61 protein-coding genes, 5 tRNA genes, 2 pseudogenes and 1 riboswitch (2 of these 69 running past the window's edge) are annotated in these 57,671 nt (G+C 38.4%); of the genes and pseudogenes, 12 read left to right on the top strand and 56 right to left on the bottom strand.

The features are described from left to right. The 3 genes and pseudogenes from LIS78_RS22700 to LIS78_RS22710 all read right to left on the bottom strand — a co-directional run. Positions 1-239: pseudogene (locus tag LIS78_RS22700) on the bottom strand (vitamin B12-dependent ribonucleotide reductase) (its annotated part extends 1,540 nt beyond the left edge of the window); the annotation flags it as partial. Between the two features lie 372 nt (positions 240-611). Next, positions 612-1,400, bottom strand: a pseudogene (locus LIS78_RS22705) (ribonucleotide reductase N-terminal alpha domain-containing protein); the annotation flags it as partial. Between the two features lie 311 nt (positions 1,401-1,711). Then, positions 1,712-2,545 carry a lipoate--protein ligase family protein gene (locus tag LIS78_RS22710; RefSeq protein ID WP_013085005.1) on the bottom strand — a complete coding sequence of 278 codons (834 nt, stop codon included), beginning with the start codon at positions 2,543-2,545 and terminating at the stop codon, positions 1,712-1,714. Between the two features lie 230 nt (positions 2,546-2,775). On the opposite strand from LIS78_RS22710, the gene LIS78_RS22715 reads away from it, so the two are divergent. Beyond that, positions 2,776-3,159: a rhodanese-like domain-containing protein gene (locus tag LIS78_RS22715; protein ID WP_013059164.1), complete on the top strand. Its 384-nt coding sequence runs from the start codon at positions 2,776-2,778 to the stop codon at positions 3,157-3,159. 44 nt (positions 3,160-3,203) lie between these two features. On the opposite strand, the gene gcvPB is transcribed toward LIS78_RS22715, so the two are convergent. The 3 genes from gcvPB to gcvT are packed head-to-tail and all read right to left on the bottom strand — an operon-like array spanning position 3,204 to position 7,142. Then, entirely contained in the window at positions 3,204-4,682 is a 1,479-nt protein-coding gene (gene gcvPB / locus LIS78_RS22720) for an aminomethyl-transferring glycine dehydrogenase subunit GcvPB (RefSeq protein ID WP_074677477.1), read from the bottom strand. Next, a complete protein-coding gene (gcvPA, locus tag LIS78_RS22725; RefSeq protein ID WP_252284388.1) occupies positions 4,675-6,021 on the bottom strand; it encodes an aminomethyl-transferring glycine dehydrogenase subunit GcvPA in 1,347 nt (448 codons plus the stop codon). Before gcvPA ends, gcvPB begins: the two co-directional genes overlap by 8 nt. Before the next feature lie 20 nt (positions 6,022-6,041). After that, entirely contained in the window at positions 6,042-7,142 is a 1,101-nt protein-coding gene (gene gcvT, locus LIS78_RS22730; protein ID WP_195781865.1) for a glycine cleavage system aminomethyltransferase GcvT, read from the bottom strand. Between the two features lie 209 nt (positions 7,143-7,351). Then, positions 7,352-7,444: riboswitch (glycine riboswitch) on the bottom strand. A gap of 180 nt (positions 7,445-7,624) precedes the next feature. Here gcvT and LIS78_RS22735 point away from each other — a divergent pair. Together LIS78_RS22735 and LIS78_RS22740 are read left to right on the top strand one after the other, a co-directional pair. Next, positions 7,625-9,298 (top strand): DEAD/DEAH box helicase, encoded by a 1,674-nt coding sequence (locus LIS78_RS22735; protein WP_252284389.1) that lies wholly within the window; start codon positions 7,625-7,627, stop codon positions 9,296-9,298. Continuing rightward, positions 9,285-10,109: a YqhG family protein gene (locus tag LIS78_RS22740; protein ID WP_195781864.1), complete on the top strand. Its 825-nt coding sequence runs from the start codon at positions 9,285-9,287 to the stop codon at positions 10,107-10,109. Before LIS78_RS22735 ends, LIS78_RS22740 begins: the two co-directional genes overlap by 14 nt. Before the next feature lie 24 nt (positions 10,110-10,133). On the opposite strand, the gene LIS78_RS22745 is transcribed toward LIS78_RS22740, so the two are convergent. The 9 genes from LIS78_RS22745 to LIS78_RS22785 form a co-directional block, all read right to left on the bottom strand. Then, positions 10,134-10,319, bottom strand: coding sequence for a YqzE family protein (locus LIS78_RS22745; RefSeq protein ID WP_013059170.1), 186 nt, complete (start codon positions 10,317-10,319; stop codon positions 10,134-10,136). A gap of 43 nt (positions 10,320-10,362) precedes the next feature. Further along, positions 10,363-10,737: a competence type IV pilus minor pilin ComGG gene (gene comGG, locus LIS78_RS22750; RefSeq protein WP_195781863.1), complete on the bottom strand. Its 375-nt coding sequence runs from the start codon at positions 10,735-10,737 to the stop codon at positions 10,363-10,365. Continuing rightward, positions 10,727-11,164: a competence type IV pilus minor pilin ComGF gene (gene comGF / locus LIS78_RS22755; RefSeq protein WP_195781862.1), complete on the bottom strand. Its 438-nt coding sequence runs from the start codon at positions 11,162-11,164 to the stop codon at positions 10,727-10,729. The genes comGG and comGF overlap by 11 nt, the downstream gene beginning before the upstream one ends. Next, on the bottom strand, positions 11,161-11,499 hold the full coding sequence (locus LIS78_RS22760; protein WP_195781861.1) for a type II secretion system protein: 339 nt from the start codon (positions 11,497-11,499) through the stop codon (positions 11,161-11,163). The genes comGF and LIS78_RS22760 overlap by 4 nt, the downstream gene beginning before the upstream one ends. Then, complete coding sequence (gene comGD, locus LIS78_RS22765) at positions 11,483-11,965, bottom strand: competence type IV pilus minor pilin ComGD (protein ID WP_252284390.1); 483 nt, start codon at positions 11,963-11,965, stop codon at positions 11,483-11,485. Before comGD ends, LIS78_RS22760 begins: the two co-directional genes overlap by 17 nt. Then, positions 11,907-12,218 carry a competence type IV pilus major pilin ComGC gene (gene comGC / locus LIS78_RS22770; RefSeq protein WP_252284391.1) on the bottom strand — a complete coding sequence of 104 codons (312 nt, stop codon included), beginning with the start codon at positions 12,216-12,218 and terminating at the stop codon, positions 11,907-11,909. The genes comGD and comGC overlap by 59 nt, the downstream gene beginning before the upstream one ends. Positions 12,219-12,232: 14 nt before the next feature. Further along, positions 12,233-13,279 carry a competence type IV pilus assembly protein ComGB gene (gene comGB, locus LIS78_RS22775; RefSeq protein WP_209150663.1) on the bottom strand — a complete coding sequence of 349 codons (1,047 nt, stop codon included), beginning with the start codon at positions 13,277-13,279 and terminating at the stop codon, positions 12,233-12,235. Continuing rightward, entirely contained in the window at positions 13,270-14,322 is a 1,053-nt protein-coding gene (gene comGA / locus LIS78_RS22780) for a competence type IV pilus ATPase ComGA (RefSeq protein ID WP_116073650.1), read from the bottom strand. The genes comGB and comGA overlap by 10 nt, the downstream gene beginning before the upstream one ends. A gap of 270 nt (positions 14,323-14,592) precedes the next feature. Further along, positions 14,593-14,976, bottom strand: coding sequence for a Spx/MgsR family RNA polymerase-binding regulatory protein (locus tag LIS78_RS22785; RefSeq protein ID WP_013059178.1), 384 nt, complete (start codon positions 14,974-14,976; stop codon positions 14,593-14,595). A gap of 261 nt (positions 14,977-15,237) precedes the next feature. Between LIS78_RS22785 and LIS78_RS22790 the strand changes: the two genes are divergently transcribed. Continuing rightward, positions 15,238-15,474: a DUF2626 domain-containing protein gene (locus tag LIS78_RS22790; protein ID WP_013059179.1), complete on the top strand. Its 237-nt coding sequence runs from the start codon at positions 15,238-15,240 to the stop codon at positions 15,472-15,474. 37 nt (positions 15,475-15,511) lie between these two features. On the opposite strand, the gene LIS78_RS22795 is transcribed toward LIS78_RS22790, so the two are convergent. Continuing rightward, positions 15,512-16,144: an MBL fold metallo-hydrolase gene (locus tag LIS78_RS22795; protein WP_116073652.1), complete on the bottom strand. Its 633-nt coding sequence runs from the start codon at positions 16,142-16,144 to the stop codon at positions 15,512-15,514. A 208-nt stretch (positions 16,145-16,352) separates the two neighbouring features. Between LIS78_RS22795 and LIS78_RS22800 the strand changes: the two genes are divergently transcribed. Then, positions 16,353-16,529 carry a DUF2759 domain-containing protein gene (locus LIS78_RS22800; protein ID WP_013059181.1) on the top strand — a complete coding sequence of 59 codons (177 nt, stop codon included), beginning with the start codon at positions 16,353-16,355 and terminating at the stop codon, positions 16,527-16,529. Positions 16,530-16,564: 35 nt separating this feature from the next. Here LIS78_RS22800 and LIS78_RS22805 read toward each other — a convergent pair whose 3' ends face one another. From LIS78_RS22805 to LIS78_RS22915, 23 genes are all read right to left on the bottom strand, one after another. Next, positions 16,565-17,467 (bottom strand): M14 family metallopeptidase, encoded by a 903-nt coding sequence (locus LIS78_RS22805; protein WP_195781859.1) that lies wholly within the window; start codon positions 17,465-17,467, stop codon positions 16,565-16,567. A 111-nt stretch (positions 17,468-17,578) separates the two neighbouring features. Beyond that, positions 17,579-18,547, bottom strand: coding sequence for an ROK family glucokinase (locus LIS78_RS22810; protein ID WP_252284392.1), 969 nt, complete (start codon positions 18,545-18,547; stop codon positions 17,579-17,581). A 2-nt stretch (positions 18,548-18,549) separates the two neighbouring features. After that, complete coding sequence (locus LIS78_RS22815) at positions 18,550-18,756, bottom strand: YqgQ family protein (protein ID WP_013059184.1); 207 nt, start codon at positions 18,754-18,756, stop codon at positions 18,550-18,552. Between the two features lie 181 nt (positions 18,757-18,937). Then, the gene (locus LIS78_RS22820) at positions 18,938-20,458 is read right to left on the bottom strand and encodes a rhomboid family protein (protein WP_195781857.1); all 1,521 of its coding nucleotides are present in this window, start codon (positions 20,456-20,458) and stop codon (positions 18,938-18,940) included. Between the two features lie 134 nt (positions 20,459-20,592). Continuing rightward, positions 20,593-20,769 (bottom strand): protein YqgO, encoded by a 177-nt coding sequence (gene yqgO / locus LIS78_RS22825; RefSeq protein WP_013059186.1) that lies wholly within the window; start codon positions 20,767-20,769, stop codon positions 20,593-20,595. A 51-nt stretch (positions 20,770-20,820) separates the two neighbouring features. Continuing rightward, positions 20,821-21,618, bottom strand: a complete 798-nt coding sequence (locus tag LIS78_RS22830; protein WP_164796498.1) for a DUF92 domain-containing protein — start codon at positions 21,616-21,618, stop codon at positions 20,821-20,823. Then, the gene (locus tag LIS78_RS22835) at positions 21,605-22,171 is read right to left on the bottom strand and encodes a 5-formyltetrahydrofolate cyclo-ligase (RefSeq protein ID WP_195781855.1); all 567 of its coding nucleotides are present in this window, start codon (positions 22,169-22,171) and stop codon (positions 21,605-21,607) included. The genes LIS78_RS22830 and LIS78_RS22835 overlap by 14 nt, the downstream gene beginning before the upstream one ends. Before the next feature lie 46 nt (positions 22,172-22,217). Continuing rightward, positions 22,218-22,367 (bottom strand): 50S ribosomal protein L33, encoded by a 150-nt coding sequence (gene rpmG / locus LIS78_RS22840; protein ID WP_013059189.1) that lies wholly within the window; start codon positions 22,365-22,367, stop codon positions 22,218-22,220. 241 nt (positions 22,368-22,608) lie between these two features. After that, complete coding sequence (locus LIS78_RS22845; protein ID WP_252284393.1) at positions 22,609-24,888, bottom strand: sugar phosphate nucleotidyltransferase; 2,280 nt, start codon at positions 24,886-24,888, stop codon at positions 22,609-22,611. After that, a complete protein-coding gene (locus LIS78_RS22850; RefSeq protein ID WP_209150666.1) occupies positions 24,885-27,203 on the bottom strand; it encodes a glycosyltransferase in 2,319 nt (772 codons plus the stop codon). Before LIS78_RS22850 ends, LIS78_RS22845 begins: the two co-directional genes overlap by 4 nt. Then, positions 27,196-27,690, bottom strand: a complete 495-nt coding sequence (locus LIS78_RS22855; protein WP_195781852.1) for a DUF4912 domain-containing protein — start codon at positions 27,688-27,690, stop codon at positions 27,196-27,198. The genes LIS78_RS22850 and LIS78_RS22855 overlap by 8 nt, the downstream gene beginning before the upstream one ends. Positions 27,691-27,814: 124 nt before the next feature. After that, the gene (locus LIS78_RS22860) at positions 27,815-28,024 is read right to left on the bottom strand and encodes a hypothetical protein (RefSeq protein WP_252284394.1); all 210 of its coding nucleotides are present in this window, start codon (positions 28,022-28,024) and stop codon (positions 27,815-27,817) included. 116 nt (positions 28,025-28,140) lie between these two features. Then, positions 28,141-28,800: a phosphate signaling complex protein PhoU gene (phoU, locus tag LIS78_RS22865; RefSeq protein WP_045292064.1), complete on the bottom strand. Its 660-nt coding sequence runs from the start codon at positions 28,798-28,800 to the stop codon at positions 28,141-28,143. Between the two features lie 22 nt (positions 28,801-28,822). Further along, the gene (pstB, locus tag LIS78_RS22870; protein ID WP_434092367.1) at positions 28,823-29,620 is read right to left on the bottom strand and encodes a phosphate ABC transporter ATP-binding protein PstB; all 798 of its coding nucleotides are present in this window, start codon (positions 29,618-29,620) and stop codon (positions 28,823-28,825) included. A gap of 648 nt (positions 29,621-30,268) precedes the next feature. After that, complete coding sequence (locus tag LIS78_RS22875; RefSeq protein ID WP_209150668.1) at positions 30,269-32,446, bottom strand: peptidoglycan D,D-transpeptidase FtsI family protein; 2,178 nt, start codon at positions 32,444-32,446, stop codon at positions 30,269-30,271. Between the two features lie 161 nt (positions 32,447-32,607). Beyond that, the gene (locus LIS78_RS22880) at positions 32,608-33,885 is read right to left on the bottom strand and encodes an MFS transporter (RefSeq protein WP_013059197.1); all 1,278 of its coding nucleotides are present in this window, start codon (positions 33,883-33,885) and stop codon (positions 32,608-32,610) included. Between the two features lie 129 nt (positions 33,886-34,014). After that, positions 34,015-34,623, bottom strand: a complete 609-nt coding sequence (sodA, locus tag LIS78_RS22885) for a superoxide dismutase SodA (protein ID WP_013059198.1) — start codon at positions 34,621-34,623, stop codon at positions 34,015-34,017. 197 nt (positions 34,624-34,820) lie between these two features. Continuing rightward, a tRNA-Ser gene (locus LIS78_RS22890) sits at positions 34,821-34,913 on the bottom strand. 11 nt (positions 34,914-34,924) lie between these two features. Next, positions 34,925-35,001: transfer RNA gene (locus tag LIS78_RS22895), tRNA-Ile, on the bottom strand. A gap of 3 nt (positions 35,002-35,004) precedes the next feature. Then, positions 35,005-35,079, bottom strand: a tRNA-Asn gene (locus LIS78_RS22900). 40 nt (positions 35,080-35,119) lie between these two features. Then, positions 35,120-35,193 (bottom strand) — tRNA-Met (locus LIS78_RS22905). Between the two features lies 1 nt (position 35,194). Next, positions 35,195-35,269: transfer RNA gene (locus LIS78_RS22910), tRNA-Asn, on the bottom strand. Between the two features lie 62 nt (positions 35,270-35,331). Next, positions 35,332-35,817 carry a DUF456 domain-containing protein gene (locus LIS78_RS22915; RefSeq protein ID WP_013059199.1) on the bottom strand — a complete coding sequence of 162 codons (486 nt, stop codon included), beginning with the start codon at positions 35,815-35,817 and terminating at the stop codon, positions 35,332-35,334. 357 nt (positions 35,818-36,174) lie between these two features. On the opposite strand from LIS78_RS22915, the gene LIS78_RS22920 reads away from it, so the two are divergent. After that, positions 36,175-36,957: a DUF1189 domain-containing protein gene (locus LIS78_RS22920; protein WP_195781848.1), complete on the top strand. Its 783-nt coding sequence runs from the start codon at positions 36,175-36,177 to the stop codon at positions 36,955-36,957. A gap of 13 nt (positions 36,958-36,970) precedes the next feature. On the opposite strand, the gene LIS78_RS22925 is transcribed toward LIS78_RS22920, so the two are convergent. Continuing rightward, the gene (locus LIS78_RS22925; RefSeq protein ID WP_195781847.1) at positions 36,971-38,182 is read right to left on the bottom strand and encodes an MFS transporter; all 1,212 of its coding nucleotides are present in this window, start codon (positions 38,180-38,182) and stop codon (positions 36,971-36,973) included. A 76-nt stretch (positions 38,183-38,258) separates the two neighbouring features. Between LIS78_RS22925 and LIS78_RS22930 the strand changes: the two genes are divergently transcribed. Continuing rightward, positions 38,259-38,591, top strand: a complete 333-nt coding sequence (locus LIS78_RS22930; RefSeq protein WP_195781846.1) for a hypothetical protein — start codon at positions 38,259-38,261, stop codon at positions 38,589-38,591. A 151-nt stretch (positions 38,592-38,742) separates the two neighbouring features. Beyond that, positions 38,743-39,846 (top strand): flavodoxin-dependent (E)-4-hydroxy-3-methylbut-2-enyl-diphosphate synthase, encoded by a 1,104-nt coding sequence (ispG, locus tag LIS78_RS22935; RefSeq protein ID WP_201763664.1) that lies wholly within the window; start codon positions 38,743-38,745, stop codon positions 39,844-39,846. 36 nt (positions 39,847-39,882) lie between these two features. Here the strand turns inward: ispG and LIS78_RS22940 are convergent, their stop codons facing one another. After that, the gene (locus LIS78_RS22940; RefSeq protein WP_013059205.1) at positions 39,883-40,248 is read right to left on the bottom strand and encodes a G protein-coupled receptor family protein; all 366 of its coding nucleotides are present in this window, start codon (positions 40,246-40,248) and stop codon (positions 39,883-39,885) included. 259 nt (positions 40,249-40,507) lie between these two features. Between LIS78_RS22940 and LIS78_RS22945 the strand changes: the two genes are divergently transcribed. Continuing rightward, complete coding sequence (locus LIS78_RS22945) at positions 40,508-41,083, top strand: 5' nucleotidase, NT5C type (RefSeq protein ID WP_013085038.1); 576 nt, start codon at positions 40,508-40,510, stop codon at positions 41,081-41,083. Positions 41,084-41,113: 30 nt separating this feature from the next. Here LIS78_RS22945 and LIS78_RS22950 read toward each other — a convergent pair whose 3' ends face one another. Genes LIS78_RS22950 through LIS78_RS22960 form a run of 3 tightly spaced genes read right to left on the bottom strand, consistent with a single transcriptional unit; the run spans position 41,114 to position 43,142 of the window. After that, entirely contained in the window at positions 41,114-41,527 is a 414-nt protein-coding gene (locus LIS78_RS22950; RefSeq protein ID WP_013059207.1) for a Fur family transcriptional regulator, read from the bottom strand. Continuing rightward, complete coding sequence (locus LIS78_RS22955; RefSeq protein ID WP_028411633.1) at positions 41,524-42,366, bottom strand: metal ABC transporter permease; 843 nt, start codon at positions 42,364-42,366, stop codon at positions 41,524-41,526. The genes LIS78_RS22950 and LIS78_RS22955 overlap by 4 nt, the downstream gene beginning before the upstream one ends. Next, positions 42,363-43,142 (bottom strand): metal ABC transporter ATP-binding protein, encoded by a 780-nt coding sequence (locus LIS78_RS22960; RefSeq protein WP_013059209.1) that lies wholly within the window; start codon positions 43,140-43,142, stop codon positions 42,363-42,365. The genes LIS78_RS22955 and LIS78_RS22960 overlap by 4 nt, the downstream gene beginning before the upstream one ends. A gap of 273 nt (positions 43,143-43,415) precedes the next feature. On the opposite strand from LIS78_RS22960, the gene LIS78_RS22965 reads away from it, so the two are divergent. Then, positions 43,416-43,667: a DUF2624 domain-containing protein gene (locus tag LIS78_RS22965; protein ID WP_013059210.1), complete on the top strand. Its 252-nt coding sequence runs from the start codon at positions 43,416-43,418 to the stop codon at positions 43,665-43,667. Between the two features lie 49 nt (positions 43,668-43,716). Here LIS78_RS22965 and LIS78_RS22970 read toward each other — a convergent pair whose 3' ends face one another. After that, the gene (locus LIS78_RS22970) at positions 43,717-44,604 is read right to left on the bottom strand and encodes a deoxyribonuclease IV (RefSeq protein ID WP_116073683.1); all 888 of its coding nucleotides are present in this window, start codon (positions 44,602-44,604) and stop codon (positions 43,717-43,719) included. A gap of 28 nt (positions 44,605-44,632) precedes the next feature. Then, positions 44,633-45,952 (bottom strand): DEAD/DEAH box helicase, encoded by a 1,320-nt coding sequence (locus LIS78_RS22975; protein ID WP_195781845.1) that lies wholly within the window; start codon positions 45,950-45,952, stop codon positions 44,633-44,635. A gap of 176 nt (positions 45,953-46,128) precedes the next feature. Between LIS78_RS22975 and LIS78_RS22980 the strand changes: the two genes are divergently transcribed. Together LIS78_RS22980 and LIS78_RS22985 are read left to right on the top strand one after the other, a co-directional pair. Next, positions 46,129-46,839 (top strand): YqfQ family protein, encoded by a 711-nt coding sequence (locus LIS78_RS22980; RefSeq protein ID WP_252284396.1) that lies wholly within the window; start codon positions 46,129-46,131, stop codon positions 46,837-46,839. Between the two features lie 128 nt (positions 46,840-46,967). After that, complete coding sequence (locus LIS78_RS22985) at positions 46,968-47,918, top strand: 4-hydroxy-3-methylbut-2-enyl diphosphate reductase (protein ID WP_195781843.1); 951 nt, start codon at positions 46,968-46,970, stop codon at positions 47,916-47,918. Between the two features lie 39 nt (positions 47,919-47,957). Here the strand turns inward: LIS78_RS22985 and LIS78_RS22990 are convergent, their stop codons facing one another. The 10 genes from LIS78_RS22990 to recO form a co-directional block, all read right to left on the bottom strand. Then, positions 47,958-49,079, bottom strand: coding sequence for a Nif3-like dinuclear metal center hexameric protein (locus LIS78_RS22990; protein ID WP_252284397.1), 1,122 nt, complete (start codon positions 49,077-49,079; stop codon positions 47,958-47,960). Beyond that, positions 49,076-49,780: a tRNA (adenine(22)-N(1))-methyltransferase gene (locus LIS78_RS22995; RefSeq protein ID WP_195781841.1), complete on the bottom strand. Its 705-nt coding sequence runs from the start codon at positions 49,778-49,780 to the stop codon at positions 49,076-49,078. Before LIS78_RS22995 ends, LIS78_RS22990 begins: the two co-directional genes overlap by 4 nt. A 169-nt stretch (positions 49,781-49,949) precedes the next feature. Beyond that, entirely contained in the window at positions 49,950-50,309 is a 360-nt protein-coding gene (cccA, locus tag LIS78_RS23000; RefSeq protein ID WP_013085044.1) for a cytochrome c550, read from the bottom strand. 131 nt (positions 50,310-50,440) lie between these two features. Continuing rightward, entirely contained in the window at positions 50,441-51,580 is a 1,140-nt protein-coding gene (locus LIS78_RS23005) for an acyl-CoA dehydrogenase family protein (RefSeq protein WP_209150671.1), read from the bottom strand. A gap of 382 nt (positions 51,581-51,962) precedes the next feature. After that, positions 51,963-53,096, bottom strand: coding sequence for an RNA polymerase sigma factor RpoD (rpoD, locus tag LIS78_RS23010; protein WP_013059219.1), 1,134 nt, complete (start codon positions 53,094-53,096; stop codon positions 51,963-51,965). A 65-nt stretch (positions 53,097-53,161) separates the two neighbouring features. Beyond that, positions 53,162-54,970 carry a DNA primase gene (gene dnaG, locus LIS78_RS23015; RefSeq protein ID WP_252284398.1) on the bottom strand — a complete coding sequence of 603 codons (1,809 nt, stop codon included), beginning with the start codon at positions 54,968-54,970 and terminating at the stop codon, positions 53,162-53,164. 41 nt (positions 54,971-55,011) lie between these two features. Beyond that, a complete protein-coding gene (locus tag LIS78_RS23020; protein ID WP_080564741.1) occupies positions 55,012-55,482 on the bottom strand; it encodes a YaiI/YqxD family protein in 471 nt (156 codons plus the stop codon). Between the two features lie 311 nt (positions 55,483-55,793). Then, positions 55,794-56,597 (bottom strand): pyruvate, water dikinase regulatory protein, encoded by an 804-nt coding sequence (locus LIS78_RS23025; RefSeq protein WP_013059222.1) that lies wholly within the window; start codon positions 56,595-56,597, stop codon positions 55,794-55,796. A 33-nt stretch (positions 56,598-56,630) separates the two neighbouring features. Then, complete coding sequence (gene ccpN / locus LIS78_RS23030) at positions 56,631-57,269, bottom strand: transcriptional regulator CcpN (RefSeq protein WP_025750542.1); 639 nt, start codon at positions 57,267-57,269, stop codon at positions 56,631-56,633. A 258-nt stretch (positions 57,270-57,527) separates the two neighbouring features. Next, positions 57,528-57,671: the final stretch of a DNA repair protein RecO gene (gene recO / locus LIS78_RS23035; protein WP_252284399.1), read on the bottom strand. It continues 621 nt past the right edge of the window; the window shows 144 of its 765 coding nt (coding positions 622-765); the start codon falls outside the window, past its right edge; the stop codon is at positions 57,528-57,530.

The raw sequence follows: 57,671 nt of genomic DNA on the forward strand, positions 1-57,671 counted from the left end.
TTGAATCCACCAAGACCAGGAATTTGTTTATAGTTAATGATTCCTTGGTACATTGCTTCTTCAGACTCTGTTAGCGGTGTGAACTTCAATTTATCTTGCGCATGTTTTTTAATCATTTCGTCATTTGTGTTTTCAATTAAGAAACGTAAAATGCGAGGGTTTTGCATTTTAGAAATAATAAACTCTACAATGTCAGGATGCCAGTCGGCAAGCATGATCATTTGAGCCCCCAATTTGTTACTCTTCGTTAAGAAGGGTACGGTCATTTCTGCCGTACTCTTACACTTTCATGTAAGATCAGACTATATCATCAAAGAAGAAAACTCCCTTGTCTCGTGCCCCGTAACCACGTTGCCGTTTGCTATGGTTTACTCCTTCCTTTGCTTCCATCATAACACCTACTTTATTCACTAAAGTTTTATTACATTAGAATTTTTAGGAAGTTTCAATAGTCGTTGAACCTTTATCTTCGTTTCCAAAGACACTTGGCTGCTGATTGCCCAATCTTTCCCCTTTTCTAACCATCACGCTCATCGTTGCCGATCACGTTGTGGTGAAGAAAGCTCTAAGGGTGTTCCAGCAATTCACGAGATTACGTCGCCGGTTTGTTAACGACGTGACCCACCTTGCTCAACAAGATGCGTCAGTTTGGCAATATCATCCAACCATGAAACCGAACCAGATGATTTGCCGTTTACACCGCGAGCCAGCGTGTTGCGCGGGCGAAGAGTTGAACCATTCGTTCCAACACCGCCTCCACGGCTCATGATCTCCATTACTTGTTTGCGGTGTTCTGAAATACCTTCACGTGAATCTTTTACATAAGGCATTACGTAGCAGTTGAAGTACGTTACGTCTGTATCAGCGCCTGCACCGTAAAGAACGCGGCCAGCTGGTACAAAGTTTAGCTGAACAAGCTCTTGATAGAACTTTTCAAACCACTCTTTGCGCTTTTCTTCTGTTTTTTCCACAGAAGCTAAGCCTGTTGCATTACGTTTTGCAATTTGCTCGTAGAAGACCTCTAGAGGCTTTTCAATGACATCTAACGAACGAGTAATTAACCCGTTTTCTGCTTCTTCAGGCGATAAAGCACCTCTAAACTCATCCTCTACCTTGACAACAGCGGTCTTTTGCTCAAAATTAATGCTTTCCACATAGCCAAGTCCTCGTGCTGGAAATTTTGGATCTTCCTTTACAGTTAGAACAACAAAATCTCCTTCTGATAACGTTAATTTTTCCGTGTCTTTAAAAGCATAGCGGTCTAACATTACCAATCTTGAAACACCTTTATGAGTCAACTTCATATCCGGTGTAATCGGATGTACTTGCGGAAAGCGTTCAATATCTGAATTGAGCTTTTCAACATTCATATTCACTTTTTGATTTAACAAAACAGTCATTCTCACAACTCCTTACTTATCGAACATCTATAAATTTATTAACTCTTTTTCCTTTTAAAGGAAAAAGAGTTTTTCAATCAACTATCAATAACTTACCACAGGGCTTGGACGAATTCAATATATAGTATTTGGCACTTATCCAAACATCTACATATAGAAAGGTGTCAAGTGAAATATTTTTTTTTTCGTAAAAAAAGTGTTTGACTTTTCTTCCCTATGTATTCTATTAGCCAAGCATTATTTCTAAAAATTCCAATAAAAAGTGCAACTTATAGAAGTTGCACTTTTATCTATTTCTCATCCGCATTCGTTTAGCGCTTAAAGTTCCATTCATCCGATCCATACTTTGTGCGCGCTAGTTCTTCTACGTATGCTTCCTCTTCTTCAGACAGTGTATACGGTTCTAAATCAATATCAAGAGCCGAAGCAAATCCTTTATAAAACGCTTCTTTCGCTTCTTCGATAGAAATTTTGCGGCCCGCAATTGCATTGATGGCTACCGCTTTAGAACGAAATGCGCGCTGCATTCTTTCTTTCACGCGATCATTTGGATAATTAAACACGCTGAATAATTTATCTTCATCAATCTCTAACAGAATAGAGCCGTGCTGTAGAATAACTCCTTTTTGTCTAGTTTGGGCACTTCCAGCAATTTTGCGGCCCTCTACAACTAGTTCATACCAAGAAGGCGCGTCAAAGCACACGGACGAACGAGGGTTTTTTAAGCTATTTTTTTCTTCTTCTGAACGAGGAATAGCAAAATAAGCCTCGAGCCCTAACGAACGAAATCCTTCCAGTAAACCTTCAGAAATTACGCGATATGCCTCTGTAACTGTCTTAGGCATGTTAGGATACTCTTCAGATACAATTACGCTGTAAGTAAGCTCTTCATCGTGAAGTACTCCCCTGCCGCCTGTTGGACGTCTTACAAAGCCTAGTCCTAATTCTTTTACTTTATCAAAGTTAATTTCTTTTTCAGCTTTTTGAAAATAACCGATCGACAGCGTTGGAGGGTTCCATCCGTAAAAACGAATCGTAGGTGGAATTTCTCCTTTACTATGCCATTCTAATAACGCTTCATCTAACGCCATATTGTAATAAGGCGAACGGTTGTTGGAATCAATAAATCTCCACTTTGCTTTCATCTACCTCATCCTCAGCTATATGTAATATAAAAAATAAATCCGTTTTTTAGTCTACCAAAAGATTGGGCTAAGGAAAAGCAAAGAGCAACATAAAACTGTGAATTCAAATGTGGTAGTTTTTTCATTTTGGGGAAGAAATCCGCTAGATTCAAGGCAAAATCGCTTTACTTCTAATTTCATTCACTTATATAATAAGAGTATGGATTTTGTCGAAGAAAGGAAGAATCAGCATGTCAGCAATTACAGCAGTACTCATTTTACTTGGAGTAATCATCATATACTCTGTCGTTATGTTCTTTTACCAACGTCGCATTATGAAAACGTTAACTGAAGAAGAATTCCGCACCGGCTACCGCAAGGCACAGCTAGTTGATATTCGTGAACCGAATGAATTTGAAAACGGACATATTTTAGGCGCACGAAATATTCCTCTTTCACAGTTCCGTATGCGCATTAAAGAATTTCGTCCAGATCAGCCTGTCTACATCTATTGTCAAAGCGGAATGCGCACAGGACGTGCAGCACAAATGCTTCGTCGCCACGGTGTTCAAGAAATCTATGATTTAAAAGGCGGCTTCAAAATGTGGAACGGTAAAGTAAAAAAGAAAAAATAATGGTATGTATATAGAAAAACCTCGCCTTTGGGCGAGGTTTTTTGTTAGACGTTTTGAACAGCCTGTTCTTTCTGGTAGCGAAGAACTGGCTTTCTCGCTGCCAGCGTTTCGTCAAGGCGCTTCACAACCGTTGTATGCGGAGCTTCCTGTACGACTTCAGGCGTTTCTTCTGCTTCTTTTGCAATTTGAATCATCGCATCAATAAACGCATCTAGCGTTTCTTTCGACTCCGTTTCCGTTGGTTCGATCATCATGCACTCTTCTACGATAAGCGGGAAGTAGATAGTCGGCGGATGATAGCCAAAGTCAAGCAGTCGTTTCGCGATATCCAATGTGCGCACGCCAAGCTTTTTCTGACGTTTTCCTGATAAAACAAATTCGTGCTTACAGTGACGGTCAAACGGCAGCTCATAGTGTTCTGCTAAACGACGCATCATATAGTTGGCATTTAGCACAGCGTTTTCCGTCACGGCTTTTAAGCCGTCTGGACCCATTGAACGAATATACGTATAAGCGCGAACGTTGATACCGAAGTTGCCATAAAACGGCTTTACGCGTCCAATTGACTGAGGACGGTTATAGTCAAAGTGATAGCCTTGTTCTGTTTTCACAAGCACTGGTTTAGGCAAATACGGAATTAAATCTGCTTTTACCCCTACCGGACCAGAACCAGGACCGCCTCCTCCATGAGGGCCTGTAAACGTTTTATGAAGGTTTAAATGAACAACGTCAAACCCCATATCTCCAGGGCGAGCTTTACTTAATACTGCGTTTAAATTTGCACCATCATAATAAAGCTTTCCACCTGCTGCGTGAACAATTTCAGCCATTTCTAAAATATCTTCTTCAAATAACCCTAGCGTATTTGGGTTTGTTAACATTAAAGCGGCTGTATCTTCTCCCACTACGCGGCGTAAATCCTCTAAGTCCACTAAACCATGTTCGTTTGATTTTACCGTTACCGTTTCAAATCCCGCAACTGTTGCCGAAGCCGGGTTCGTTCCGTGAGCTGAGTCTGGAACAATGACTTTTGTTCGCTGCGTCTCACCATTTGCTTCATGATAGGCACGAATCATCATAAGCCCGGTCCACTCGCCATGAGCACCTGCTGCTGGCTGAAGTGTTACTTCATCCATTCCTGTAATTTCTGTTAAATGCTCTTGTAAATCATATAAAAGTTCGAGTGCACCTTGAACCGTTTGCTCATCTTGAAGCGGATGAATATGCGCAAACCCAGCAATGCGTGCTGCTTGTTCATTCACTTTTGGATTATATTTCATCGTACATGAACCAAGCGGATAAAACCCTGAGTCCACTCCGTGATTTCGTTTTGAAAGCGCGGTGTAATGACGCATAATATCAAGTTCTGATACTTCAGGAAGCTCAGGAGCTTCGGTACGCACATACGCTTTTCCAAGCAGTTCTTCAGCATTTACTTGCGGCACATCTAACTCCGGCAATGAATAGCCGATTCGCCCTTCTTTACTGCTTTCAAAAATAAGTGATTGATTTTGATTAAGCATGAAGATCCCCCAATTCATTTACAAGTTGGTCAATTTCCTCTTTTGTACGGAGCTCTGTAAAAGCAAGCAGCATGTGATTTTCAAGCGCTTGGTTATCACGGCTAAGATCGTAACCGCCAATTATTTTTGATGCTAATAAATGATTGTTTGCTTCTGTTACCGAAACAGGAAGCTTCACGACTAATTCGTTAAAAAACGGTCCTTCAAATGCTACATTTACCCCTTTTGCCTTTAACGCTTCATATGCATAATGCGTTTTTGATAAGTTTTGCAGCGCCATTTCTTTTACACCTTGCTTGCCTAAAGCTGTCATTGCAACTGATGCTGCTAAAGCATTTAACGCTTGATTTGAACAAATGTTAGACGTCGCTTTATCACGGCGTATATGCTGTTCACGGGCTTGAAGGGTTAAAACAAACCCTCGCTTACCGTTTTCATCCACCGTTTGCCCTACTAATCGTCCTGGGATTTTTCGCATAAGCTTAGACGTAGTTGCAAAGTATCCGCAGTGCGGGCCTCCAAATTGACTTGGAATACCAAATGGCTGTGCATCTCCAATGACAATATCAGCTCCGAATTCTCCAGGAGGCGTAAGTAAACCTAATGATAAAGGATTGCTTGAAACAACAAACATACATTTTTCTTGATGGGTAATTTCTTCAATTTCTTTTAACGGCTCGATTTGTCCGTAGAAATTTGGATACTGGACAATAACAGCTGCCACGTCACTCTCCATCTCTTTTTCTAATGCAATCATATCTGTTACTCCGTCTGCTGCAGGGATTTCTACCACTTCAATGTATTGACCCTTCGCATACGTTTTTAACACATCTTTTGACTCAGGATGAACAGCCGCAGAGACAAGTACTTTCTTCTTTTTCGTTTGCCCCGCACTAAGCATAGCGGCTTCTGCTAAAGCAGTTCCTCCGTCGTACATAGAAGAATTGGCCACATCCATTCCCGTTAACTCACAAATCATCGTTTGAAATTCAAAGATGGCCTGAAGTTCTCCTTGAGAAATTTCTGGCTGATACGGAGTATAGGCCGTATAAAATTCCGAACGAGAAATAACATGATCAACAATCACCGGCATGTAATGATCATAAACCCCTGCTCCTAAAAAAGAAGCGTAGTCTTTTAAATGAGCATTTTTAGCAGCCATATTATTTAATTCTTTTAACAGCTGAGGCTCTGAAGCAGCTTTTTTAATATTGTATTCTCCTTGAAAACGAACTCGCTGCGGAATATCTGAAAATAAATCATCAACAGATGAAACACCAATTGCTGCTAACATTTGCTGCTCATCTTGTTCTGTCATTGGTAAATAGCGATGTAACATGTTAAATTCCTCCCCAAAGCTTACTTTGAACGTTTATAAAAAGGTGTTGAAACCACTTTTGCTTTTAAGCGTTTTTTTCGAACCTGCACTTCCACTTCTTGACCAAGTTCTGAATACTCTGCTGATAATAGCGCTAAACCGATGTTTTTCTTTAGTGTAGGTGACTGTGTCCCTGTTGTCACAAACCCAATTTGCTCTTCATCTGCAAATACTTCGTAACCGTGTCTTGGTATACCTTTATCAATCATTTCAATTCCCACTAACTTACGAGGGGCTCCGCTTTCACGCTGTTCTTTTAGCACTTCTTTTCCAATAAAGCTGTCTTTGTTCGTTTTTACTGCAAATCCAATTCGGGCTTCAATTGGCGTAATATCTTTTGAGAGCTCTTGACCATATAAAGCCAAAGTAGCTTCAAAACGAAGCGTATCGCGAGCACCTAATCCGCAAGGCAACACACCTTCATCACTGCCTGCTTCTAAAATAGCCGTCCACAAGTGAGAGGCGTCAGCAGAAGAACAGTAAATTTCAAAACCATCTTCTCCGGTATATCCAGTACGTGAAACAAGAGCTTTTACATTCGCTACTTCTACATCATCAGCAAATGTAAATGGCTTTAACAAAGATAAGTTTTCGTTCGTTAAAGTTTGTAGAACTTTTTCTGCTAAAGGACCTTGTAAAGCTAGCTGCGCAATTTCATCAGACTGATTAACAAGCGTTACATCTCCTTGTTTGTGAGACACTAGCCACTCATAGTCTTTTTGAATATTAGCAGCGTTTACGACTAGCAAATACTGTTGATCTGCTTTTTTATAAATCAGCAAATCATCTACCGTGCCTCCGTCTTCGTAACACATAGCTGTATACTGAGCTTTTCCGTCTACAAGGGTAGAAACGTCATTTGTCATCGTGTGCTGAAGAAAGGCTAAGCTATCAGCTCCTGTTACAAGAATTTCTCCCATATGAGAGACATCAAAAAGACCTGCCTTTGTACGTACAGCTTCATGCTCTTCTTTAATAGAAGAAAATTGAACGGGAAGAGCCCATCCGCCAAAATCAATTGTTTTGGCACCATATTTTTGATAGGTATCATAAAGCGGTGTTTTGTGTAATTCTGTTGTCATATTTATGTCCTCCTCTTTTTTCATGTGAAACTTTTCATAACGGGGAGTTTTCAAATAGTGTGGGGATCACTATGTATCCAAACAAAAAAGGACAGAAAACCCCCTACTGTATTTAGTAGGAAGTCTCTGTCCTTTTCACCTGAAAGTTTACCTATAAATAGGTTTGCCTCGTGGGTGGTCTATAAACGCATAGACACTCTCCAGAGCTGCGTCAAACAAGAGTCTTTTTGCCTGAGAGATTCACAATTTTATTGCTTGCTCCTTCGGCGCTACATTCAAGTAGTCTCTCCCCGTGTCGTCATTCGCTTCTATAAAGTTGGTAAAGTTGGGCATACTACTGAAAGATGTATCTATCTTTATTCACACAATCATTTGTAAAGTGCTAATCTATTTTCTTTTTCAAATTTTCTAAATATATTTTTATCCTACCTGATTCTTATCATTTGTTCAATAAAAATTTTTTACAAAGGAGCATTTTTATCATGAAAGTGAAATTAAACATCGATGAAACATGGGAGGCGGCCTTCTCAACCAAATTGGAGCAAGACGGCCCTTGGTCTGCATGGGATTTGTATAAACTTGCCTATGAAATAGAAGACCAAACGCTTATCTCAGAATTTGAAGGACTACAAAGCCCAAAACATCTAGCCGATTTAACGCCGCTTCCCCATCAGCTCGAAGTAGCCAAACAAGTAGTTGAAACAATGAATGGGAAAGCCATTTTAGCAGATGAAGTAGGACTGGGGAAAACGATTGAAGCAGGGTTAATTTTGAAGGAATATATGATTCGCGGACTTGTTAAAAAAGTTCTCATTTTAGTTCCGGCTTCGCTTGTTTCGCAATGGGCTATGGAATTGAATCAAAAATTTTATATTCCCGCAGTCCCTCAAAGAAAATCATATGTGTGGGATCAGTGTGATATCGTTGTGTCTTCAATTGATACAGCAAAACGTTCTCCTCATCGAGAAATTGTGCTAGAACAAGACTACGACCTCATCATCATTGATGAAGCTCATAAACTTAAAAACAACAAAACAAAAAACTATGAATTTGTGCAAAGTCTGAAAAAGAAATTTTGTCTGTTGCTAACCGCAACACCGATTCAAAATCGAATTGAAGAAATTTTTAACTTAGTCTCTCTTTTAAAGCCTGGCCATCTCGGCAATAAAGACTATTTCGAAGAATTATTTTCCGCTAAAAAACGCTCTTTGCAAAACGATGAACACTTAAAAGAGCTTGTTAACAAAGTTATGATTCGAAATCGCCGCCACGATACGGGTATCGAATGGACGAAGCGAATTGTTCAAACCATTCCTGTTGAATTCTCGCCAAAAGAACGCGAGCTATACGATGCGATTACGTCTTTTAAAGGAAACGGACTGCACCCTTCAAGCGCTTTTTCAATTTTAACCCTGCAGCGAGAAGCCTGCAGCAGCCGTGAAGCGGTGTATATGACATTAAAAAACATGCTGGAACGTCAGGAAGATCAAAACAGCGCATTAACGGAACATATGATTACTCCGTTAATGGAACTACTTCAGCAAGTGCCGCAAAATGCAAAAGCAGAAAAAGCGCTGGAGCTCGTTCAAAAAATTGATGACAAAGTCATTATTTTCACTGAGTACAGAGCGACTCAACTGTATCTACAGTGGTATTTAAAACAGCATGGAATTACCTCTGTACCGTTTAGAGGAGGATTTAAGCGAGGTAAAAAAGACTGGATGAAGCAGCTTTTTGAAAGCCACGCGCAAGTATTTATTGCCACTGAAGCGGGCGGAGAAGGAATCAACCTTCAGTTTTGTCATCATATCATTAACTATGATCTACCGTGGAATCCAATGCGTCTAGAACAGCGAATTGGAAGGGTCCATCGTTTAGGTCAAAAACATGATGTTCACATTTACAATTTAGCCATTCAACATACGGTCGAAGAACATATTTTAAAATTGTTATACGAAAAAATAAACCTTTTTGAACGAGTTGTTGGAGAGTTAGATGATATTTTAACAAAGCTTGATTTAAAAAATATCGAAGAGCATATTCAGGATATTTTATTTCATTCACGGAGTGAAGGAGAAATAAAAATCAAAATGGAGAACTTGACGTCTATTATTCAATACGAAGACAGCGAGGAGGATCAGCATGCAGCAAACTGATATTCATCAATTTTTAAAGCGTTATTTTCTAGCTAATAATTGTTTTATTGTCACAGAAACACCGTCTTACCTGACGGTTCAATTAACGATTGAACTCGATAAAGAATTGATGAATCGTCCATTTTATTGGCACTATATTGAAAAGACGGGAGGAGAGGCAACTCCTGCTTCGCTCACTTTCATTACAGACCCAGCATTTGAAGACGATTCCGTTCAAGGAGAACGAATTCATTTTGGTTCACCTAGGCTGCACCAAATTTTCGCTTCTACTCAAAAACTAGGCGGGTTTATTCACTTGTATGAACAAGTTGCATCAGCTCAGCCAACAAATCAGCCTTTACACCCTTGGCTTGCGTTAAATATTAAAGTCTCGTACAAATGCGATCGTAAAAAAGATGAGCTTTTGTCGCTTGGCATTAATTTAATCAACGGACAAATCGTTGAATCATTTCATGAATTAATCATTAATCAAAATTTGTCATCTAAAATCTCGGACTATTGCTTTACTCTCTCACCTTTTATTAAGCCGAAAAGTGCGATTGCACGACTCACATCATATGTAACTGACTATGTTAAAGCTCAGCCAACCGAATGGGCGGAAAAAGCGCAGGAGAGATGGTATGAAGACCTAGCACTTCTCGATCATTTTTACGAAACGGCAGAAGAACTGCCAGAAATATATATGACCGAAAAAACAGCTCTTCAAGAACTGTACGAACCGACTATATTATTTAAGTTTATAAACGGTGGCTTATTTTACATATCGCCTGAAACGATGTCTCGTCAATTTAATAAAACACAAGCCGGTTAAAAAAAAGATGAGCATTTGATATGCTCATCTTTCTTTTTTCTTTCGGTACCAAAGCATAAACGACAGCGGAATCATTCCAAACCATCTGTTTGCAAAAGGTGCTCGCTCTTCTTTTTTTTGAATCTTTTTCGTTTTCCTCTCTTCTTTCGGCTGATCCATATATTGTACGAATTGCTGAGTCATATATTTTACATAATCATTCGTTTTCATATAATCATCTCCTCAGCACTATTATATCCGGAGAGAAAGAGACTTAATCCGTCCACTTCACAATGTGCTGATCTCTTTTTTGAATATATGCCGTTTCCGTCAATGCTCTTCCTTGCACTGTTTGACACTTTATTTTTAGAATAATCATCTGTTCATCTTCACTTACTACTTCGTATGAAATCGTACCAGTTTCTAATACTAAAGATGCAAATGGAGATTTATTATGTTCTTTTATTTCTTTTTTTACATGTACAACCGCGTTTTCTAAAAGATGCTGCAGACGATTTTTCTGCTCTACTTCTTGATAAAATGAACTTTTCGTCACAAAATAAGTGGTTTGCTGAGCTACTAACAGAAGAAAAAGCGCACAAAATGCCAAAACAACCGGGAGAATAAATCCTTGCTCATTATGTTTCATAAGCAAGCATCAAAAACGTCGTAATGGTTTCTTCTCTAACTTTGTTAACACCGTCTGTTGAACGAATCAAAAGCCTTTCTTTTTGCTGTTCATACATAATATTCTTAATATGCTGTAGCACAACTTCATGACCGCTTGCATCCACTCGTCTTCTTATCTTGTCTTCGTAGCGTTCATAAGTGATGATCTGATTATTTTCCATTTTCAACGTAAGCGTAGTCGCATGAATTCCCACTTCTTTTGCTTCTCGATATTCCATAGCAAGTTGATTCACAAAAATTTCCCACTCCATTTCATTCATACTAAAGTCCGGATTATATGTTTGCTTAGCTAGCGGAATGATAATGGGGAAAAATGAAACAATGATTAAAAAAAGAGTAAAACTGACTAACATCTCTACAAGCGTAAAGCCTTTTTCCCTTTTCACTTCAACATCACATCACACTTCTTTTTCATTTTCTCAGCGGAATCTGTCCATTCTACACAAAGCTTTTGAGCACTTTCTCCGTTCCACTTCAGATAAAACGCAACGTTTTCTTTTACGATTTTTTCTCGCCGTTTATATCCTGCTTCATATTTATATTTCAATAGCTCTTCGTGCAAGATAGCATCAGCTTGATACGAAACATATTGCTTCTTTTCTGCTTCCTTCATCTGAACATACAAAGGAATAATTGTACCGGTTAGGAGTAAAAGCATGCTAAATGAAACAAGCATTTCTAACAAGGTGTAGCCCTTCTGACCCTTACATCTTGTCCACATAAAAACGCCCTCTACCTATTTGAAAAGTAACTTTATATTTAAATTTTTGATTGCTGATAAAAATGGTCTTCGATTGAGAAATATTGCCGTTTTTGTTGTATTGTATCGTGGAATTGCCGCTTCCAAACGTGATATGAATGGTGGAGTCATAGGCGCGCTTATAAAGAACGGCACGAGAATCAGAAACAATATATTCTGTTCCCTTCGGTGCGAAGTTAATTTTAATTGGAGATTCTCTGTTCATGGCTGTCTGCTGCACATAAAACGTGTCGCTTTGCAGCTGTCGCAAAAATAATGTGATCTTGTAATATTCCACAACCGGCCGAATGGTTACGATAATGGAAAACATCATCACTTGCACAATAAATAAAACCATCAGCATCTCAATGAGGGTAAATCCTTTTTGCTTAAGAAGAACCACTAGCTGTAACCTTTCCGGTACCGTCAATTTGAATAGCTTGGCCATTTGGACATACGGTGCCTTCTTTTAAGTAGCCTCCTACTTCAAGCTCTTCTAGACTTGGTTTTTCGCCATTTTCAAGTTCATATACTTGTACCTCAGCCTCTACGGTTTTGACAAGAGCTGAGCAGCCTTTGTTGTTAATAACCGTATTATGCTTTAATACATTTGGAATCATAATGAGCAAAAGCACGGTAATAACGAGCATAACAATGAGCATTTCAATAAGGGTAAATCCTTTATTACCTCTTAGAATCATATTCTTTCACCTTTCTACAAGCTCGACATCACTTCTAACATCGGAAGCATAACGGACATATACATAAGCAGAATGACAATTCCGATGAATAAAAATGTAAGCGGCTGTACATATTTTAAAATACGAAAAATAAATTGTTCCATTCTTTCCATCATAAATAGACTGTAATCATACAGCTCTTGAGAAAGCTCACCGTTCTGCTGGCCATGCACAATAACTTGAGCCAAGTCTTTTTCATAATGAGATTTACCTGAAACGATATGATCTAATCGCATTCCTGAGGAAAGTTGATCTGTAAAAGCAAAAGCTTCCACTTGAAAAAACGGATGATGCTCTTGCTTTTGAAAAAGAGCAAAGCATTCATAAATAGATAAACCACCGTTTAGTAAATTGCTCATATGAACAGAAAAAAAGTACGAGTTAAATAGCCGTGTGAACGTTCGGATAACGGGAACTCTCATAAAAAGCTGCATTTGAACTACTGGAGGCAATTTTTTAATGTAAATCACATAAAACAAATAAAGGATGATTGGCATACTGATGACTGCAGGTAACATAAAAGGAAAGAACGACATCGCCTGCATAAATAAGAGGATAAACGAAGACTGCTTGTTTCCAAAGGATAAGTACAGAGCTTCAAACTGTGGAAGTAAAACCGTACTTAAAACAAATAAAATGGAAAGAATAAACAGCAGTAGCAATACGGGATATTGAACAAGCTTTTGAAATTTTTTACGATGCCTTACTTTTTCTTCAATCATTGAGCTACTTTCTTTTAAAGCAAATTGAAGGTTTCCATGCTGTTCCGCAAAATATAAATAGCTTAAAATATCACGGTGAAACTGAAGTTTAACAAAAGCATCGTGCAAAGATTCTCCTCGTTTTAACTGCTCAAGACATTTTTCAATATCCGTTTTTTCTTTGTTAGATACTTGAAACGTCAAAAACGAAAGAGCTTGAGAAAGAGTGTAGCCTTTTTCTAAGAGCTTAGAGACCTGCTTAAGAATTTTCGCTTGCTGAGCCAGAGACCACCTTTTTTGTCTATCTGTCTTTACCCCCATCCGTCTAGCGAATGCGGATATAAATAGCCTAGCGCAATTCCTTTTAGAATAACATCTCGGAGCGTCTTATAATCATAATCCGCATTTTCTCCTTTCACTTCTCTCATCACTGCGCTAAGCTCCTTGCCATAAAGCAATTCGTATATGCTAGACTGACGATGCTTCCTCATTTTTTTACAAGCGGGGTGGCATTTTCCGGAACACAGCGGACAGCGAATTTCTACAAGGCGCTGTGCAGCTACTGCTACAAGAGTCTGTTCCATTTCTTGAAAGCTAACGCCAAACTCAAGCAGCCTGTACAAAGATCCTTTTGTATCTTTAGTATGCATCGTTGTCAAAACCAAGTGTCCGGTAAGCGCTGCTCTCACAGCAATTTTGGCAGTCTCACTATCTCTTATTTCTCCCACCATGATAATGTCTGGATCATGGCGCAATATAGCTTTTAAACCAGTCGTGTACGTAATCCCCGCCCGTTCATTTACCTGCACTTGAAGCACGGTTTCACTCGGTTTTTCAATAGGATCTTCTAGTGTAATAACATTTCGATTAAAAAGGTGCTTTACTTCGTGTAAAAGAGTATATAGAGTAGTGGTTTTACCTGATCCTGTAGGACCGGTAAAAATAATTAATCCATGAGAGAATTTCAAGAGAGAAATAAGCTTTTTAGTATGTTCAGGAAAAAGAGATAAATGTTTGAGAGATGTAGATTGTTGATGAGGCAAAAGCCGAATAACAAGACTTTCATCATGAGAAGTAGGAAGAGTTGATAAACGCAAATTTACTTGATAGTGATCAATGGAAGTGGTCAATGCACCATTTTGAGGTTTTCTGCGCTCGCCAATATCCATTCCCCCTAAAAATTTAAAATGCGAAATGAGCCGTTCAGACATTTCCTTTGAAATAACCCTCTTTAAAATAAGCTCCTGGTCAATTCGCAGCTGAATCACAGCATCTTTCTTTCGGGGCACAATATGCACATCAGAACTTCGGCACTCACATGCATCTCGTATAACGTAAGTAGCAAACTGTTCAATTTCGGTCAAACGATCATCACTCCTTTATTTGTAATAAAGATGATTGTTAAAACATCTAGAAACAGTAATTTCGACCTTTTTCGAGATTTTCCTTCTTCTTTTTTCATTTTTTATAATTTTTTTAGTATACGCTTCTTTTCTTCACTTCAGTCCTTGTACACGATGTACAACTTCTGTACACCTCTAAGCGACTACATAAAAAAAAGACAACGTGATGTAAAACTCTACGCTGTCGTTTTATTCGTTATTTACTGAATTGAGCTTCTTCATCATGTACGCTTACACAACTAGAGACGCAAGACTTGTTTTTTTCTTGACTAAATTTTTAAGTGCGGATTCGTTATAGCCTACTACAAGCTTTTTGCCATCTGTTAAAATTGGTCGGCGAAGCAAACGAGGATGCTCAATTAATAGATTGACCACTTCTGATAACGTCATGCTATCCACATCAACATTTAACTTTTTATATTCTTGACTTCTTTTAGCAAGAAGTTCATCCATCCCTTCTGTTGTCATAGAAAGAAGTTCAAGCATTTCTTTATGAGTAGGTGTTTCTCTAAATAAATGACGCTCTTTAAAATTTACATCTTCCTTCACTAGCCATTTTTTCGTTTTACGACAAGATGTACAGCTCGGGTACGTATAAAATTTAATTTCTTCCATATGAAACCCTCCCGCTTTTTAGTTATAGGTTGTTTATATACATTGTACACGTTTTGTATAACCTTTGTATAGTATTTTGCATATGTTTTGTATAACTTTTTTTCTTCTGTCGTATTTCAAGGAAAAGATAGCGTTTTCAGGAAAGAAAGGATGTATTATAATGGAAAAGTATCGATATAGTTTCATAAGTGCTTTCTAGTGCTTACACAGCGATGACATTCATCATGACACTAACTAAGTTTGATAAAGGAGGAAATGGACGTGGAACGAATGTACCGTGTAATGGGGTTCTGGACAGCAATTTTCACTGTAATGTTTTACCTCGGTCACATGCATAAGACTTCTTTACTCTTTTTAGCTCAAACAGGCTTTTTTGTAATTCTTAGTTATTTAAAGCTGTCTGAAAGAATGTACATTTACGTTTTCGGAGCATATTTGACCGTCTTTTTTGTAGGGTTCACGTACTGGTCAACTTTTATGATGACACCAGGACAGTAAAGAGAAAAGCGATGGGCTTCCATCGCTTTTTGTATTCTTAAAAACCATTTAGAAAAGGATTTTGATCCATTTCGTGTCCCACAGTTGTTTCAGGTCCGTGACCGCTTAGTACAAGCGTATCTTCTGGAAGGGACAGCAATTTCGATTCGATGCTTTCTAACAGCTGAGCTTGATTGCCTCCAGGTAAATCTGTGCGTCCAATGCCGCCTGCAAAAAGCGCGTCACCAGATACTACAAAGTTACCCGGTTTGAAATAATATGAAACGCTGCCAGGAGAATGGCCAGGCGTTTCGTACACCTCAAATTGGAAAGAACCAATTGTTAAATTGCCTTCAGCTGAAATAATATCGGTTGCATCTGGAGCCGTAATTTCTCCTAAATCAAAAAATTTTGACCCGTTTAAATCACTATTATGAAGCCATTCTTTTTCATTTTTATGTACATAAAGCGGGATAGAGTAGTGATTCATCACTTCATCTACTCCTCCAATGTGATCAAAATGAGCGTGTGTCAGCAAAATAGCTAATGGTTTATACGTTTGTTTTTCTAGAAATTCAACGAGCTGTTTTCCCTGAGCTCCCGGGTCAAAAACTAAACATTCTTTTTTTTCGTTAGCAACGACATAACAATTCGTTTGAATAGGTCCTAGCGGTATACGATGATAGTTCATAATGTATCCTCCTTGTAAAATTTATTTCTGTTATATGCATTATCATACACACATCATCTTATAAATGAAAGTAAGGACCTTTCTAAGCTAATAAGGCGAAAGAAAGATTGGTTTTCATCTCGACAAACGGTTAGAAAAGTTTTACAATTAAAGGGATAAGCTAATGATAGCGCTTTAATTTTAAGTTGCCTAAAGGAGGTTTCTTCGAGTGGGTCTTATGATTATTTTTGCACTAACAACATTGCTAGGCGTATTTGCAGCTATTTCATCTTTTAGAAATAAAAACATATTAGGCATTGGTTTTTCGGTACTAACATTCGGTGTATTCGGATGGTTTACCGTGATGACCATTATACATCACGGTTATCCGGCGGTACATCATTAAAAAAGCCACGCAAAGCATATGCTTTGCGTGGCTTTTCAAATAGATAGATATTCCATTGCCGCAACTAAAATAGCCTTGGTCGGATTATATACGCGTGATATTTGAGATAAAGGCAGCGGATTAATTCCTTTCCCCAGTTCTAAGGTGAACCCTAGCTTTTTCTTTTCTAAAATAAACCAATCTTTAAATCCCGCGTGACTATCAATCGTTTTGACTGCTTTATAACCGCTTACCCTTTCAAAATAACTGGCTATTTCCTCTGCTTCCTCCGGCTCTTCATTCATATACCCCCAGTAAAATTCTTCTCCTTGGGTATGTAAAGCAATCACACAATCAAAATCATGACGCTCAACGAGTTTTACCATTGCCTGCGCTTCAGGTTCAGACAGAGATTCGTAGCCTGGAAAGTCCCGATAATGCGGAGCTTTAGGTTCTTTGCGCTTTTTTTCAATTTCCCAATAAGCCGGAAACTGATTGTTTAAATCCACCCCCCGAATATTTGCTTTCCAGCTTTGAAAATCCGGAAAATCTCTCCCTATTTTAGAAAGAAAAGACGCATAAGGTTCACTTACAGCAGGACCTTTTAAGACCAGATCTACTCCGTCTGGATTAACAATTGGAACTGCAGAAAGCGTAATTTGATTAAAAAGAGCTCTTGCGTCCTGTCCGTTCAACGCCTGGTCATAATGAAGAGCAGCTAAATAATCTTCAATAAACTGTAGAAGAACATTTGTCGTAATCCATTCATTGGCATGAAAAGACGCATTAATATGAACCTTTCTTTCTCCGTTTCCAATTAAAATATGAGGAATCGGCTTTCCAAGCACGCTGCACCCTATCCATTCAAGAGAACCATAGGGGTAGTACGTCAAAAGTGTTTGGATATCTTGTATTGTTCGCGTGTAATCGTAGGGCTTTTGGATATCTACAATTTGCATAATCTTCACTCCTTTACACTATGTATATGTAAAGATTGAAAAGATGCATGATAAAAAAGCGCTTTGACTAAATGTCAAAGCGCTTTTTTATCTTAGTTAGATTCTTGCTTATTATTCAAAATAAGATTTAACTAACCAAGCTCCTCCAATAATTCCCGCATCGTTTCCTAAAGTAGCGATTGCTAGTTCAGCACCTTGCGCTACGCGAGGAAATGCAAAACGTTTGAAATAATCTCTTACCGGTGCAAGTAATACCTCGCCTGCACGAGACACACCGCCGCCTAGAACGATCTTCTCAGGGTTTAATGCATTAGCAGAGTTTGCTAGTGCTAGACCTAAATGAAAGGCAACTTTATCTACAACATGCATAGCTAACTCGTCTTTTGAACGAGCTGCATCAAATACATCTTTAGATGTAACTTGTCCATTTTGTTCTAACACTGTGCGAAGCTCACTTGGTTTGTCCGTTTCCGTTAATCCTTCCATTGTTAAACGTACAATTCCAGTTGCTGAAGCAATTGTTTCTAAACAGCCGGTTTTGCCGCAGTTACACGGTGCCCCACCTTCAGGAATAGAAGTAATGTGCCCGATCTCACCAGCGGCTCCATTTACGCCTTGTACAATTTCACCGTTTGCAATGACGCCACCGCCAACGCCTGTGCCAAGCGTAACGCAAAACAAATCTTTTGCTCCGTCTCCAGCACCCTTCCACATTTCTCCAATGGCTGCAATGTTTGCATCATTGTCTACCACAACAGGAAGAGAAGTTTCTACTTCCAAGATATCTTTTATAGGGAATTTTTCCCAACCTAAATTGACAGCTACTTCAATCGAACCGTTTGCAAAGTTGACAGGCCCCGGTGCACCAATACCAATTCCTACTAACCTTGATTTTACTTCTCCAAGATCGTTTAACTTTTTATCAATTGCTTTTGCAATATCCGTTGGAATTTTACGGCCTTGCTCGCTCACATCCGTATTAATTTCCCACTTGTGAATGATTTCTCCATAATGATTAATAAAGGCCATTTTTATTGTTGTACCGCCTAAATCAACTCCAACTAACCATTTGTCATCCATGTTCATTCATCCTTTTTCTCTTTTTGTTGTTTTAACTCTCGACGAAGCAAAAGAATTGCCATTTGGTAATCACGTACATCAATCAAGTTAGACTGATATAACTCTTTTACTTCCGCTTCCATCAGCTCTAAATCAGCAATACGATCGCCCACGTATATAAAAATGCCGAAGGACTTTAATAATTGTTGTACATCATATAACGTATTCATTCTGTCACCTTTATCCTATTTTTTAGGTGATATGATTCATTTATTTTGAGATAACTCAACAGTCATTCAGTCATAAACAGCGGCCGTATTTAACGCCCACTGCTAGGTCTACATATTAATATTCTAGTAAACGTTCTCACAATAGTAAAGTATAAAATATTAAATTCGTCATTCAACAGTTTTAATTTTCTAGCTGTCGCTTCAGCTTTTCGTATTTTTCATTTTGCGGTTCAAGCGCAATTGCTTTATCGATATTTTGTGTGGCCGCTGGAATATCATTCAGTTTCATATTCACCAGAGCTAAATTGTAATACGCCTCATGAAAAGTTGAATCATACTTTACAGCCTGATTCAATTGCTGTTTAGCTTCTTTATAATTTTCAAGATAAAATTCTGCGCTAGCACTGACGAAATACACGGTACTATTTCCTGTTCCTTTTTCAACAAAAAGCTTAATGGCATCTTTTGCTTCTTCATACTGTTTCTGCTGAAGATACGTAGCGGCTACGCTGAGTGCATAGGGCTCATCTTGATAAACAGAACGCTCATGATATCCATAAAAAAGCAGACTTCCTACTAATAAAAGCGTGCAAATGAAAGCCGGAATCTGAATATACAGCTTTTTTTGTTTCGGTAAACTGACGATGCTCGCAGCTAAAAATCCGCCAACCAAACCGCCAATATGCCCTGCATTATCGACGTTCGGCGCAACAAATCCAAAAATCAAGTTAATCACAATGATTACAATGAAACTCGACCCCATTGTTCGAAAAAAGAAGCGTGGATTTGTTCTTGCTATGAACAGTAAAGCTCCAAAGCAACCGAAAATGGCCCCCGAGGCTCCTGCGGAAATAGACGTATTCCATATAAAACTTCCTAGAGATCCTGCAAACCCGGCAAATATATAAATAAAGACAAAACGCCCGCTGCCATATATCCTCTCTACAAGCGTTCCTAAATAATACAGGGCTACACTATTCATAAGCAAATGCAGAAGTCCTATATGCAAAATTATAGGTGTAAAAAAACGCCACCATTCGCCTTCCATAATTAAGGGGTTGTATTTAGCTCCGTATTGAATCAGAGTGAGCGTATTTTGTGTACTGCTCTTCCACTCCAGAAATAGAAACATTAAGATTTGCAGCGCTAAAAATATATATGTAAAAATAGGCTTCCCGTATCCAGCTATTTGCTGTTCTTCGCTTTGTTTTTTCTGCACAAAAAGCACAATTTTATGTTTCCACTGTTCTATTCGCTGTGCTTCTTCTTCGGAAGAGAAATTGTCTGCTCTTTCTAATGTAAGACCCAGCCGTTCGAATAGAGGTTCATAAGCGCTTGCTTTCTCTGCCGTTAGTTGTTCAACGTAACTATTCACTTTAGAGGGACTTGGCGCACTTTCTAAGGACTGCTCTGTATAAAAAGGATCAAAATCAGCAAAGTAAATCGTGTTAAGAGTAAGCGATGATTTACCTCTCTGCTTTCGCACATTCTCAGCTCTTTGTAGTGCATACAATACATCTTTTTGCTGCTCAACGGCTGATTTAAAATTCCGGCGGACTATGCGGACAATTGACTTATCTTTACGATGCGAAGATTGAAACCATAGCTCTGAAGCATCAGCTTTCATCGAAATCAACTCATATGAAGAATGGCCAAGCAATTGCTGTGCCAGCTGCAAATAATAAAAATCTTGCCTAGACAAATAGTCACCTCCTCACACTCTCTATATGTAAAGATGGCAGAAAGCCAGGAAAAAAGCAACGATTTTCCCTTTTTCTTTTTCTACAAAAAAACACCTTACAGGTCTGTAAGGTGTTTTTTATGTATCTTTCGCTCTTAGCGGAAGACCTGCTTCATTAAACGATCCCGAACAAACGGCAAATTAAAAAATGAACGAACAGCTAGACTGCGGATAAATGAATTTCCAAACAGCGAATTTAAAACACGGTATCTCATTTGATAGCCCAGCGTTCCAACAACTAAAAGCGTAAGTACTAATACAATATGTCTCATTTTCAAGCCTCCTTACGTTTACTTTGCTCCTATGACGAACATTTTATGCTCTTATATAGGTAAAAGCAGGATAAGGATTCCGCCTGTAAAAGCAGCAAGCAAAATAGCGGCAAGATTCACAACATCATTGTTAAAGAAAGTTATTCCTTTCTCTTTTACCGTTGGTTTACGGCAATGGTCTTTCCGTTCCGTTTCAATACCGCAGCTTTGACAGCGAAAGCGAACTTGCACACTTGCTCCAAGAAGAGTGTCTATAGCGTTTCCAATAAAACCAAAGCACCCGACTAGCAATATACTACTCAGCGACACGGATGGAAAAGCAAAATAACAAGCGGCAGCGATAAGAAAAGCTCCGGCTGCTCCGGCTGCTGTACCTAAAAGTGAAACGGCTCCTGAGGTACCCGCTTCTACTCTCTTTAATGTCCAAAGGTAAAACGGCGGCTTCTTACTAAGAGACCCTATTTCAGATGCCCATGTGTCGGCATTGGCAGCTGAGATACTGATCATAAACATCCACATGTAAACAGGAAAAGCTGTTGCAGCATATAACAAACCGCAAGCAGCAGCTACCCCCCCATTAGCAAGGACTTGAATATAATCTCGCCTGTCGTGCTTCTCTAGCTTTTCTTCTAATGCGCGTTTTTTTTCTTTTTTGTACTTACTACACAACGTAGAAGTGCTAAAAAATAAGAGTAAGAGTAAAAAACCTTGAAGCGAAAAACCAATATAAACGCTCGCTCCTACGATGAAAGACATGCAGGCTCCCGATACTGTCAGTGCTTTTGCTATGTAGCCTGCTCCTGCCATGAGTAATATTACAATTATCATGACAGCATCAAACGGATTCACAGCAAATAAGCTCCTTCTCTGTCAAAATATATTCAACGGGAATATCATGAGATTCATATGGGACCTCTGAAACGACTTGACATTCAAACGCAAGGCTTAGCTTCTGTCCGGTATAATCTGTTAGATAACGATCGTAATAGCCGCCTCCATAGCCGATACGATATCCATTTTTGCTATATACTACGCCAGGCACAAGGAGTAAATCAATTGAAGATTTTGAAACGGGAACAGTTTCTTCAACAATTGGTTCGGCTAACCCGTAGTACACTGTTTCAAGCTGTGAAAAATTCGTAATCTCGTAGAAAACCATTTGAGATGTTGTGGGGTTGCATTTTGGAACAGCTACTTTCTTTCCATCTTTCCAAGCACGTTCAATGATGGCTTTCGTATTAACTTCTTTATTTCTTGAAACCGTAGCTGCAATGACTCTAGCTTCTTTCCATAAACAAGTTTCATACAGTGCATTTGCTATGCTTGTTGAATGTGCCTCGTGCTGCTCTTCAGAAATTAAATTAAGAACGCGCTTCATCTCTTTGCGCAGATGAGATTTCATTTTAATTCCCCCTATAAAAAAAACAGCAGGATTGTACTCCTACTGCTTACTTTGTTTCACGATGAAGTGTAACTTTTTTAAGTCTTGGGCTGTATTTTTTTAACTCAAGACGATCTGGGTTATTACGCTTGTTTTTAGTTGTAATGTAATTACGGTCACCAGTTTCAGTGCAAGCTAATGTAACGTTTACGCGCATCTATTTTCCCTCCAAACATTATAAACATAAATCAGACTTTAATATAATATCATTTTTCGAAAGGAAATGCCAGTCTGTTTTTTTGAAGAAAGTCATTTAATTTCATTTCTTCACTTTTTTTTCCTCTTAGAGCCCTGAGCTCCTTCTCTGCTACGCCTTATATATAGATGAAGTTTCTTGAAATAAGCGGAACTCTTTTTATGAGGGGCGTACTTCCTTTCTTTTAAATAAAATCCACTATTTACACTCTTTGATACTCTTGTATTTTTTCTACAAAATATGCCGACAGCTTCTTGGCAGTCTGAGTGTTTAACGCCTCTGAATAAATATTTAATACAGGCAAGTGACCATCGGGCAAAATAAGCGTCCATTCATGGCGATCATGGTAAATTTTTAAGCCATCAATTACATACACTTGTTTACCGATTGCTTCTTCTAATAGCTTCTTCATCACTTGTTCTTGAATTTCTAGCGGACATGAAATATAGCGCCAGTTCATATAAGCGTGCGGGACATATTGAATCATTTCAGAAATTCTCCGCTGTTGCACCATGATTAATTCGATCAGCTGACATAAAGCGTACATGGCATCTAACTGAAATTGAACGGGCCCCAAAAGACTAAGCAAATCACGTTTTTTTGCTTTTGTCCTCATAAATGATTGATTGAGAGATTGAGCAAATGTTTCTAGTGTGGATGAATAGTGTATAGGAATAGGAACGAATGCTACTTTTTTTGTCATGTATACGCTATAAATATAAAGCGACATAATTTCTGAATCATTTACGCTGCAGCCTTTTTCATCATATAGAGCAAATGTTTCTCCATCTTCTTTAATCTGAATACAAAAAGACAGCTTATTTTTTTTAATTATTCGTTTGATTTCTTCTGTTTTCTCCCATTTGTTTAAAAACAACACATGGACACGAAGACGCTTACATAATAATTCGACAACTTCCTGTATAAACGGCGAACAAATCACGCCAATCCGCATACTATCTTCTAATAAAACATGCTGATTAATTGATTTTACTAAAGCATCACAATATTCTTCCCTGATATTTCCTATTCTTGTTTCTTTAAGTGGAACAGAAGTCGTTACGTTTGCTTTTTTAGCTTGAAGGTACATCCGCTCAATCTTTTTTTCAATAAGCTGATTAACTAATTGCCCTTTCTTGTCATATATTTCTAAAAAAAGGCCGCTGTTTTTGATATCCACACCAATATAAATACCAATGCTCGCTTGTGAAATCATCATGTAATATCGAAATACCGGAAGAGCTTCTTTTTTAATATCATACACAGCTGAATGATTACTCCGTAAAAAAGAAAAGCATTCTTTGCGAAGTTGAATGGCTTCTCCTTCATCATCGCTTGCTAGACAGAACGACCCTTGATGTTTGCATACAAGTAATAACGCATTGTATAGTCTTTCTCGATCAACAGATGAATGTACATACAGGCGACCGTTTTTGAAGATAGAAACATCTGGTTTTACAGAAAGTTGAGGTAGCACTTGATTTTCAGCTACTGTATCTTGGACATACGTAGTCATTGCTTGAACATTTACATAGGGACCTATCGTAGCGTTGTATAAAAACGATTCTGCCCCCACCGTTACGTTTTGAAGCAAAATCGTTTTATCGATTGCAGCATGTGCTTCTATGATACTATTGGTTCCGATAATCGTGTAAGGACCAATTGAAGCACCTTTTCTAATCACCACATTCTCTCCTACGTAAACCGGATCGTAAACAGTCACCCCTTCTTCTATAAGCGCGTCATCTGAGACAATACTTTCCTGTCTATTGCCAAACCACTTGCTCCACAAATCATAGTGTGCTTGACGATAATGGTGGATTTGCCCAATATCAATCCAATAATCCTCCGTTACAAAACTGCACACAGTATGATTATATTCCAAAAGAAGCGGGATAATGTCAAAGCTAAAATCTGTAGGACCATAAGAATTCACGTAATCAAGAACGGATTTTTTGATCACATACACTCCCGTATTAATCAATCGGCTATTGGCCTGTTCGTAGGTCGGTTTCTCTACAAATCCCGTGACTCGATGCCCTTCATCTATCGTCACCACTCCATAACCCCGCACGTCGTTTACTTCTTTTGTAACAATGGTCATTTCGCTTTTTTGTTCATAATGAAAATGAATAACGTCTTGAAGATTAATTTCTGTTAAGGCATCTCCACTAATAATAATACAGTCTTCCTCAATAAAGGCCTCTGCTCGCTTAATTCCGCCCGCTGTTCCAAGAGGCTCTTTTTCGATAAAATAAGTAAGCGTCACTCCCCACTGAGAGCCATCCCCAAAGTATTCAATAATTTGTTCATGCCTATACTGCAGCGTAATCCCAATCTCTGTAATTCCGTGTTTCTTAAGCAGTTCAATGCTATATTCCATCACAGGTTTATCGTAAAGCGGCAGCATAGGCTTTGGAATCGTATAGGTCAAGGGCTGCAGTCTTGTTCCTTTACCGCCAGCAAGTATAATGGCTTTCAATTTTTTGCCTCCCTCCTTTTTTTATCCTGGCAAATGTGATGTTGAAACAGCTTACTTGTATCAATAGCGATTTTTTCCCAGCTAAACATAGTTGTTGCTTTTCTATACCCATTTTCGCTGATTTTCGCAGCCATTTTTTCATTTTTTAACAAAAATTCAATACAGTTGATTAATTCGAGCGTATCTCCTCGGGCAAACGTCAGGCCCGTGTCGAAATGTGAAACAATATCGCTTAGACCTCCTGTATCGGCAACGATAGTTGGCTTCTTGGCTACCATCCCCTCTAAAGCCACAATTCCAAAAGGTTCATATAGACTTGGAAAAACAACCATTTTACAAGCTTGAAGAAGCTGATTTCGTTCGTTATCGGTAATGTATCCAATAAAATACACGTATTTGTCTAATTGTTTTTCACTTACCTGTGTTCGAAACTCATGAAGTAAAGGCCCTTTTCCCGCCACAACGAATTGAACATCTATTTGTTTTTTCTTAAATAGTTCCGCTGCTTCAATAAATAGCTGAAATCCTTTTTCATATACAATTCGTCCAATTGAAAAAATAATAGGGGCCTTTCTAAAATTATATTTCTTTTGTAAACTTTCTTTTAACCGCTCATTTACTGCGTCGACTACCAGCTGCTTGTCAATTCCATTTGGAAATATAGCAATTTTATCTTGTTCTACGTGAAATAAAGTGATTAATTCTTTCTTCATATAGTCGCTGCAGACAATGATTGAGCTTGATTGTCGAATCAGCTCCTCTTCTTGCAAGTGAATTTTCTGCTGCATGTCATTATGAATACCATTATTGCGCCCATGTTCTGTCGCATGAATGGTCGTAATTAGCGGTCTATCCGTTTTATCTGCTAAACATTTCGCAGCGGAGGCCACAAGCCAGTCATGAGCATGAATAACGTCAAAAGACAGCTTGTAGCCTAACTGCAGTCCTCTAAGAGCCATAGCCACGTTCAAACTGTTTACCCATGTCAAAAAATCCGGATGATGAGGCTGCAGGCTTTTAACTCGGTAAACGTGAACACCATATAAACGCTCATATTCCGGCAGCCCCTCTACATACGTTGTTAATACACTAACGTGATGGCCCGCCTTTGCTAACGCTCTGGATAAATCAAATACATGTCGTGCAAGTCCTCCGATAACTAGAGGAGGGAATTCCCATGTAAGCATTAGAATGGAGAGACCGCCTTTATATTGATTTACTGATAAAGCCGCCGGCTCTATCTCTTTTGTAGAGTATAAAAAAGAACTTCCTGAAAGAAAACTGTTTTCACTATCCATCCTTGGATTCTCTTCGTGACAAAGAAAATCAAACAGTTGTACTTGCCTTTCGTATTCATCTCTGATCTTTTCAAAATTATAAAGCCAATCGCTGCTACTTAAAAGGAGCCACTGTTGGTAGATAGCATTCACCACGCTAGGATGTTTAGAATCGATAACATCTAGCATCGCCTCTGACTTCTGTACAGTTGAAATAAACAATTGATTGTTCTCACTGACAAATTCGGCGCTTTTTGTTGCACCGTAGAGTGCAAGAGTTTCGTTTTGGTGAAACTGTATATCCCTCGCGTAATCTAAAGGATATTGAAATGTACCGCTTGCTGCTTGCATTCGCTGAAAGCCAAGCGTGTCCTTAGCTTTCAAATCCAAAACAGCGCTCGCTTTATTCATTGTTCCTTCCTCAACTTGTTTTCCTTGCTTAGGATATGGGAACAAGATAATGCCAGCAGGCGACTTTTTTAGTTCATCTGTTGATGACTTCACAAAGGTATAGCGCATTTCATGAGATTTCAGGAGCATATCTACTTGATGAGTATACTCTCCTTGCTGTATAAAAAAACCAACGGGCTTTTTTTCAAAAAACTGTTGAAAAACACGTATTGCTTCTGTAATTTGGAGATTTAATGTTTGTTCCGTTTTAAGGATGGAAACGAACGCGTTCGTTACGGTAGTAGGAATACATTCCATCATGTCATGCTGAAAGAAATATTTGCAGGCTGAGAACAAGCTCCCGTCCCACTTTTTTAAAAAAGTGAGTGCTCTCTGATGCTGCCGGCTTGAAAACTGGTGTAAATACTGAGCGTAACGAGTGTTGAACTCCTCGTCGTTTAATACGTTCAAAAACACACAAGACATCACGGCTGTTGCACCTATCAATTTCTTAGACTCAATTTGATCTAAAAAAGGGATGAATTCGTTCGTTACTTGTTCAAACAGCGGATACTCACTCTCTGCTTGAAGTACATGTAGCAACGGATAATGCATATAAGTTAAAAGAATACAGTCATCACTATTCATATTGCTTCTTCACCTGCTCCAAGTCATTTGAATATAAGGAATATGTGCTAAATTCATTTTGAACACCCTGGTGAACTTTTACAGGTTCGTACATCCAGCCTAACGAAGTTACATTCACTTGTTCATGTTGTTCTTTCATCAAATAAACCGGATTCGAACGAAGAAGGGAAAAAAAACTTCCTTCTTTATCTTGAATACCAATATCTATTACATATGTGCGCTCACTTTCCAAGCTATTCATAAACATGAAGTCTTGCTTAGGAGTAAGACCCTTCATATAATAGCGGTTTGATTCATGGCCGTTAAAATGAAGACCTGTTATATCATACGTACACATAGCTAGATTCAATTCTTCCCACCGTGTCGAAAACATACTTTCTACCATCTCTCGGATATGCTCTGAAAACGACCAGTGAACATAAATATGAGATGAGTCAAGTTGAGTAGCTATACACACATTTAAGTTTTGAATAAGATTAGGAGCCACTGTTTTATCACTTCGTTTCTTAGATTGTTTTTTCTACATATGAATGCCGTATAAACTTATTAACATCTTACCATTCAGAAAAAGTTGCCACAATAAACGCAATTTGTCGATTTGTGTTAAAAATTCAGGTCAACACAGTGGCTGTCATTTGCTCATAAAAAAGAGATTGAGACATAACTAAATCAATGGAATCTACAGACCAACAAATTGGATGCATGAGCCTGTATGAATCGCTTGTTACACCGCTGTTGATTTGCATGCAAGACTTCGCTTTCTGCGGGGTCTCACCCCTTCCGCTTTTCCCGCGGGAGTCTTTGCCTTGCCCTCCAATCAACAGCTGGAAGCAGCTACATTAAACCTACGTTCATCAACACAATGAAAAAAATCCGAACGACTCATCGTTCGGATCTTCCTTCAACTAAAACACTTTTGTCCCAGCCTCTTTTTCTACTATTCATTTAAATCGTAGCGTTTGCCTTTTACAAGGTAAAATACGCTTTCTGCTACGTTAGTGGTATGATCAGCCATACGCTCTAAATAGCGGGCTACAAATAAAAGCTGTGTAATTTGGTTCATGGCCTCCTGTTTTTCCTTAGCAAGACTTAAAAGTTCTTTGATTGTTATTCCGTAAAGCTCATCCACTTCATCGTCCATTTCCGCTACCTTTTTAGCTAAAACAAGATCTTCCTCGTGATAAGCTTTTAACGAAAGACTCAGCATTTCAATCGAAATATCGTGCATTTTCTTCACATGTTCTAACGGCTTAATTAATTCTTCATTTCCAATTCGTATAGCTGATTTTGCTACGTTAACCGCAAAATCTGCCATACGCTCAACATCCGAAGCAATTTTAATTGCCACAATGATACGTCTTAAATCGATAGCCACCGGCTGCTGCTTTGCAATAAGCAAGATAGCTAGGTCATTGATTTCTTCTTCTAAATCATCAACGTATGCATCGCCGTCGATGATTTCTAGCGCCAGCTCAACGTTGCTTGTTTGCAACGCTTCAATTGATTTTGATAGCGCCTCATGCGTTAAGCGCCCTATTTCTAATAATTTTTCACGTAATATCTTTAAATCACCATGAAACTTTTCGCGTACAACCACTCATCCCATCTCCTTGTATGTCTTAACCAAAACGACCTGTAATATAATCTTCTGTGCGTTTATCAGCTGGCATTGAGAAGATTTTATCTGTTTCTGCGTACTCTACCACTTCTCCATTTAAGAAAAATGCTGTTTTATCTGAAATACGTGCCGCTTGCTGCATATTATGTGTAACAATAATAATGCTGAAGTCTTTCTTTAATTCTTGTACTAACTCTTCTACTTTTAATGTTGAAATTGGATCGAGTGCAGAAGTAGGCTCATCCATTAAAATAACGTCGGGTTCAATAGCCAAGCAGCGAGCAATACAGATACGCTGCTGTTGTCCACCTGACAACCCATTCGCATTTTGATTCAAACGATCTTTAACTTCGTCCCAAATAGCTGCTCCTCGTAAACTTTTTTCAACAATTTCATCTAGTTTTTTCTTGTTGCGAACGCCATGAATTCTTGGACCGTACGCAATATTATCATAAATAGATTTTGGGAACGGATTTGGCTTTTGGAAAACCATTCCTACTTGCGTGCGCAGCTCTTCCACATGGTACGATTTATCAAAAATATTTTTCCCTCTATATTCAATTTCACCTGATGTACGGACAATTGGGGTCATTTCTACCATACGATTTAACGTTTTAATATATGTTGATTTTCCGCAGCCTGATGGACCGATGATCGCGGTAACTTCGTTAGCATGAATGTCTAAATCAATATTTTTTAAGGCATGTGTGTTGCCATACCATAAATTCAAACCTTTTGTTTTATATACAATTTCTTTTATTTGCGGAGTATTTACTTTTTCTTTGTTAGTCAATTCCATTGTTATTGCCATTGGATAATCCTCCTTCATCGTCTTTAACCGTTTTGAGCACAATAAAAGTCTCTCTATGTCTATTTAATATCTATTGTTTAATATCTATTGTTTACTATCAGTGTAAATAAATACGAGAAGCCGAAACGCTTCCCCTTATTTTGATCATTTCTATTAATCCTTACACTTACAGAATAATAGCCGACTATTAATTGTGTTTTAACTCAATGTAAAGCTTTTGTAAACGAAGGTCTATCTGCGTGTTTTTTAGGTAAAAAACTAGTTCTTACGACCCTTAAATTCAATAAAAAACCATATATGTAAAGATTTTTAACAAAAAAAGAAGAGGTAGAGACATAACTAAATTAATTTAATCTAAAGATGGGTAAATTGGATAAATAAGCTAGTATGAATCACTTTCGACACCGCTGTTGATTTCCATGCAAGCCTTCGCTTTCCGCGGGCGGCCGGTGAGCCTCCTCGTCGCTTCCACTTTTCCTGCAAGAGTCTTCGCCTTGCCCTCCAATCAACCGCTAGAAGCACCTACATGCACGAAATCTACGTTCACCCTACCAATAAAAAAATCCGAACGAAGTTGATTCGTAATCAACTTCGTTCGGATCTTACTTCAACTAATATGCTTTTGTCTCAGCCTCTTCAATTGGCGTCGTTTGCAATGACAGCCTGTTGATTCTCTTCTTGATCTTTTACTTCTTGTTCACCTTTTTTCTTTAAATCAAAATACGTATCGAGCGCAGAACGAGCAAGCTCTTTTGTAATGGTATTTGGTGCACTTGGCACAAATGCCGATGGTACCACGACAGCTACTGCAATTTCAGGATCATTTGCCGGAGCAAAGGCCACAAAGTTTGAATTATTAACTTTAATCGGATCCCCTCCGCTTGGGTTTTTCTCATAGGCTTGTGCCGTTCCTGATTTACCAGCAGGATTATAGTTCGCTGTATGGAAAGCTGCATACCCTGTACCGCCTTGTTCTTGCGTAACGCGTTTAAAACCATTTTGAACATCTTTAATGTATTCGTCTTTCATCGTGATACGATTTAATACATCAGGTTCAAATGAATGCTGCGTACCGCCAATTTCATCGGTTTTAATCGTTGGTTTTCGGATTTCTTTTACTAGCTGCGGCTTGATGCGATAGCCTCCATTAGCTATTGCAGAAGTATATTGAACAAGCTGCAGCGGCGTGTACGTATCATACTGACCAATTCCTAAATCAAGCGCCGTACCTGGAACATCGCTTCCACCTTGGACACCTGTTGATTCGTTATCAAGGTCTATGCCTGTTGATACGCCTAAGCCGAACTGACTGTAGTAAGAACGCAGTTCGCTGAATGTATCGGGTTTAATCGGTAAAGTCATATTTTTATGATACTGTAACCCAGCCATAGCCATTACCGTTTTAAACATAAATACGTTGGATGAATATTTTAACGCAGACGAATACGTTAAGGGTCCTAACCCTTCAGCCTCAGCTGATTTCTTAACCGGTGTTCCTTTAATTTTTAAAGGTTCATCAACGAACACTGTGCTTGGCTTAATAGCTCCTGAATCTAAGCCGGCTAAAACCGTTGCTCCTTTTACAACAGAGCCCATTGTATAAGATGTTGAAATATTTCCTAATGCAAAATCTTCTATTTTAGGCGCTCCAGTCTTCTTATCAATGGTGTATTTTTTACCTGCCATTGTTAAGATTTCTCCTGTGTGAGGATCCATCATAATAACAAAAGCACGGTCTAAAAATTGCGTTCCTTTCATTTGCTTTTTGGCTAAAAGCTGATCCGTAATTTGTTTTTCTACCGCTTTTTGAAGCTCCATATCAATAGTTAAAACCAAATCACTGCCGCGTTCACCTTTAGACACTTGAATTGTATCAAGGAGATTTCCTTTTTTATCTGTTACATATTGGACTTTTTCTTTTTGACCGCTGAGCTGAGCTTCGTATTGCTTCTCTAAATAGCTCGTCCCAACTTGGTCATTTCGGCTATAGCCTCTTGACAAGTAATACTGGACTTTATCTTTAGGCAATCCTTCGTTGGCAGATGATACATTTCCAAGCAAAGTACGAAGCGTACTGTTTTCTGGGTATGAGCGATCCCAATACGTTGTTGTATCAACACCTGGAAGTTCATCTAAGTGCTCACTTACAACGGCATACTCTTCATTTGTCACACCGCTCTTAACAATTTGGGGCGTGTTAGAATAACCTGCTTCCATTTGGCGCTTAATAGCGAGAACTTCTAAATCACTCTTTAGACTTTCTAAATCTTTTTTAGAGATGCGGTCTAACTGACGTTGATACAGTTCGTCATCAGTCATTTCACCATCTTGAACTTTTTTGCGATCAGCTTGCGTAATTTTCTGTTCCGCTTCTTTTGGGTGAAGCATAATCCAATAATCCTTCATATCGCGTTCTGTAATTTTTACCACATTTTTAGCGTCTTTATTCTTTTTATTTTCTGGAATATCAATCACATTTGTGGTGTAAGGAACATCAATCATAGTGGCTAACTTTTTAGCGATGCGCAGCCTTTCTTCAGCTGTATTTCCTTGAAAACGAGTATATGTAATCGTATTTAAAGAGGTATTATCTACAATTACGCGGTTATAACGATCGTACATTTTCCCTCGAGGAACAGGCGTACTGACTGTAACGTCCTGTGTTTTTTCGACTTCTCGTTCGTAATTCTCACCGTACACAATTTGAACAAGTCCCAACCGCAAAATTAATACGGAAAATAGGGCAAATACGGTCAAGAAAAGTAAGTTCACACGAAAAGGCACGTGACTTTTTCTTCTTTTTTTCTTTTTCATACCAACACCTACACTTTATAAAACATATATACCATAACACCATAAAATCAGACATTTAGCAAATAAATAGACACCTGGCAGGTGCCTATTTACACAACGTATTTATTCTAAAAGAAAAGCGAGACATTTTCCATAGTACAAATGAAGGAGCTGACAATGCTCTAAGCTGGAGACTCTCCGTCTCCTTCATTTAATACTGGAGGAGTAACAGTCGTTTCTTTTTTGTGCAGAGGCTGTGAGATATGTCTCACGCAAAAATAAATGATCGTATGCCCTGCTCCAACAATAGCTAATAAAATGGGAATACTTTTTGCTTCATCAAAAAATAGTACAGCTATTAAAAATAAAGATATGGAAACGACGCGCCCAATATTCAGAAATACTTCTCTGACAACAATGTATTCAATTCTTTTTGAAACAACGTCTTTTGCTCGTCCAATCACATCGTATGTTAGAGAAATGAATGGAACCAACAAAATAGGATAGGCAATGGCAATACAAACAGCATATATAATTAACTTTGGATACGATAAGTTAAAGATAAGCAAAAAGACTGCTCCATAGAGAAGGAGGCCCCCTGTGAAGATAAATCGAAGGCGATTTTTTTGCTTAATAAATCTTGAGGCAACATAGTATCCTACAAACGCAACCGCTGAATTCACCAGTCCATATGTTCCCAAAGCTAATTCACTTCCCGTCGTAATAAATACCATGACGGATACAACAAAAATGAACGTACCTTCACGCAACCCTTGAAAGAAATGAGCCTGCAATATTCGATTCCAGTCTTTATTGACTTTTCGTTCAGCCCATACTTCTTTAAATTTGTATACTCCTTCCGCTGCGCGTCTCGTAATAAAAAAACTAAGCACAACGGCACCGATAAACAATAGCAAAGATACACCAAACACAATTTTATACCCAAGTGATTCATACAAAGCGGAAATAACGAAGCCCGCTCCTAAAGGACCAATCATCCCTGCAAATGAGTTTAAGATCCCTAAAAATCCGTTAAAAAAGTCTCTTGTATCAGGTTCTGTAATTTCAAAAGTTAGCACATTAAAAGCTAGCCAATAAAAGCCATATCCTATACCCAGCAGTCCACCAAGCAATACTAAATACTCGGCTGCGTTAGCTCCACTGACTAATACAGCAATATAAAAAACAGCTAAAAAAGATACACCTAACCTTAAAACCACAACCCGGTCAATTCGTTTGGCCCATTTACCTGCTAAAATAAACGTAAGCGGCTGAAGCACCACTACCGCTAAATTATAAATAGCGAGATCCGAAAATTCGCCTGATTGTTTCCACAGATAAATGTTAACAAACGAATTGGAAATTGAAATAGCCAAGGCATAAAGACCGCCTATAATTAAAAGCAAAAGTAAATCTTTACTAACTTCTACATCTCCAACTACTTTTTTTAATAAAGGCATATCAAAAAACTCCTTTTCTCTTCTACACCTAGTGTGTGAAAAAGAAAAGGAGATATGTAAAAGAATTGGAAAACAAAAAAACCAGTAAAGGTAATAATTACTTTACTGGCTCTTAAATACATCTTTAGCTTACTTTGCAGCGTCGTAACGCTTAGCAACTTCGTCCCATTTTACAACATTAAAGAATGCTGAAATGTAATCTGGACGGCGGTTTTGGTAATTTAAGTAGTAAGCATGCTCCCAAACGTCTAGACCAAGAATTGGCGTTTTGCCTTCCATTAATGGGCTATCTTGGTTTGGTGTGCTTGTTACTTCTAATTCGCCGTTGTTTACAACTAACCAAGCCCAGCCAGAACCGAAGCGAGTTTTAGCTGCATTTGCAAATTCTTCTTTGAATTGATCAAAGCTGCCGAATTTGCTAGCGATAGCGTCTGCTAATTCACCAGTTGGAGCACCCCCGCCGTTAGGGCAAAGGATTGTCCAAAATAATGAGTGGTTCGCATGACCGCCACCGTTATTGCGTACTGCTGTACGGATATCTTCAGGAACAGCATCTAAGTTTGAAATTAACTCTTCAATACTTTTACTTTCTAAATCCGCTTTGCCTTCAACAGCAGCGTTTAGGTTTGTAACATATGTGTTGTGATGTTTTGTGTGGTGAATATTCATTGTTTCTTTGTCGATATGTGGTTCCAGTGCATCGTATGCATAAGGTAGTTCTGGTAATTTGTAAGCCATGAATAATTCCTCCTTCAAAATATGTAAGCATTTTGGCGCAAAAGCACCATATACGTTTAGATTAACAAATTTACCCTACTGTTTCAAATAAAAAGTACCTAATCCATGATTTATATTTACCTAATTCCCATTCGCTATTCTTTTAAACATAAAAAAAGCTTCTTTTTCTCAAAAGAAGCTTTGAATAGACAATAGTATGGCGGAGGAAGAGGGATTCGAACCCCCGCGGGCTTTAACACCCCTGTCGGTTTTCAAGACCGATCCCTTCAGCCGGACTTGGGTATTCCTCCAACCCTATAAATGGTGGACCCTGCAGGACTCGAACCTGCGACCGGACGGTTATGAGCCGTCTGCTCTAACCAGCTGAGCTAAGGGTCCACATGGCTCCACAGGTAGGACTCGAACCTACGACCGATCGGTTAACAGCCGATTGCTCTACCACTGAGCTACTGTGGAACAATATGAATTATGTATGTCACAAACGTAAATTGGAAAATAGCGGCGGAGGGGATCGAACCCCCGACCTCACGGGTATGAACCGTACGCTCTAGCCAGCTGAGCTACACCGCCATGGCTCCACAGGTAGGACTCGAACCTACGACCGATCGGTTAACAGCCGATTGCTCTACCACTGAGCTACTGTGGAACAATATAACATTTACTAGCGACATTAAAAATTTAACATGTTTCTAGCCTAAAGTCAATATATTATTTTAAAACAGCGTATAAAAAATAGGCAATCATCAGCAGTTGAATAAATCCTTTCGAGATAGCGCCACTAAAAAAGCCAATAACCGAACCTACTCCAATTTTTACTGCGTTGCTAATTGTGGTCCGATGAACAATCAGTTCTCCTACAATCGCTCCGATAAACGGCCCTAAAATAATTCCAAATCCCGGAATGACAAACGGCCCCACCAGCAGTCCAACTGTACTTCCCCAAACACCTGCTTTAGTGCCTCCGAATTTTTTCACACCAATAATATTGGCTATATAGTCTGCTAAAAAAAGCGCTACAACTAACAACCCTTGTATCACCCAAAATAACCAGCTATAGGAGCTAAAATCATAAAATAAACCGTATATAACAAATCCTAAAGCTACAAATAGCACGCTTGGGATGATGGGATAAACCAACCCAACAAACGATACAACAAAGCTAATGATAATTAATGCCCAACATAAAATAGCCATGCCCGCACCTATCCTTTTTATTATTACTATTTATCATACAATAACCACTCCTATAAAGAAAGACCTTGCACCACGAGACCTTCCTTTATTTTACTTTCGAATACGTCTTCAAATAACGATTTTCGAGTGTACCTCTGCAATATTAACAGCACGGTCCTCAAGCTGCCCGTAATATCCCCAAAAACAATTACAGCAAAACCTGTACATATACGTCTATTTGAGCATAAGATGTGCTTTTGACAAAACGCTCCATCGCATCATTGTAATTGGTAACGGTTTCTAAAATCTATTGTAAACCTTAAATTTTCGCTATAAAATAAGGTATAATCAGAATTTTTAATAAGAGGAGGCTTTATAATGAGCATGCTGAAAAAGATGGCATGGAGTTTTACTTCCTTCAAAAAAATAAGGTCGCTTCGCTTTGAGCATACGAATAAAACAATTGGCTTTGTGCTGTTTTTAACATTTATTTCTTTGCTGCCTACATTTTTCTTTATGACTTTGACGATTGTAAACGGCTATCATATCGCTACTACAGATCTCCCGAAATCTGTTTCTTCTTTTTCTATTTCCAATTCACAGCTTACGTCAAGTCAACCTTTCACAAAAAAAGTAAACGGTACCGCTTTTATCTTAAACCCCTCACAGTCTATTGAACGGTTTCATTCCCCTGCTCATGCAATTGGTTTTTTAAAGGATGGAATTTACATCACGACTAATTCACAAACACAAACGTATTCATATGAGTTGCTAAACTGGCATCATAAAGATAAAAATGAACTGTTAAACTTGCTACACGAACAAAAATTTTCTTTATACATACTTGTCCCTATCGCTATGCTTTTACTGTACGTATTAACATCTGGACTAAACTTCCTTTCTATTACCTGCCTTGCTTATCTTGGAAAACTGATTGGACTCATTACTAAGAAGCAGCTTCCTTTCAAACAGCTATGGGCACTGAGCGCTTATAGTACAGTAGCCTTCACGCTGCTTTATACGCTTTTTGAAGCTTTTTCTTTGTCTCTAGCAACACATAGCTCTCTTTACTGGATAGGAACATTCTTCATTTACTTGTTACTTATCATCGGACTTCCTATAAGAAAAAATGTAAAGCCTAATAAAGCCTCATTCTCTTAAAGAGAACGAGGCTTTATTTCTGTACAACTTTTCTTCTTCCCATTGCAGAAGAAAGAATTTTCAACTGATACAAAACCCACAAACCTCCTGCTGTGAGCAGAATAAAGCTATAAATAAACATCAGCCTTTCAGTATGCATCCACACTTCAAAAACAACAGGTCCCAACGCTACTCCTAAAAATCTCACCGTTCCATAAATGGATACAATAAACCCTCTTTCTTCGTCTGAAGCCGCTGAAGTAATCATCATATTAATACACGGAAGAACAAATCCTAAGCCGCCAAAGGCGACTGTCAAACAAAACATTAAAATAGGAAGCGTATAAATGATCGTCAATACTCCAAACATTACGAATAAAAGAATCATTCCTACTATCATCAATTTTTTCATGAGCTCTACATCTGTTTTGATTCGCTGACCGGTCCAATAAGAAACGAGCGTCATCGCGCCAAGAGGAAATAAAAAAGCGGTTCCTTTAAAAAAACCGTCTATATGATACGTTTCCTCTATTAGAAAAGATAAGTAATATAAAATGCCAAATAATAAAAACAACCCCAATCCCCCGACAAAGAATAAAGGAAAAAGCGATTTTCTTTTATCATAGACAATCTGAATGGCTCTCTTTAAATATTCTTGAACAGATACTGAATCCGAACCTGTTTTCCCTTCTCTCACATACATCACTATACCTGCTAAAGCAGCACCTGCAGCTAAAGGATAGACAAAAAACGCGGCATACCATACGACGAGTGCTGCCGATGCTCCAATTATAGGCGCAACCACTTTTCCAGCTCCGTTATACACTTCTAAAATCCCGAGGACTTTTGCTCTTTTTTCCCCTGTAAATACATCTCCAGTTAATGCCATTGCCAACGTTGTAGTACCTGCAGCTCCAATCCCTTGAATGACTCTGCCTGCCATCAACACAGCAAAGCTTCCAGAAGAGAATGAAGCACTACTAGAAGCGATGACACTACCTATTATCAGCATGACGAGTGAATATATGATTAACTTTTTACGCCCATACCGGTCTGATAAAATCCCTACAGCAGGGATACACAATGCGGCTGGAATCGAAAATGCACTCAGTATCAAACTGGTTTGAACTCCGCTTAAGTGAAGTGACTTTTGAATGCTTGGTAGCAGAGGAATGAGCATGGAATTTCCCAGCACCATGATTAAAGGCAATAAGCCTAATGAAACAATCATTAATTTTTCTTTCAATTTTCGTTCTCCAATCATATTTAAGTAAGACAAGCATAGGCTTTACACATAAGCAAAAGAATGAAGGAGGAGCATAATGAAAAAGCTATGTGCATTAGCCGCTTTCGCTTTTATCGGATATATTTGTCACTACGACATTAAATACGGGACCATTCCCACTGCTACTGAAGCAGTTCAAGTCAGCAAAGCGCAGCCTGCAGAAACAAAAGCCGCCAGCTCTTCTTCCACCTATACAAAAATAAAAATTAAGCCAGGCGATACAGTTTTGTCCGTCATTGAGGAGCTTACAAAAAAATCAATACCGGTTTCTATGAACCAACTGATTACAGACTTTAAAAAGTTAAATAACGGTACAGCGCCTGAGGATATTCAAATTGGAAAAACGTATAAGTTCCCTATTTACAAGTAATGACAGCATTCTTCTTGTCAAGATGGGATAGTCATTGTTAAAATAGCTAAGGTAGTACTTTCTACTAGTTATTTTGTTCATAAAGAGTTATTCTATTAATGAATTCAAATTCTTGATTTCATTTTGAAGGAGAGATTATCACGTGAGTGAAATTATACATCGTACAAAAACACGCCCGGTTAAAGTTGGAGATTTAACAATCGGAGGCAGCAACGAGTTAGTTATTCAAAGTATGACAACCACTAAAACACATGATGTTGAAGCAACGGTTGCAGAAATTAAACGTTTAGAAGAAGCAGGATGCCAAGTTGTTCGTGTTGCTTGTCCAGACGAGCGCGCAGCAGATGCAATCCCTGAAATTAAAAAACGCATTAACATTCCATTAGTTGTGGATATTCATTTTGACTATCGCTTAGCATTAAAAGCAATTGAAGGCGGAGCGGATAAAATCCGTATTAACCCTGGTAATATCGGACGCCGTGAAAAAGTGGAAGCTGTTGTAAATGCTGCAAAAGCTAAAAATATTCCAATTCGTATTGGAGTTAACGCCGGTTCACTTGAAAAACGTATTTTAGATAAATACGGCTATCCGACAGCAGATGGCATGGTAGAAAGTGCACTTCATCACATTAAAATTTTAGAAGACCTTGATTTCCATGACATCATCGTTTCAATGAAAGCATCGGATGTTAACTTGGCAATTGAAGCTTATGAAAAAGCTGCTCAAGCATTTGACTACCCTCTTCACTTAGGAATTACAGAATCAGGTACATTATTTGCAGGAACTGTAAAAAGTGCAGCAGGTCTTGGCGCTATTTTATCTAAAGGAATCGGAAATACATTACGTATTTCTTTAAGTGCGGATCCTGTAGAAGAAGTAAAAGTTGCGCGCGAATTGCTAAAATCATTCGGTTTAGCTTCCAATGCTGCAACTCTTATTTCTTGCCCAACTTGCGGACGTATTGAAATTGATTTAATTAGCATCGCTAATGAAGTTGAAGAGTATATTTCAACTGTAAAAGCACCGATTAAAGTAGCGGTACTTGGCTGCGCTGTAAACGGCCCTGGTGAAGCTCGTGAAGCTGATATCGGGATTGCAGGAGCACGCGGTGAAGGTCTTTTATTCCGCAAAGGTGAAATCGTACGCAAAGTTCCTGAAGAAACAATGGTTGAGGAACTAAAAAAAGAAATTGATAAAATTGCTGCTGAATATCACGCAAAGCAAGAAGCTGAAAAAGCTGCAGCTAAATCATAATAAAAAAAGCGAGGCGCATATGCGCCTCGCTTTTTTTTATGAAAAGAACGGTAATATAAACGTACCGACAATAATCGATACAACTCCGATCCCTATTGCCCATGCTCCTAGCGTAAGTGCTCCTTTTCTGCGTGCGATAAACCCTAGAATAATCCCAGCGGCACCAAGAATAATTGGTAAAAAGAATAGTGAAAGAATCGAAAGCACGAGTGCGAAACGACCGTATCCCGTTCCTTCTCCTCGTCCAGCGACTTCATGATTGCGATTGCGATCAATATCTATAACTTCACGCTCTGCATGAGGCTCTCCTACTCGGTAAGGAACGCCCACTTCAGCTGCAGTTTCTTCCATGAAATCAGCTTCATATACATCTTTTCTACGCCTTTGTTCTTCATTCTCCATGCTTAATCCCTCGCTTTCGTAAATAAGGAGCATTTATAGTATCTGAATGCGAGGAAAAATTATAAGTGTCAATCTTATACAGCTGCTCATTCTTTTACAAGAAATAGATACAGACGCAATCACTAGGCCGTGCAGTAATCATTACGTTTTGCCAAAGGCGTATAAAAAGTATTACTGTTTCTCTTTGGGCTTTATGTTACACTAGACAAGAATAATCAAGCACCTAAGTAGAATAAACGTATTAAAGGAGTGCACGTAGTTGACGAAAAAGTTTGGAATTGACATTGATGGAACTGTTACTTCTCCTGAAACTTTTGTTCCTCATTTAAATAAAGCCTTTAACTTAAATTTAACACTTGAAGATATTACAGAATATGATTTCAGCCCTTTTGTAAATGTATCACCTGCAGAACTCGGGAAATGGTTTAAAGCAAATGAACGCTCTATTTACGAAACCTCTCCACTTGCAGACGATGCAAAAGCGGTTTTGCAAAAATGGCATCAAAAGCATGAATTATTCTTTATTAGTGCAAGGCACGATAAGCTATTGGACGTCACGGAAGAATGGTTTCAAAAAAATGAACTATCGTTTCATCACATTGAGTTAGTCGGCTCTCATTTTAAAGTTGAGACAGCAAAACGATACGATGTTGATATCTTTTTTGAAGACAAACATGATAATGCTTGTGAAATCAGTGAAGAATGCAATATTCCCGTTATCTTATTTGATACTCCTTATAATCGCTTACCTGTTCCAAAAGGAGTGGTTCGCGTATACAATTGGCTAGAAGCAGATCAGTGGGTAGCCAGCTGGTTAAAAGAACAGCAAAAATAAAAAAGAGAGGTGCATAACGCCCTCTCTTTTTTATTGATTACATTCTATACATTGACCGTAAATTTCAAATTTATGGCCTGTAATATTATACCCTCGCAAATCCTCATCTACATACTCCATCGGACAAGCTTCAATTTCTTTTGTTTTTCCACAATCTAAACAAATGAAGTGGTGATGATGATGGGCGGTTGCGCATTTAAATCGAAAGTGCTTTTCGCTCGAAAGCTCCGTCATTTCAAGTACGCCTAACTCCACAAACAATGATAAATTACGGTAGATTGTATCAAAACTCAGACCAGGATAATCAGGCTTCATGTATTCTAATACATCTTTTGCCGTTAAGTACTTATTTGATTTTGAAAACAGGGCAAGCATTTCTTCACGTTTTCCTGTATGTTTATATCCTTGATCTTTTAATAAATGAATGGCTTCAGTTAAATTCATTTTTGTTTCCCCTTCCGTCCTTTATTAATCATAATAGATATGATTAAAATAACAACAGCAATGACAACAATTGTACCGCCTGGTGCTAAATCCAAGTAGTACGCTGAAAATAATCCGCCTAAAACAGATATTTCACCAAAAATTACCGAAAGCAGAATCGTTTGTTTAAAGCCTCTAGCTAAGCGAATGCTTGCTGCTACAGGAAGAGTCATAAGAGATGACACCAATAAGATACCGACGATACGCATTGATACAGCAATGACAAGAGCAACCATCACAATAAATAAAAAGTGCATCCACTTCGATTTAATTCCAGATGCAGAAGCATGCTCCTCGTCAAAAGATAAAATAAACAATTCTTTATATAAGAAAAAGACAATAGCTATTACAAATACGGCTATGACAACAACTGTCCAAAGGTCCGAACGACTAACCGCACTCACGCTTCCAAACAAATAATTCATTAAATCATTATTAAAACCGTCTGCCAGCGAGATACAAATTGCACTAATACCAATTCCGCCCGATAAAATAATCGGAATGGCCAGCTCTTGATAATGCTTGTAGACCCCTCGAAGCTTCTCAATAAAAAGAGCGCCTGTAACGGAAGACACCATTCCTAAATAGACGGGGTTCACTCCTTGCATAAACCCTATTTTCTGACTAAGAAGCAAGCTCGCAGAAATCCCCGCTAGCGTCACGTGACTTAACGCATCTGCAATTAAAGAAAGACGTCTTACTACGATGAACGTGCCCAATAAAGGAGCTAAGACGCCAATAATCATACCGGTTAAAAATGCATTTCGTAAAAACTCAAATTGAAATAAACTGCTTATCATACGTGCTGCCCTCCATGATGATGATCATGGGTTAACACATGAACATTATGACCATAAAACATAGATACGTCATGTTCACAAAGCTGTTCGAATTCTTTGGCATTCCCATGAAAGTGTAGAAATTTATTTAAACAAGCAACGTGGGTTACTTTTTCTGAGACAGTGCCAATATCGTGAGTAACAAGCACAAGCGTAATTCCTTTTTCTTTATTTAACTTTTCAAGAAGCTCATAAAAAGTGTACACATTTTGTGCATCCACTCCGACCGTGGGCTCATCTAAAATTAACAGCTCAGGTTCGCTTACAAGCGCGCGTGCAATAAAAATTCGCTGCTGCTGACCACCGGATAGTTCTCCTATGTTTCGATTTAAAAATTCGCTCATCCCCACTGCTTCTACCGCTTCTTTTACTTTTTGTTTATGAGAAGCATTCATAAAGCGAAACAAACCTAATTTTGAAGTAAGACCCGTGGAAACCACTTCAAAAACGGTAGCAGGAAAGCCGCTGTTGAAACTATTCGCTTTTTGCGATACATATCCAATTTTACTTCGTTCTTTAAACCTTCTCTGATCTTTTCCAAATAAACGAATTGCACCTTGAGATGGTTTTTGCAAACCAAGCAAACATTTGATTAGCGTTGATTTCCCAGAACCATTTGGACCAACGAGACCCAAAAAAGCTCCTTTTGGAATTGAAAAACTTATATCTTCTAATACATTCACTCCATCATATTGAAATGATAAATGATCAATTTCAATGATATCAGGTGTATTCATATGCGCCTCACCATTCTTTTTTTATATTTCTCCATACAAAAGAGGGCACGGTTTCTATCGTATACTCCGTTACCCATTTACTTTCTCAGAATCATTACGATTTAGTCATTTATGTAGTATACAGGATTGTCTTTTATTTGTAAACTAAGCCGTTTCACTCCTTCGCTTTCTTGCCTCCGTAAGTTCATCCGACTCAAAATATTGTTTTATTACACAATATAGTCACATCTTTCTTTTTTATTCATAAACTGTATATGACGAGGAGGTAATCATATGAAAATTGTACAGCAGATTGTCAATAAGAAAGTAAACAACATTACCCCGAAAGAGCTTTTAAAGTATAGCAAACAATACAACATCCCCATTACAGATCAGCAGGCACACACCCTTGTATCCGTCATTAGACAACAGCCCGTAAATATTTATAACCTCGAAGAGCGCCGAAATTTAATCAAACAAATTGCTCAAGTAACAGATCGCGAAACTGCCAGACGAGTGAACGAATTATTTCAGCAGTTGATGTAAAAGAAGAGGTCATGTCTATAGACATGACCTCTTTCAATCACATATGAAATTACATAAGCTTTTGTTTTAACTCTGAATCAAAGCTTTGTGCACGAATCATATCAATTTCTAATTGATATGGCGCTTTTTTATTTTTCTTATCTTCTCCTACATAAGGAGTTTCTAGAATTTTAGGAACATCTGTAAACGCTGGGTGATGAACAATATAATTCAGTGCACCAAATCCGATTTCACCAAATCCAATATTTTCATGACGGTCTTTTCGAGCACCGCATACATTTTTACTATCATTGATGTGAAGCACTTTAATTCGCTGTATTCCTACGGTTTTGTCAAATTCATTTAATACACCGTCAAAGTCTTGAACGATATCATAACCAGCATCATGAACGTGACATGTGTCAAAGCAAACAGAGAGCTTTTCATTGTGCGTCACACCGTCAATAATTTGTGCAATTTCTTCAAAGCTTCTTCCACACTCTGTTCCTTTTCCAGCCATTGTCTCAAGCGCAATTTGAACTTCTTGATCAGCTGTCAACACTTCGTTTAGACCTTTGATAATTTGCTGAATACCGGCATCTGCTCCAGCGCCCACATGAGCCCCTGGATGAAGAACAATTTGCTTTGCGCCAAGAGCATGGGTGCGCTGAATTTCAGACGTTAAGAAATCTACTCCAAGCTCAAATGTTTCGGGCTTTGTTGTATTTCCTAAATTAATGATATAGGGAGCATGTACAACAATATCTTTCATTCCATGCTCTTTCATATGCAAAAGACCAGCTTCAATATTAAGCTCTTCAATCTTTTTGCGGCGAGTATTTTGTGGAGCGCCTGTATAGATCATAAACGTATTTGCTCCGTAAGAAGCTGCCTCTTCACTTGCTCCTAAAAGCATCTTTTTACCGCTCATCGATACGTGAGAACCAATTTTCAACATTCCTTTTTACACCTCTAACCTATTGCGATTAACGATTGTTGCGTCTTTCACTACGCTTTTTCTTTTGCACATACTTTGTAATTTCACGAGCACGTTTTTTCTTGTAGCCAGGCTTTACTTTCTTCGGCTTTTGAATAAAGCGATGTGCCTCTTCTCCCACTTCATCCGCTTTCTTCACACGCTTTTTACGGCGGTTACGGTCATCAATGGAAATCCATTCTTGCTTTTGAAGATCTTTGTTTACAAACTCGATCCCCATTTTCTCTAGCTTATTTACTGCATCTTCATCTTCCACATCGAAGATTGTAGCAGCAATTCCAGAATGACCGGCGCGAGCTGTACGTCCTACGCGGTGAATGTAGAAATCTAGATCTGAAGGAAGCTCAAAGTTAATTACGTGTGAAATTCCTTCAATATCAATACCGCGAGCTGCTAAATCTGTCGCTACTACGTATTGAAATTCTAAATTATTAATTTGCTTCATCATTTTCTTACGGTCACGAGGAGATAAGTCTCCGTGAATTCTTCCTACTTTTAACCCTTTAGACAGTAGGTCATCTGCTACTTCGTCCGCCATTTTCTTTGTATTTGTAAAGACGATAGCTAAATAAGGATTATACGAAATAAGCATATCATGCAGCAGCTTAAACTTGTTACGATGACGTAGTGGAACTAATACATGCTCTAATTTAGCCGCTGCCGCTTGCTTAGGCGAAACATGCGTAAATTTTGGATTTTCCATGTATTTTTTTAAGAATGGCTTTAATTTTTCAGGAATAGTTGCTGAAAAAACCAGCATCTGTAATTTTTCAGGCATATTGCTTGCCAAACGGTCCACATCTTCTAAAAATCCCATATCAAGCATTAAATCAGCTTCGTCTACTACTAACGCCTTTGTTGTATACACAACTAACGCTTTTTCATTTACTAAATCAAACAAACGAGCCGGTGTTCCTACAACAACTTGAGGCTGCTTCTTTAATTTGTCGATTGTACGCTGCTTATCTGTACCGCCGATAAAACATTTTGCTGAAATTTCTTCTCCTTCAGCACTGTGTTTTGTTAGCTTTAATACTTCTTGATAAATTTGAGAAGCAAGCTCACGAGTTGGAGCGGTAATCACAACTTGTACTTCTTCTTTTTTAGGGTCTACCTTTTCAAGTAAAGGCAATAAATAAGCGTGTGTTTTGCCCGTCCCTGTTTGTGACTGACCAATTACACTTTCCCCTTTTAAAACGGAAGGAATTAAGCGCTCCTGAATCTCTGTAGGCTGATAAAAACCTAATTGTTTAATTGCTTCTATTAAAAATGGTTGAAACTCAAAACGTTCAAAGTTTGTTTTTTCCATAATAGTCTCCTTTTTTACATTCACGTTCATCTTTTAAGGCACAATATATGATTATAATCGATTTTTCCTTCTGTGACTACTTCTCATTCATATTACTAAAACTTATTACCTGTTTCAAAAACATTTTATCGCGAGTTGCATACGATAGTAAAAGAAAATCTACTTTACTAAAGGAGGTGCGTCCTTTGCTACAGCGAAGACCACCATTTCCACCCGGTATGCAAAGAAGAATGATGCCAGGAATGCCACCACAAAATGGCTTTGGGCAACCTGGTAACTTTGGCCAATTCAACCCATTACAGCAGTTCCGTAACTTTGCCCAGCAAACAAATGCTCAACAATCATTTTACCCGAATCAGCAAGGCCTGAACCGTGGAGGAGGTAACTTCTTAACTCGCCTATTCCGAAGAGGCGGAAATAGAAACATACCATTTCAACAAGCGGCTGCGGCTGCTCCTCGAGGTTCTTTGTTTTCTGGCCTTTCAGGAGCCCAAGGTGCTGCAGGAGCGGCTAACTCTTCTTCCCTGCTTGGAGGCTTGCAAGGATTAACGAACCCTGCTAACTTGAGCTCCATGATGGGAAATGTTCAACGAGTATTAAAAGCAGCGGAAACGATGGGACCTATGATTCAACAATACGGGCCTCTTGTCAAAAATGCTCCTTCTCTATGGAAAATCTATCAGGCCTTACGCTCAAGTGATGACACAGATGAAGTACTCGAAGCAGAAGGAACAGAGGTTGCTGAAACAGATGAAAATAAAGACAGTAAGGTTTTATCAGCAAGCGCAGAAAGTACGGATTCATCCGATGATGAGCTGGATTTCTTCGAAGAAGAAATTGAACATTCATCTAGAGATCGCGTGTCTAAACCAAAACTTTATATTTAATAAATCCGCTGATTCCTTAAAGAAATACAGTGAGTAAAAAAAGAATATCTTTGTATTCTGCCTTCCTCTTTTATATAATAGAAGCGAGTTGAATTGCTCGTCAGGATTATGATGAGGAGGAAATTGAAATGAAAGTTATTAAAATTGCACCGCGCGGCTATTGTTATGGTGTAGTAGACGCAATGGTCATTGCACGAAACGCCGCTTTAGATAAATCATTGCCTCGACCAATCTATATCTTAGGAATGATTGTTCATAATAAACACGTTACAGATGCGTTTGAAGAAGACGGCATTATCACACTGGACGGTGCTAATCGCCTAGAAATCTTAGACCAAATAAATGAAGGAACCGTTATTTTTACTGCGCACGGAGTATCTCCAGAAGTAAAAGAACGAGCAAAAGAAAAAGGCTTAACAACAATCGATGCTACATGTCCGGATGTTACAAAAACCCATGACCTTATTCGCCAAAAAGAAAAAGAAGGTTATGACGTTATTTATATCGGAAAAAGAAATCACCCTGAGCCAGAAGGTGCACTTGGTATCGCACCAGATATCGTTCATTTAATTGAAAAAGCAGAAGACGTAGCCGATTTAAATATTCAACGCGAGAAAATCATTGTAACAAATCAGACAACAATGAGTCAGTGGGACGTTGCAGATGTAATGGAAAAAGTGAAAGAAAAATATCCGCACGCTGAAGTTCACAAGGAAATCTGTTTAGCTACACAAGTTCGCCAAGAAGCTGTAGCCGAACAAGCAGGTGAAGCAGATGTTACAATTGTAGTAGGAGATCCTAAAAGTAACAATTCAAACCGTTTAGCTCAAGTATCAATGGAGATTGCCGGCACTGAGGCATATCGTATCGGTGACATCTCAGAGCTTCAGATCGAATGGTTGATGAACGCGAAAACCGTAGCTGTTACGGCAGGCGCATCTACCCCTACTCCAATCACAAAAGAGGTCATCAATTTTCTAGATCAGTTCGATCCAGAAGATGAAACAACATGGACACGTGAAAAAAGTGTGCCTCTTTCAAAAATTTTACCAAAAGTTCGAACAAAAAAATCGTCTTAATAGACGCAAAGGTGTTGACATTCGTCAACACCTTCTTTGTTACATAAACGTAAATGGGTTTGTGTCTACTTTTGAATCAAATACTTCGCACTCAAAGTTTTTCGCATCAAAAAGACTGTTTAATACACGCGTTACACCTTGTCTCATGACTTTTTCAACATGATGACCAGGATCCACAACGTTTAACCCCATTGCCATTGCATCATGAGCAACGTGGAAATACAAATCGCCTGTTACATAGGCATCTGCTCCGCTAAATTTTGCACTTGTAATATACTTGTTTCCGTCGCCGCCAAGAACAGCTACTTTTTTCACTGTGGCATCCATAGCCCCTACTACTCTGACACCATCTACATCCAATGCTTGTTTAACGTGAGCGGCAAACTGTTTTAACGTCATTTCTTCTTTTAATTTACCAATTCGGCCAAGTCCAAGCGTCTCGCCCGTTTGTTCAACTGGATAAATGTCATAGGCTACTTCTTCATAAGGATGAGCACTAAGCATGGCACGAATAATTTTATTTTGGTGACTCGCTTCAAAAATTGTTTCAACTTTTGTTTCATTTACACGTTCTAGCTCTTCTTTTGAGCCAATGTATGGATTGGCTTCTGAAGACGGTTTAAACGTGCCTTCGCCTTCAGTTGAAAACGTACAGTCGCTATAAAGACCCACATGTCCAGCTCCCGCATCACAAATAGCTGTGCGCACTGCTTCAGCATGATTTGAAGGAACAAATACAGCAAGCTTTTTCAGCTGAATAGACGTTGTTGGAACCAGCACTTTTGTCTCTTGTAAACCCAACGCTTCGGCTAACAAGTCATTTACTCCGCCCTTAGCTATATCTAAGTTTGTATGAGCAGCATATACAGCAATATCATGTTTGATGCATTTCTCTAAAATACGCCCTTCAGGACGATCTGTAACCACTTGTTTTAGAGGTCTAAAAATAGGAGGATGATGAGCAATAATCAAATCCACTTGTTTTTCAATCGCTTCGTCTACGACCGTTTCAAGAACATCTAACGTTACCATTACTTTTTTTACAGGCTTGTTTAACGTTCCAATCTGTAAACCAATTTTATCTCCTTCAACTGCTAAATGCTTGGGAGAAAATGATTCAAATGCTTCAATTACTTGAAATCCGTTAGGGATTTTACTCATTTTAACGCCTCCTCAATTAATGAGATGTCTTGGGTAAGTTTTTGAAGTTTTGCTTTGCTTTCCTCTGACTGAGCCTGCTCCATTTGACTGACAATTTGTTTAAGATGATTTAGTTCATGCGTCCACTTTGTAATAAAAGCAGAAGAACGTTTTTCTTTTAAAATAGGGCCCATTAATACACCGGCTTCCACTTCCCCGTTATAAGGAGCTAAGGCATTTCCAGGTTCAGCAACGATGACTTCATACATACGACCGTCTTCTTCGATGATTTTTTCATCAATGATTTCCCAGTTGTGTTGAATCAGCCAGCTGCGAATATGATGTGAACCAATATTCGGCTGAAGCACAAGTCTTTTTACTCCTTCTAACTTTTCTTTTCCTTCTTCTAAAATCATCGTAATAAGCGTTCCGCCCATTCCGCAGATTGTAATACAGTCTACTTCATTCGGTGATATTACTTCTAGGCCGTTTCCTTTTCGAACATCAATAACATCCGTTAAGTTTGTTTTTTTCACCTGCTGAATAGCCGATTGAAGAGGACCTTCTGTAATTTCTCCTGCTACGGCGCCGCTAATATATCCATTTAAATAAGCAAAACACGGCAAGTACGCATGATCTGAGCCAATGTCTGCTATCTTTGCTCCCAAAGGAATCGACTTTACTACTTCTTCAAGTCTTGTTGATAAGTTTAATTCATTCATTTTGTCACCTATTCTCTATGTGATTACTGTTCATTATTTTAACATAGATAGCTACATGATTCCTATTTCTCTTCATGTTTTCCTTCTAGCTGAATGCGTATAAAAAAATCATAAAAAAAAAGCCTGCTTTATAAATGAGCGGCTTTCCAGAAAATCATGTTTCTGAACTCTATTTAATTTCTGATACCCATTTAGCCATTTCCTTCGCTTTTTCCGGAGGAACCAGCCCGGCCGGCATGTTTCCTTTACCGTTCACAACAATATCTGCAATTTCGTCTTGAGAAACTTTTTTCCCAATTCCTTTTAACGAAGGACCTACTCCACCTTGATACTGATCGCCGTGACAACCAATACAAGTTTTTTGATAAATTTCTTCTGGTTTAGCTGAAGCCTGCTGTTCCGCGCCACCGCCTTCTTTTTCAGCCGCGATTTCTTTTGCATTGTTCAATCCGTTGAACGAAAGCGTTAACATTAAAGCAATCCCAATTACCGCAATTAATAAAAATGGTATTAGCGGATTTCGCTTCACTCACTATACCCCCTTTATGTATTCCCATCCCTAGAAATAACAAAATAGTATAAGCACTTTTATTTTACTTGAAAATGCTCATAAGTGAAAGGGTTTTATTTACATAATTAACTAATTTCTTATTGCGTATCTTAACAGCCAATTTGCCTTGCAATAACCGAGCGCTGAATTTCTGAAGTTCCTTCTCCAATTTCTAAAAGCTTGGCATCTCGTAAATACCGCTCCACGTGATACTCTTTCATGTAGCCGTATCCTCCATGAATCTGAACAGCTTGACTGGCTACTTCCATACAAATTTCAGAAGCATACAGTTTACACATAGCAGCTTCTTTCGTAAATGGCTTTCCTTGGTCTTTTAACCACGCTGCTTTATACACCATATTTCTTGCTAACTCAATTTTCATCGCCATATCAGCTAATTTAAACTGAATCGCTTGAAACGATGAAATAGCTTTCCCAAATTGCTTTCTTTCCTGCGCATATGACAGTGCTTTTTCATAAGCCGCTTGAGCGATTCCAACGGCCATTGCTCCAATTCCAATTCTTCCCCCGTCAAGCGTCATTAGAAATTGTTTAAAACCTTCTCCTCTTACACCGAGTAAATTCTCTTCAGGCACTTCAACATCCTCTAAAACGAGTTCAGTTGTATTTGAAGCATGTAGACCCATTTTCTCGTAATTGTCTATTACAGTAAAACCTCGAGCTTCTGTAGGCACGATAATAGCTGAGATTTCTTTTTTACCTTCTGTACGATTTGTAACAGCTGTTAAAGCTAAAAACTTTGCATAGCTGGCATTCGTAATATAGCATTTACTTCCATTAATCCTAAATGTTCCATCCTTCAACACTGCTTCGGTCTCCGTTCCCCCCGCATCACTTCCTGCGTTCGGTTCGGTTAAACCAAACGCTCCAAAAGATTCCCCGGAGCATAAAGCAGGTAGGTACTGTTCTTTTTGCTCCTTTGTTCCGAATAAATAAATAGGTGCCCCCCCGAGCGAAACATGAGCTGAGTATGTAATTCCTGTAGAGCCGCAAGCTTTACTTAATTCCTCTACGACAATAGCAAAACTAACCGTATCTGCTCCTCCGCCTCCATACTCTTCAGGAAAAGGAAGACCCATTACACCAAGCTCACTTAACTTTGTAAAAACATCAAGCGGAAATTGCTTACTTCGATCGCGCTCTAATGCATTCGGTGCTACTTCCGCCTCCGAAAACTCTCTGAGCGTCCGTTGAATCATCTTTTGTTCATTGGTTAATTCAAAATTCATTTTTATTCCCCCTAAAAAAATGTATACGCTTACATTATTTAATTATAATTCATTTTTGTAAATTTTCTCAACTTTTAAAACGTTTTAATTTTTTCATGTTATAATAGAAGAGTACTAATCAAAGCATGAATAAAATGATAGCGATTCCATTTTTCGGATGTTTAAAAGGAATTTGAACAGCTTATGCTCTACAACAAAAGAATATAAAGGAGCATTTGCAAAACGAAGGACAATTCAGTAAAATATATGAAAGAAGAAAAGTTGGTAAAAAAATCAATATACTTCTTCAAAATGCGTTTTTATGAAATTTATTCCATAAAAAATAGATAGCCCCTTTCCTCTAGGAAAGAAGCTATCTCATAAGCGTTGTTTACGCTTTTATCTATTCTAAGAAATCTTTTAAACGTTTGCTTCGGCTAGGGTGACGAAGCTTACGAAGCGCTTTAGCTTCAATTTGACGAATACGCTCACGCGTTACGCCAAATACTTTTCCTACTTCTTCAAGCGTACGCGTACGTCCATCGTCCAGACCAAAGCGGAGTCTAAGAACATTTTCTTCGCGATCTGTTAACGTATCAAGGACGTCTTCTAACTGCTCTTTTAATAATTCATATGCAGCATGTTCAGAAGGTGATGTTGCATCTTGGTCTTCAATGAAGTCACCTAAATGAGAATCATCTTCCTCACCAATTGGTGTTTCAAGAGAAACCGGCTCTTGAGCAATTTTTAAGATTTCACGAACTTTTTCTGGTGTTAAGTCCATATCTTCTGCAATTTCTTCAGGAGATGGTTCGCGCCCTAAATCTTGTAGAAGTTGACGTTGAACACGAATTAGCTTGTTAATCGTTTCAACCATATGAACGGGAATACGAATCGTTCTTGCTTGGTCAGCAATTGCACGAGTAATAGCTTGACGAATCCACCATGTCGCATACGTACTGAATTTATAACCTTTGCGATAATCAAATTTTTCTACCGCTTTAATAAGACCCATGTTTCCTTCTTGAATTAAATCAAGAAACAGCATACCGCGTCCGACATAGCGTTTAGCGATACTTACAACAAGACGTAAGTTTGCTTCAGCAAGACGACGTTTCGCTTCTTCATCGCCTTCTTCAATACGTTTTGCTAAATTGATTTCTTCCTCTGCTGACAATAAATCAACGCGTCCGATTTCTTTTAAGTACATACGAACTGGATCATTAATTTTCACACCAGGAGGTACACTTAAATCATTTAAATCAAACTCTTCTTCTTTTGACAGTTCTTGAATATCGGGATCGGCATCGTCATCATTTGCTTCAGATTCACTCATTACTTCAACACCTTGTTCTCCAAGGTATTCATAATATTCATCCATTTGATCGGATTCAATTTCGAAGTTCGCCATACGCTCTGCAATTTCTTCGTATGTGAGCACACCACGTTTTTTTCCGATTTCGGTCAATTGATCTTTTACTTGTTCAATTGTTAAATCTGAATCAAGTTGTTTTGATTGAGCTGATTTTTCAGCCATCAGATCCCCTCCTTCCAAAATTTTAAGGAAAACCTTCTAAAAGTGGGACTAATACGCAACATCGTTTATTTTAACGTTTTTTTTAACTGTAAAATTTCCATTGCTATTGTCGCAGCTTTTAAATAATCTTTTTGACGCTCTGCTTCTTGCTTTTCTGCTTCTTTTTTTTCTATCGCTACCCTTTGTGGGTAAATCAATATAGTTTGGATATAATCATTCAAAGCTTGCTCCGACAATTCATCATTGATTGACATCATCGCCAATTCTGAAGCTAGACTAGACAACGAAGACTCGGGCAACCGTTCGATAAATCCGCTCGGATTAGGCTCGTGTCCTTCCTCGTAATAAGCATACAAATATAGAACAAGCGCACGATGTTCCTCAACATTGAACTGACCTTGAAGTCGGTCTTGAATTCTAAATGCTACATCCTTATCTTTCAACATATGAGCGATCAAAAAACGTTCTGCATTTTGATAAGCCGGTAATAAGCTTCTCTTTACGACTGGTTGTCTATTTATATTATTTCGATTTGGAGAATCATTATCCTTTTTCTTTTTTTCAGTTCGATATACTTGATACTGCTGTTCTTTAAGCGCATCTAATGAAATGGAAAACTCTTGTGCCAATTGGCGTAAATAATGATCTCGCTCTACAGCTTTCGTAAGGAGGCTTATTTCTTTCAAAATGTCTTCAATGTATTGCATACGTTCAGATTCATTTTGTAGATTTCGTTTTCGGCGGAGATACCTCATTTGAAATGCCATAAAGGTCAAGCTGCTATTAATAACATCATTTTGAAACTTCTCTGCCCCGTATTCTTTAATATAATCATCCGGGTCATAACCATCCGGCATCACAGCAATCTTAACGGTACAACCCACATTTGTTAAGATAGCAGTTGCTTTGTGCGCTGCTTCAATTCCGGCAGAATCTGCATCATAGCAAATAATAACGGACTCTACATTTCGGCGAATAATCTTGGCTTGTTCTTCTGTTAAGGCAGTTCCCATTGTTGCAATTGCGTTTGGGCACCCCGCTTTAACAGCCGAAATAACATCTGCAAATCCTTCAAATAAAATAACCTGCTGATTTTTGCGTATATGTTTTTTAGCGCGGTGAAAGTTGTAGAGTGTGCGACTTTTGTTAAAAATAGAAGTTTCGGGACTGTTTAAATATTTAGGCTGCCCTTTTATCTCTTTTAGCAGGCGCCCTGAAAATGCAATTGTTTTGCCTTGCAAGTCAGCAATAGGAAACATAATTCGATCACGAAAACGATCAAAGTACGTTTCATCTTGGTTGCGTTTAATGATTAAACCTGCATGTTCCATCTCTTGCGGATTAAACCCACGTTTTGTTAAGAACTTACTTACAAATTCCCACGAATCTAAAGCAAAACCTATCCCAAATTCATCGATAATTTCTCGTGAAAACCCTCGATTTATTAAATAATCATAAGCATCTTGGCCTTCTTTTGTATTTACCAATAAATGATGGTAAAATTTCTTTAAAAGCTCGTGTGCTTCAATCATTTTATTGCTAGGCTTTTGATTATCTTCTTCATGAGGATGTATCTCATGTTCGAAAGGAATATCTCCTTTTTCAGCAAGCTGCTGAGCTGCTTCCGTGAAGGACAGTCCTTCTAATTCCATTATGAATGAAAATGAATTCCCTCCTGCACCGCATCCAAAGCAATGATAAATTTGTTTATCAGGCGATACTGAAAAAGACGGTGTGCTTTCCCCATGAAACGGACAGAGTCCAAAATAATTGCGCCCTTGTTTTTTTAGTTGTACATAATCGCTTATGACGTCGACAATATCTACTGAATGCCGAATACGGTCGATTACTTCATCAGGAATTCGATTTGCCATAGTAACAGCTCCGTATTTCATATAATATTCTTCACTAAGTGCTAAATTCCTGCAAGTTTCGACAACATTTTTTCAAAAGCTTGAATGAAATGCTGGCGATCTTCTTCACTAAATGCCTTTGGGCCTTTAGTATGACGCCCTGACCGTCGCTCTTTTGCAGAAACATAGCGAAAGAAAAGCACCGTATTCATTTCGTCGTCATTATAGTACTTTCCACGAGGAGACAGTGCGTAAACCCCTCGACTTACTAACATGCTTGCTAAGCCAGTATCTTGAGTTACGACAATATCCTGCTTGACTGCGTGATTTAAAATATATAAATCTGCGGCTTCCTTTTCTGCATCCACATAGACCCATTTTCCTGGTGTAGGATTTGTTTGCATGTGAGCATAGGAAGCAACAAACACAAGCTCGATGTCATATGTATGTGTAAGTTCAACGATTTCTGCTTTAACAGGGCATGCATCAGCATCGACAAAAACTTTACTTTTTCTTTTGCTATAACTCTGTATTCTACATCCCTCCAGAGATTCCTTCTAACAATTTGTTATTTCCTGTAGATGGCATTTGTCGAATACTTTTTTCGATTTTGACTTGACTTTTATATAAATAGTTTATTCGTTCTTAACAAAGTCTAAACCTAAAACTATTCTTTTTTATCACAATTTTTTATTATAATATAAACAACCTATATTTTCTATACAAAAGTCACTTGTTTTTAAAAGTTCTGTCATATTCATCTTTGGTATATTTTCTTAGGCTTACAGCATACAAACATAAGAAAGCAATCTCCTTTATGTCACGCACAGAGGAGATCCATCGTTTATTTCTTTTTGATGGTGTTGAGAATGATACCAGCTGTTTCTTCTACGGCTCTGTTGGATACGTCAACCACTTCACAGCCAATCTTATCTACAATCCCTTGGAAAAATTCAAGTTCTTCTTTAATACGGCCAATATTAGCATAAATTGCTTTATCGTTTAGACCAAGAGACTTTAAACGCTCTTTACGAATATCGTTTAATTTTTCAGGACTAATAGTAAGGCCTATACACTTCTCAGGTGATACGTGAAACAGCTCTTCTGGTGGATCTACCTCAGGTACAATCGGAACATTTGCTACTTTCAAACGCTTGTGTGCTAAAAATTGAGAAAGAGGTGTTTTAGATGTTCTTGATACACCGATTAATACGATATCCGCTCTAAGAATGCCTCTCGGATCACGCCCATCATCATATTTCACTGCAAATTCAATCGCTTCTACTTTCTTAAAATAATCTTCATCTAATTTTCTAGCCATTCCAGGCTCATAGCGGGGAGAAAGTTGATAAGAAGATTGAATTTTATCAATTAAAGGTCCAATAATATCAAATACCTCTACCCCGTTCTTGGACGCTTCTTGAATTAAAAATTCTCTCATTTCGGGCTTTACTAGCGTAAAGCCAATAATAGCGTTGTTCATCTTCGCTACTGAAACCACTTCTGAAAGTGTTGCGATGTCCTCTACGTAAGGTACTCTTTTGATTACAAAGTCCGTCATATTGAACTGACTTGATGCAGCCTTTACAACTAGTTCAGCTGTCTCACCTACAGAATCCGAAATGACATAAAGACATGGGTTGTTCATATTTTGTGCATCCCCTTTTTAATCCTTTTTCACTTATAATACTTCATCATTTGCTAATGCTACTAGTAATTTTGTAATATTTGTTTTGGTAATGCGTCCCACCACTTCAAAATTGCCGTCTCCCTCTTTAATAACGGGCATAGCATCAATCTGTTTTTCAATTAAGATCTTAGCAATATCAATTAACAAATCTTCGCGATAGCAATATGTAATGTTGGGCATTCTCGTCATGATAATATGAACAGGAATAGATGTGAGCTCTTGCTTTCCGATACTCGCGCGCAATAAATCTTTACGCGACAGTACTCCCACTAGCTGGGATTTCTCATCCACTACAAAAAGGGTCCCCACGTCTTCTAGAAACATTGTACAAATAGCATCATATACCGACACATTTTCGTTCACGACTACCGGGATAGACTGATATTCTTGCACCTGTATTTTTTTTATTTTATCTGTAAGAAGCTGTGCTCCTGTTTTACCTGTGTAAAAGTAACCTACGCGCGGTCGCGCTTCTAAATAACCAGCCATTGTTAAAATAGCCAAGTCCGGTCTTAGCGTTGCCCGCGTAAGGCTAAGCTGATCTGCAATATGCTCGCCTGTAATAGGGCCTTCGTCTTTGACAATTTGCAAAATTTGTTCTTGTCGTTTGTTCAGTTCGATTGTACTCACCACCTAATCATTAAATGTGACATACTATTTATAAAACATTATATACTTTTTAAGCAAAAGTAAAAGCTATAACTTATTAATTTTAGCATTTTATCTTTTTAGAATGCCGTTTATTTTACCACGGCTTCTCAAAAAAAGCAGGCATTACGCTTACAATAAGCGAAACTGCCCCTTCGCTCCACAGTAAAAAGGGTGTCCCCTACACAATACGAGGCACCCTAGCGACAGCAATTCCTTGCATATCACTGATTATCTTTTCTATTTCTGATCAGAGAGCGATTGTTTTAAAGACTCCATCTGATTCAAAAACCGCTTTGTTTTTAAAAACAATCCTGAATATTCTTCGTAATATTGATCAATTACAAACTTTAATTGTTTTTTTGTTTCGGGCTTAACAGAAAT

Origin of the sequence: Priestia megaterium, assembly GCF_023824195.1 — a bacterium.
Classification (GTDB): Bacteria; Bacillota; Bacilli; order Bacillales; family Bacillaceae_H; genus Priestia; species Priestia megaterium_D.

What these genes read in the sequence shown, in the direction of transcription:
- LIS78_RS22735 (WP_252284389.1), top strand. Translation starts at nt 7,625, where the DNA reads ATGAAAGTGAAATTAAACATCGATGAAACATGGGAGGCGGCCTTCTCA.
- LIS78_RS22955 (WP_028411633.1), bottom strand. Translation starts at nt 42,366, where the DNA reads ATGATAAGCAGTTTATTTCAATTTGAGTTTTTACGAAATGCATTTTTA.
- LIS78_RS22920 (WP_195781848.1), top strand. Translation starts at nt 36,175, where the DNA reads ATGAGCATGCTGAAAAAGATGGCATGGAGTTTTACTTCCTTCAAAAAA.
- gcvPB (WP_074677477.1), bottom strand. Translation starts at nt 4,682, where the DNA reads ATGCTTAATCAAAATCAATCACTTATTTTTGAAAGCAGTAAAGAAGGG.
- LIS78_RS22805 (WP_195781859.1), bottom strand. Translation starts at nt 17,467, where the DNA reads ATGCAAATTGTAGATATCCAAAAGCCCTACGATTACACGCGAACAATA.
- LIS78_RS22950 (WP_013059207.1), bottom strand. Translation starts at nt 41,527, where the DNA reads ATGAATTTAACTGAAGCCATTCATTTATTAAAAGATCAAGGATATAAA.
- LIS78_RS22995 (WP_195781841.1), bottom strand. Translation starts at nt 49,780, where the DNA reads ATGAATGAATTAAACTTATCAACAAGACTTGAAGAAGTAGTAAAGTCG.
- LIS78_RS22795 (WP_116073652.1), bottom strand. Translation starts at nt 16,144, where the DNA reads ATGAACTATCATCGTATACCGCTAGGACCTATTCAAACGAATTGTTAT.
- comGC (WP_252284391.1), bottom strand. Translation starts at nt 12,218, where the DNA reads ATGATTCTAAGAGGTAATAAAGGATTTACCCTTATTGAAATGCTCATT.
- LIS78_RS22875 (WP_209150668.1), bottom strand. Translation starts at nt 32,446, where the DNA reads ATGAAAAAGAAAAAAAGAAGAAAAAGTCACGTGCCTTTTCGTGTGAAC.
- dnaG (WP_252284398.1), bottom strand. Translation starts at nt 54,970, where the DNA reads ATGGCAAATCGAATTCCTGATGAAGTAATCGACCGTATTCGGCATTCA.
- LIS78_RS22970 (WP_116073683.1), bottom strand. Translation starts at nt 44,604, where the DNA reads ATGTTGAAAATTGGTTCTCACGTATCGATGAGCGGTAAAAAGATGCTT.
- LIS78_RS22960 (WP_013059209.1), bottom strand. Translation starts at nt 43,142, where the DNA reads ATGAATACACCTGATATCATTGAAATTGATCATTTATCATTTCAATAT.
- LIS78_RS22965 (WP_013059210.1), top strand. Translation starts at nt 43,416, where the DNA reads ATGAAAATTGTACAGCAGATTGTCAATAAGAAAGTAAACAACATTACC.
- LIS78_RS22835 (WP_195781855.1), bottom strand. Translation starts at nt 22,171, where the DNA reads ATGAAATCTCATCTGCGCAAAGAGATGAAGCGCGTTCTTAATTTAATT.
- yqgO (WP_013059186.1), bottom strand. Translation starts at nt 20,769, where the DNA reads ATGAGACATATTGTATTAGTACTTACGCTTTTAGTTGTTGGAACGCTG.
- LIS78_RS22710 (WP_013085005.1), bottom strand. Translation starts at nt 2,545, where the DNA reads ATGAAAGCAAAGTGGAGATTTATTGATTCCAACAACCGTTCGCCTTAT.
- pstB (WP_434092367.1), bottom strand. Translation starts at nt 29,620, where the DNA reads ATGGAATTGACTAACAAAGAAAAAGTAAATACTCCGCAAATAAAAGAA.
- LIS78_RS23005 (WP_209150671.1), bottom strand. Translation starts at nt 51,580, where the DNA reads ATGAATTTTGAATTAACCAATGAACAAAAGATGATTCAACGGACGCTC.
- LIS78_RS22815 (WP_013059184.1), bottom strand. Translation starts at nt 18,756, where the DNA reads ATGAATACGTTATATGATGTACAACAATTATTAAAGTCCTTCGGCATT.
- comGD (WP_252284390.1), bottom strand. Translation starts at nt 11,965, where the DNA reads ATGGCCAAGCTATTCAAATTGACGGTACCGGAAAGGTTACAGCTAGTG.
- LIS78_RS22930 (WP_195781846.1), top strand. Translation starts at nt 38,259, where the DNA reads ATGAAAAAGCTATGTGCATTAGCCGCTTTCGCTTTTATCGGATATATT.
- LIS78_RS22760 (WP_195781861.1), bottom strand. Translation starts at nt 11,499, where the DNA reads ATGTGGACAAGATGTAAGGGTCAGAAGGGCTACACCTTGTTAGAAATG.
- sodA (WP_013059198.1), bottom strand. Translation starts at nt 34,623, where the DNA reads ATGGCTTACAAATTACCAGAACTACCTTATGCATACGATGCACTGGAA.
- LIS78_RS22810 (WP_252284392.1), bottom strand. Translation starts at nt 18,547, where the DNA reads ATGGATGACAAATGGTTAGTTGGAGTTGATTTAGGCGGTACAACAATA.
- rpoD (WP_013059219.1), bottom strand. Translation starts at nt 53,096, where the DNA reads ATGGCTGAAAAATCAGCTCAATCAAAACAACTTGATTCAGATTTAACA.
- LIS78_RS22975 (WP_195781845.1), bottom strand. Translation starts at nt 45,952, where the DNA reads ATGGAAAAAACAAACTTTGAACGTTTTGAGTTTCAACCATTTTTAATA.
- LIS78_RS22915 (WP_013059199.1), bottom strand. Translation starts at nt 35,817, where the DNA reads ATGGCTATTTTATGTTGGGCATTAATTATCATTAGCTTTGTTGTATCG.
- LIS78_RS22745 (WP_013059170.1), bottom strand. Translation starts at nt 10,319, where the DNA reads ATGAAAACGAATGATTATGTAAAATATATGACTCAGCAATTCGTACAA.
- LIS78_RS22740 (WP_195781864.1), top strand. Translation starts at nt 9,285, where the DNA reads ATGCAGCAAACTGATATTCATCAATTTTTAAAGCGTTATTTTCTAGCT.
- comGG (WP_195781863.1), bottom strand. Translation starts at nt 10,737, where the DNA reads ATGAAACATAATGAGCAAGGATTTATTCTCCCGGTTGTTTTGGCATTT.
- LIS78_RS22715 (WP_013059164.1), top strand. Translation starts at nt 2,776, where the DNA reads ATGTCAGCAATTACAGCAGTACTCATTTTACTTGGAGTAATCATCATA.
- LIS78_RS23025 (WP_013059222.1), bottom strand. Translation starts at nt 56,597, where the DNA reads ATGAACAACCCATGTCTTTATGTCATTTCGGATTCTGTAGGTGAGACA.
- LIS78_RS22990 (WP_252284397.1), bottom strand. Translation starts at nt 49,079, where the DNA reads ATGAGTAAAATCCCTAACGGATTTCAAGTAATTGAAGCATTTGAATCA.
- comGB (WP_209150663.1), bottom strand. Translation starts at nt 13,279, where the DNA reads ATGGGGGTAAAGACAGATAGACAAAAAAGGTGGTCTCTGGCTCAGCAA.
- LIS78_RS22850 (WP_209150666.1), bottom strand. Translation starts at nt 27,203, where the DNA reads ATGAATAGTGATGACTGTATTCTTTTAACTTATATGCATTATCCGTTG.
- gcvT (WP_195781865.1), bottom strand. Translation starts at nt 7,142, where the DNA reads ATGACAACAGAATTACACAAAACACCGCTTTATGATACCTATCAAAAA.
- LIS78_RS22785 (WP_013059178.1), bottom strand. Translation starts at nt 14,976, where the DNA reads ATGGAAGAAATTAAATTTTATACGTACCCGAGCTGTACATCTTGTCGT.
- rpmG (WP_013059189.1), bottom strand. Translation starts at nt 22,367, where the DNA reads ATGCGCGTAAACGTTACATTAGCTTGCACTGAAACTGGTGACCGTAAT.
- LIS78_RS22940 (WP_013059205.1), bottom strand. Translation starts at nt 40,248, where the DNA reads ATGGAGAATGAAGAACAAAGGCGTAGAAAAGATGTATATGAAGCTGAT.
- LIS78_RS22880 (WP_013059197.1), bottom strand. Translation starts at nt 33,885, where the DNA reads ATGCCTTTATTAAAAAAAGTAGTTGGAGATGTAGAAGTTAGTAAAGAT.
- LIS78_RS22985 (WP_195781843.1), top strand. Translation starts at nt 46,968, where the DNA reads ATGAAAGTTATTAAAATTGCACCGCGCGGCTATTGTTATGGTGTAGTA.
- gcvPA (WP_252284388.1), bottom strand. Translation starts at nt 6,021, where the DNA reads ATGTTACATCGCTATTTACCAATGACAGAACAAGATGAGCAGCAAATG.